Source organism: Kitasatospora sp. NPDC127060, assembly GCF_042724935.1.
In the GTDB taxonomy this organism is placed as follows: Bacteria; Actinomycetota; Actinomycetes; order Streptomycetales; family Streptomycetaceae; genus Kitasatospora.
The window spans coordinates 1-57671 of sequence record NZ_JBHXEG010000034.1 but is presented as its reverse complement, the minus strand read 5'-3'; the positions used below and the strand labels follow the sequence as shown (position 1 = coordinate 57671).

Annotated in this window: 43 protein-coding genes, 1 tRNA gene and 1 pseudogene (1 of these 45 running past the window's edge); 33 read left to right on the top strand and 12 right to left on the bottom strand. The window is 72.8% G+C overall.

Annotated elements, in window-relative coordinates; all coding sequences use genetic code 11:
• Nucleotides 1-597, bottom strand: partial view of an HAD family hydrolase gene (locus ACFWIS_RS20220; protein WP_380451341.1) — the 5' portion only. The gene continues 303 nt to the left of window position 1, outside the view; 597 of the gene's 900 nt are visible here — the first part of the coding sequence; its start codon is at nt 595-597; its stop codon lies off the left edge, out of view.
• A 730-nt stretch (nt 598-1327) separates the two neighbouring features.
• Between ACFWIS_RS20220 and ssd the strand changes: the two genes are divergently transcribed.
• The 8 genes from ssd (at nt 1328) to ACFWIS_RS20180 (ending at nt 7082) form a co-directional block, all read left to right on the top strand.
• Nucleotides 1328-2452: a septum site-determining protein Ssd gene (gene ssd / locus ACFWIS_RS20215; RefSeq protein ID WP_380451343.1), complete on the top strand. Its 1125-nt coding sequence runs from the start codon at nt 1328-1330 to the stop codon at nt 2450-2452.
• On the top strand, nt 2452-3789 hold the full coding sequence (locus ACFWIS_RS20210) for a TadA family conjugal transfer-associated ATPase (RefSeq protein WP_380451345.1): 1338 nt from the start codon (nt 2452-2454) through the stop codon (nt 3787-3789). The genes ssd and ACFWIS_RS20210 overlap by 1 nt, the downstream gene beginning before the upstream one ends.
• Nucleotides 3786-3923, top strand: a complete 138-nt coding sequence (locus tag ACFWIS_RS20205; RefSeq protein WP_380451347.1) for a hypothetical protein — start codon at nt 3786-3788, stop codon at nt 3921-3923. The genes ACFWIS_RS20210 and ACFWIS_RS20205 overlap by 4 nt, the downstream gene beginning before the upstream one ends.
• A gap of 1 nt (nt 3924) precedes the next feature.
• Entirely contained in the window at nt 3925-4941 is a 1017-nt protein-coding gene (locus ACFWIS_RS20200; RefSeq protein ID WP_380451349.1) for a type II secretion system F family protein, read from the top strand.
• Nucleotides 4942-5279: 338 nt separating this feature from the next.
• Entirely contained in the window at nt 5280-5723 is a 444-nt protein-coding gene (locus ACFWIS_RS20195; protein WP_380451351.1) for a type II secretion system F family protein, read from the top strand.
• Between the two features lie 78 nt (nt 5724-5801).
• Complete coding sequence (locus tag ACFWIS_RS20190) at nt 5802-6089, top strand: DUF4244 domain-containing protein (protein WP_380523938.1); 288 nt, start codon at nt 5802-5804, stop codon at nt 6087-6089.
• A gap of 55 nt (nt 6090-6144) precedes the next feature.
• A complete protein-coding gene (locus ACFWIS_RS20185) occupies nt 6145-6564 on the top strand; it encodes a TadE family type IV pilus minor pilin (protein ID WP_380523943.1) in 420 nt (139 codons plus the stop codon).
• A complete protein-coding gene (locus tag ACFWIS_RS20180; RefSeq protein WP_380451355.1) occupies nt 6552-7082 on the top strand; it encodes an Rv3654c family TadE-like protein in 531 nt (176 codons plus the stop codon). Before ACFWIS_RS20185 ends, ACFWIS_RS20180 begins: the two co-directional genes overlap by 13 nt.
• A 53-nt stretch (nt 7083-7135) precedes the next feature.
• Here ACFWIS_RS20180 and ACFWIS_RS20175 read toward each other — a convergent pair whose 3' ends face one another.
• A complete protein-coding gene (locus ACFWIS_RS20175; RefSeq protein WP_380451357.1) occupies nt 7136-9487 on the bottom strand; it encodes a DEAD/DEAH box helicase in 2352 nt (783 codons plus the stop codon).
• 222 nt (nt 9488-9709) lie between these two features.
• Here ACFWIS_RS20175 and bldG point away from each other — a divergent pair, with 222 nt between their 5' ends.
• The 11 genes from bldG (at nt 9710) to ACFWIS_RS20120 (ending at nt 26517) form a co-directional block, all read left to right on the top strand.
• Nucleotides 9710-10051: an anti-sigma factor antagonist BldG gene (bldG, locus tag ACFWIS_RS20170; RefSeq protein ID WP_188305076.1), complete on the top strand. Its 342-nt coding sequence runs from the start codon at nt 9710-9712 to the stop codon at nt 10049-10051.
• A gap of 157 nt (nt 10052-10208) precedes the next feature.
• Nucleotides 10209-10628 (top strand): ATP-binding protein, encoded by a 420-nt coding sequence (locus ACFWIS_RS20165; protein WP_380451359.1) that lies wholly within the window; start codon nt 10209-10211, stop codon nt 10626-10628.
• 263 nt (nt 10629-10891) lie between these two features.
• Nucleotides 10892-11260, top strand: coding sequence for a cyclophilin-like fold protein (locus tag ACFWIS_RS20160; RefSeq protein WP_380451361.1), 369 nt, complete (start codon nt 10892-10894; stop codon nt 11258-11260).
• Nucleotides 11261-11433: 173 nt separating this feature from the next.
• A complete protein-coding gene (locus tag ACFWIS_RS20155) occupies nt 11434-12207 on the top strand; it encodes a hypothetical protein (RefSeq protein WP_380451363.1) in 774 nt (257 codons plus the stop codon).
• Nucleotides 12208-12509: 302 nt separating this feature from the next.
• Complete coding sequence (locus ACFWIS_RS20150; RefSeq protein WP_380451365.1) at nt 12510-14042, top strand: methyltransferase; 1533 nt, start codon at nt 12510-12512, stop codon at nt 14040-14042.
• A 245-nt stretch (nt 14043-14287) separates the two neighbouring features.
• Nucleotides 14288-14746, top strand: coding sequence for a DUF3592 domain-containing protein (locus tag ACFWIS_RS20145; protein ID WP_380451367.1), 459 nt, complete (start codon nt 14288-14290; stop codon nt 14744-14746).
• Between the two features lie 474 nt (nt 14747-15220).
• A complete protein-coding gene (gene topA / locus ACFWIS_RS20140) occupies nt 15221-18085 on the top strand; it encodes a type I DNA topoisomerase (protein WP_380451369.1) in 2865 nt (954 codons plus the stop codon).
• Nucleotides 18086-18257: 172 nt separating this feature from the next.
• A complete protein-coding gene (tmk, locus tag ACFWIS_RS20135) occupies nt 18258-21620 on the top strand; it encodes a dTMP kinase (RefSeq protein ID WP_380451371.1) in 3363 nt (1120 codons plus the stop codon).
• Nucleotides 21621-22011: 391 nt separating this feature from the next.
• On the top strand, nt 22012-23223 hold the full coding sequence (locus tag ACFWIS_RS20130; protein ID WP_380451443.1) for a DNA polymerase III subunit delta': 1212 nt from the start codon (nt 22012-22014) through the stop codon (nt 23221-23223).
• Between the two features lie 306 nt (nt 23224-23529).
• Entirely contained in the window at nt 23530-24741 is a 1212-nt protein-coding gene (locus ACFWIS_RS20125) for a hypothetical protein (RefSeq protein ID WP_380451373.1), read from the top strand.
• 105 nt (nt 24742-24846) lie between these two features.
• A complete protein-coding gene (locus ACFWIS_RS20120; RefSeq protein ID WP_380451375.1) occupies nt 24847-26517 on the top strand; it encodes an alpha/beta hydrolase in 1671 nt (556 codons plus the stop codon).
• 76 nt (nt 26518-26593) lie between these two features.
• Here ACFWIS_RS20120 and leuE read toward each other — a convergent pair whose 3' ends face one another.
• Nucleotides 26594-27250, bottom strand: a complete 657-nt coding sequence (leuE, locus tag ACFWIS_RS20115) for a leucine efflux protein LeuE (RefSeq protein WP_380451377.1) — start codon at nt 27248-27250, stop codon at nt 26594-26596.
• A gap of 183 nt (nt 27251-27433) precedes the next feature.
• Here leuE and ACFWIS_RS20110 point away from each other — a divergent pair.
• Nucleotides 27434-27507 (top strand) — tRNA-Thr (locus tag ACFWIS_RS20110).
• An 18-nt stretch (nt 27508-27525) separates the two neighbouring features.
• On the opposite strand, the gene ACFWIS_RS20105 is transcribed toward ACFWIS_RS20110, so the two are convergent.
• Complete coding sequence (locus ACFWIS_RS20105; protein WP_380451379.1) at nt 27526-27984, bottom strand: tyrosine-type recombinase/integrase; 459 nt, start codon at nt 27982-27984, stop codon at nt 27526-27528.
• Nucleotides 27977-28285, bottom strand: a complete 309-nt coding sequence (locus ACFWIS_RS20100) for a transposase (RefSeq protein WP_380451381.1) — start codon at nt 28283-28285, stop codon at nt 27977-27979. Before ACFWIS_RS20100 ends, ACFWIS_RS20105 begins: the two co-directional genes overlap by 8 nt.
• Before the next feature lie 114 nt (nt 28286-28399).
• Here ACFWIS_RS20100 and ACFWIS_RS20095 point away from each other — a divergent pair.
• Nucleotides 28400-30078: pseudogene (locus tag ACFWIS_RS20095) on the top strand (relaxase/mobilization nuclease domain-containing protein).
• A gap of 69 nt (nt 30079-30147) precedes the next feature.
• Here ACFWIS_RS20095 and ACFWIS_RS20090 read toward each other — a convergent pair.
• From ACFWIS_RS20090 to ACFWIS_RS20080, 3 genes are read right to left on the bottom strand one after another with little or no spacing between them, the layout of a single operon-like run.
• A complete protein-coding gene (locus ACFWIS_RS20090; protein WP_380451383.1) occupies nt 30148-30558 on the bottom strand; it encodes an NUDIX hydrolase in 411 nt (136 codons plus the stop codon).
• 3 nt (nt 30559-30561) lie between these two features.
• Nucleotides 30562-31113 (bottom strand): flavoprotein, encoded by a 552-nt coding sequence (locus ACFWIS_RS20085; protein ID WP_380451384.1) that lies wholly within the window; start codon nt 31111-31113, stop codon nt 30562-30564.
• The gene (locus ACFWIS_RS20080) at nt 31110-32384 is read right to left on the bottom strand and encodes a helix-turn-helix domain-containing protein (RefSeq protein ID WP_380451386.1); all 1275 of its coding nucleotides are present in this window, start codon (nt 32382-32384) and stop codon (nt 31110-31112) included. The genes ACFWIS_RS20085 and ACFWIS_RS20080 overlap by 4 nt, the downstream gene beginning before the upstream one ends.
• Nucleotides 32385-32918: 534 nt before the next feature.
• Between ACFWIS_RS20080 and ACFWIS_RS20075 the strand changes: the two genes are divergently transcribed.
• The 7 genes from ACFWIS_RS20075 to ACFWIS_RS20045 all read left to right on the top strand — a co-directional run bounded on the left by ACFWIS_RS20075 (nt 32919) and on the right by ACFWIS_RS20045 (nt 40090).
• The gene (locus tag ACFWIS_RS20075; RefSeq protein ID WP_380451388.1) at nt 32919-33629 is read left to right on the top strand and encodes an ATP-binding protein; all 711 of its coding nucleotides are present in this window, start codon (nt 32919-32921) and stop codon (nt 33627-33629) included.
• Nucleotides 33626-34528, top strand: coding sequence for a phosphotransferase (locus ACFWIS_RS20070; RefSeq protein WP_380451390.1), 903 nt, complete (start codon nt 33626-33628; stop codon nt 34526-34528). The genes ACFWIS_RS20075 and ACFWIS_RS20070 overlap by 4 nt, the downstream gene beginning before the upstream one ends.
• 34 nt (nt 34529-34562) lie before the next feature.
• On the top strand, nt 34563-35558 hold the full coding sequence (locus ACFWIS_RS20065) for a hypothetical protein (RefSeq protein WP_380451392.1): 996 nt from the start codon (nt 34563-34565) through the stop codon (nt 35556-35558).
• 10 nt (nt 35559-35568) lie between these two features.
• Nucleotides 35569-36243: a histidine phosphatase family protein gene (locus ACFWIS_RS20060; protein ID WP_380451394.1), complete on the top strand. Its 675-nt coding sequence runs from the start codon at nt 35569-35571 to the stop codon at nt 36241-36243.
• Nucleotides 36244-36252: 9 nt separating this feature from the next.
• Nucleotides 36253-37389 carry a hypothetical protein gene (locus ACFWIS_RS20055; RefSeq protein WP_380451396.1) on the top strand — a complete coding sequence of 379 codons (1137 nt, stop codon included), beginning with the start codon at nt 36253-36255 and terminating at the stop codon, nt 37387-37389.
• 241 nt (nt 37390-37630) lie between these two features.
• Nucleotides 37631-39307 carry an Eco57I restriction-modification methylase domain-containing protein gene (locus ACFWIS_RS20050; RefSeq protein WP_380451398.1) on the top strand — a complete coding sequence of 559 codons (1677 nt, stop codon included), beginning with the start codon at nt 37631-37633 and terminating at the stop codon, nt 39305-39307.
• Nucleotides 39308-39319: 12 nt separating this feature from the next.
• Nucleotides 39320-40090: a PaeR7I family type II restriction endonuclease gene (locus tag ACFWIS_RS20045; RefSeq protein ID WP_363604132.1), complete on the top strand. Its 771-nt coding sequence runs from the start codon at nt 39320-39322 to the stop codon at nt 40088-40090.
• Between the two features lie 238 nt (nt 40091-40328).
• On the opposite strand, the gene ACFWIS_RS20040 is transcribed toward ACFWIS_RS20045, so the two are convergent.
• Nucleotides 40329-41774: an amino acid adenylation domain-containing protein gene (locus tag ACFWIS_RS20040; RefSeq protein ID WP_380451400.1), complete on the bottom strand. Its 1446-nt coding sequence runs from the start codon at nt 41772-41774 to the stop codon at nt 40329-40331.
• 111 nt (nt 41775-41885) lie between these two features.
• Nucleotides 41886-42530: a DNA-binding response regulator gene (locus ACFWIS_RS20035; protein ID WP_380451402.1), complete on the bottom strand. Its 645-nt coding sequence runs from the start codon at nt 42528-42530 to the stop codon at nt 41886-41888.
• A gap of 676 nt (nt 42531-43206) precedes the next feature.
• On the opposite strand from ACFWIS_RS20035, the gene ACFWIS_RS20030 reads away from it, so the two are divergent.
• A complete protein-coding gene (locus ACFWIS_RS20030) occupies nt 43207-44364 on the top strand; it encodes an aminotransferase (protein ID WP_380451404.1) in 1158 nt (385 codons plus the stop codon).
• Nucleotides 44365-44384: 20 nt separating this feature from the next.
• On the opposite strand, the gene vioC is transcribed toward ACFWIS_RS20030, so the two are convergent.
• Nucleotides 44385-45413 carry an arginine beta-hydroxylase, Fe(II)/alpha-ketoglutarate-dependent gene (vioC, locus tag ACFWIS_RS20025; RefSeq protein ID WP_380451406.1) on the bottom strand — a complete coding sequence of 343 codons (1029 nt, stop codon included), beginning with the start codon at nt 45411-45413 and terminating at the stop codon, nt 44385-44387.
• A gap of 208 nt (nt 45414-45621) precedes the next feature.
• Here vioC and ACFWIS_RS20020 point away from each other — a divergent pair, with 208 nt between their 5' ends.
• The 4 genes from ACFWIS_RS20020 (at nt 45622) to ACFWIS_RS20005 (ending at nt 56381) form a co-directional block, all read left to right on the top strand.
• Entirely contained in the window at nt 45622-46752 is a 1131-nt protein-coding gene (locus tag ACFWIS_RS20020; protein ID WP_380451408.1) for an aminotransferase class I/II-fold pyridoxal phosphate-dependent enzyme, read from the top strand.
• Between the two features lie 35 nt (nt 46753-46787).
• Nucleotides 46788-47549, top strand: a complete 762-nt coding sequence (locus tag ACFWIS_RS20015; RefSeq protein WP_380451410.1) for a thioesterase II family protein — start codon at nt 46788-46790, stop codon at nt 47547-47549.
• A gap of 127 nt (nt 47550-47676) precedes the next feature.
• Complete coding sequence (locus ACFWIS_RS20010; RefSeq protein ID WP_380451412.1) at nt 47677-52407, top strand: amino acid adenylation domain-containing protein; 4731 nt, start codon at nt 47677-47679, stop codon at nt 52405-52407.
• Nucleotides 52407-56381 carry an amino acid adenylation domain-containing protein gene (locus tag ACFWIS_RS20005; protein ID WP_380451414.1) on the top strand — a complete coding sequence of 1325 codons (3975 nt, stop codon included), beginning with the start codon at nt 52407-52409 and terminating at the stop codon, nt 56379-56381. Before ACFWIS_RS20010 ends, ACFWIS_RS20005 begins: the two co-directional genes overlap by 1 nt.
• Here ACFWIS_RS20005 and ACFWIS_RS20000 read toward each other — a convergent pair.
• Entirely contained in the window at nt 56365-57588 is a 1224-nt protein-coding gene (locus tag ACFWIS_RS20000) for a cytochrome P450 (protein WP_380451416.1), read from the bottom strand. The genes ACFWIS_RS20005 and ACFWIS_RS20000 overlap by 17 nt on opposite strands.
• Nucleotides 57589-57671 lie beyond the last annotated feature (83 nt).

Genomic DNA, 57671 nt, shown 5'->3' with positions numbered 1-57671 from the left:
CAACTCCCGGATGGCCGCCGCCTTGTTCTCGGCGTAGGCGTAGTACTCGATCTCGCCGGTGTAGCAGCCGTCCTCGACCTTGAGCCGGGTGGCGATCACGTGGTCCGCGCCGAGCAGTTCGCCGATCGGCTCGACCACCTCGGAGCCGGAGCTGCTGACGATCACCACGTCCCGGCCGGCCGCGTGGTGCTGCTCGATCAGGGAGGCGGCCTCGTCGTAGATGATCGGATCGATCAGGTTGTGCAGCGTCTCGGCGACGATCTCGCGGACCTGCTGGACGTTCCAGCCCCGGGTGAGCGCGGAGAGGTACTCGCGCATCTTCTCCATCTGGTCGTGGTCCGCACCGCCGACCAGGAAGACGAACTGGGCGTACGCACTGCGAAGCACGGCCCGACGGTTGATCAGACCGCCCTGGTAGAAGGGGCGGCTGAAAGCCAGCGCACTCGACTTGGCGATGATGGTCTTGTCGAGGTCGAAGAAGGCGGCCGTCCGCTGTCCGTTCGGCCGGGGGCGGGCTGGTGCGCTCGGCTCCCCGGGCCCGGTGGGGCCGCCCTGGGACTCGTCGGCGTGGTCGTCGGCGTTCTCGGTGGTGTCCACGGGAACCGAGGATAGAGGGAGCCACAAAACACCCCGCCATTCGGTGTACTCACGGGCGTGCGGGTTTGTGTTTCTGGCCGCTCGGGTACACCATGGAAGTCACGGATCGTTCGCGACCGTGCTAACCCGGTCCGGCTCCTCCCCCCCGAGTCGGGCTGTGGATAGACGACCCCCGCTCTCCCCCCCGGCGGGGGTCGTCGCACGTCCGGGGCCATTTTCAGGCCTTGAAGGCCCTTCGCGGCGGCTCTGCGGGGGCCTCTTCCGAGGGTGTACAGGTGGTGTCGACGGCTCCGTCCGTCCACCACCTTTCGTCACTCTGCGTCGCCGTTTGCTCATGTCATGCACGGGGCGGACGGCTGGTTCCGATCGGCTCCGCGGGGCGGTGCCGGTGACCGGCGGGGATGGCGGTGAAGGGGTGCCGGGAAGGCGGTCGAGCCTGGGTCCAGCGGGCGGCCGGTTCATCTCCGTGATCCCCTTTCGTCAATTCTTCGCCGAATAGCCCCCCGCCCGGGTGAACGTTTTCATCCACAGCCCACGAGTTATCCACAGGCAATCGGAACTCGGATGACGGAATCCTGATCTCCCCCCACCGTGATGGTCGGCGGCGGTCGCCGGGCAGGGCCTCATCCCCCTTCCTCTCCCAGAGGTCTGTCTGGCGGCCGTCCGCCCGAACCGTCCGACGCGCGCCGCAGCCGCCCCTGGTGGCCGGCGGCGCAGAGGGGAGCACACCATGTCGACACCGATCGCCGACCACGTCACCGCTGAGGGCCCTGCGGCCGCCGGGCCGCTCGTCGTCACCGGGGACGAGGCCCTGGCCGAACACCTGCTGCGGGTCTGCGCGGCGGCGGGCACCGAGCCGCGGCTGATCAGGGGCGCGCCGCCGCCGCGCGAGCTGTGGGAGGGCGCCCCGCTGGTCCTGGTCGGGGACGACCAGGCGGAACACTGCGCCGGGCTCGGCAGGCGCGGCGGGGTGCTGCTGCTCGGGCTGGACCTCGATGACCCCGGGGTCTGGGTCAGAGCCGTCCAACTCGGCGCGGAGCACGTGCTGTTCCTGCCCGATGCCGAGGCCTGGCTACTGGACCGGATCGCGGACGCGGCCGAAGGCGTCGGCTCCCCGGCGGTCACCGTGGCCGTGCTCGGCGGCCGGGGCGGGGCCGGAGCCTCGACCCTGGCCTGCGCCCTCGCGGTCACCGCCGCGCGGACGGGGCGGCGGACCATGCTCCTCGACGGTGATCCGCTGGGCGGGGGCTTGGACGTCCTGCTCGGCGGCGAGACGGCCCGCGGGCTGCGCTGGCCCGACCTGGCCACTTCGCGAGGGCGGGTCAGCGGGGCCGAGCTGGTGCGGGCGCTGCCGGCCCTCAAACGGCTGTCCGCGCTGTCCTGCCTGTCCTGGGACCGCGGCGACACCTTGGCGGTGCCGCCGGAGGCCATGCGCAGCGTGCTGGCCGCCTCCCGGCGGCGCGGCGGTCTGGTGGTGGTCGACGTGCCTCGCCACCTGGACGCCGCCGCCGGGCAGGCGCTGGAGCAGTCAGACCTGGCGCTGCTGGTGGTCCCGGCCGAACTGCGCGCGGTTGCGGCAGCCGATCGGGTCGCGTCGGCGGCGCGGATGCGGCTCGGGGACGTCCGGGCCGTGGTGCGGCCGGTGCGTCCCGGCGGGCTCCCGGCGCACCGGATCGCGCGCGGGCTGCGGCTGGAGCTTGCCGGGGAGCTGGAACCGGAACCGGGCCTGGCCGAGGACGTCGAGAAGGGTGTCCCGCCCGGCATGCGGGACGGCGGCCCGCTGGCGCGCTTCTGCGCGACCTTCCTGAACGAAGTACTGCCGCCGGTGCCGGCGGTCGGAGGAGGTGTGTACTGATGGTCCGTCTGCGCAGGACAGGTCTCCGGGGCGGCGGCACGGGCCCCGGAGACGGTGCGCGGGAGCACCGGCTGCTCCGGAGCGTGCCGCCGCCCGGTGGGTCGGCCCAGGCCGAGCACGGGCCCTGCCCGTACGGCCGGACGGCCCGCGAGGAGCGGGCGGCGGAGCTGGTGGACGCGGTGCGGCTGCGGCTGGCCGAGTCCGGGGCCGCCCCGACGGCGGGCTCGGTCGCGGCCGTACTGCGGGCCACCCGGCCGCCGCTCGGCGGGGACGAGGTGTTGGACACCGTGCGCTCGCTGCGCGCCGAACTGGTGGGTGCGGGCCCGCTGGAACGGCTGCTGGCGGCGCCCGATGTCACGGACGTGCTGGTGAACGGGCCGGACGAAGTGTGGGTCGACCGTGGCGGCGGCCTGCACCGAGCCAGCGGAGTCCGGTTCGCCGACGCCGAGGCGGTGCGGAGGCTGGCCCACCGGCTGGCCACCGCGGCCGGGCGGCGCCTGGACGACGCCCGGCCCTGGGTGGACGCCCGGCTGCCGGACGGCACCCGGCTGCACGCGGTGCTGCCGCCGATCGCGGCCGGCTGCACCCACATCTCGCTGCGGGTGTGCCGGCCCCGTCCGTTCACCCTCGACGAGTTGGTGGCGGGCGGCGCGCTGCCTCCGGAGGGCGCCGAGCTGCTGGCCGGCATCGTGCGGGCGCGGCTGTCGCTGCTGGTCTCCGGCGGGACGGGCTCGGGCAAGACGACCCTGCTGGCGGCGTTGCTCGGACTGGTCGGGCCGGACGAACGGATCGTGGTCGCCGAGGACTCCGCCGAGTTGCGCCCCGCCCATCCGCACGTGGTCCGGTTGCAGAGCCGACCGCCGAACCAGGAGGGGCTGGGCGAGTTCACCCTGCGGGACCTCGTCCGGCAGGCGCTGCGGATGCGGCCGGACCGGCTGGTGATCGGCGAAGTCCGCGGGGCCGAGGTCTCGGACCTGTTGGCCGCGCTCAACACCGGGCACGAGGGCGGCTGCGGGACCGTCCACGCCAACACGGCGGCGGATGTGCCGGTCCGCCTGGAGGCCCTGGGCTCGCTCGCCGGGCTCGACCGGCCGGCGCTGCACAGCCAACTGCGGGCCGCGCTGGACGTGGTGGTGCACCTGGTCCGGGATCCGGGCTCGGGGCGACGCCGGGTGGCGGAGATCCACACGCTGGCCGGGGATCGCGACGGGCTGGCCGTGACCACTCCGGCGGTGGAGTTCCCCGCGGCCGGTGGGCTGGTACCCGGGGCGGGCTGGGAGCGGCTGGTCGGGCTGTTGGCTGCGCGCGGGGTGGTGCTCGGGGCGGGGGCGCCATGAGCGGGGTGTCGGTGGTGGCGGCCCAGGCGGCGCGGGAGCTGCGGTTGGTGGAGATCGGGTTCGTGCTGCTGCTGGCCGGATGCGCGACGGCCGCCTTGGTGCTGCTCGGGGTGTGGGGCCGGAAGGAGCGATGAGATGGAGGTGATCGAAGTGATGCGAAGTCAGTTCGCGCTCTGCTGGGTTCTGATGCTCTGCCTGCTGGCTGTTGTCGGGTGGCGGGCCGCTCAGGGGCAGCTGGCGGGTGGGCGCCGCTCCAGGCTGCTGCTGGCGGGTGCCGGGCCTCCGGCGCACGGGCCGGGCCTGGCGGCCGTGCGCTGGGCGCGAGGTCGGCTTCCGCAGCTGCTGGCACCTGAACTGTTGGTGCTGCCAATGGGGTTGGTCGTCGGACAGGCCACCGCCTCACCGGTGCCGGTGCTCGTGGCCGTACCGGCCGTTTTGCCGCTTCGGAGGTGGCGGCTGCGGCGGCGGCTGGCGGTGGAGGCGGGGCAGCGGGCCGCTGCCGTGGTGGAGCTCTGCGCCGCGCTGGCCGGGGAGTTGCGCAGCGGATCGACGCCGGAACAGGCGTTGCACCTGGTCACCGCACGGCTCGCCGCGGATCCGGAGGCGCTGGGCCGGCTCGGTGCAGAGCCGGTGGCCCGGTTGGCGGCGGGCCGCTACGGCGGTGACGTCCCTGCGGCGCTCCGGTTGCTGGCCGAACTGCCGGGCGGGAGCGGGGCGGCAGCGATCGCGGCCTGCTGGCGGGTCGCCTCCGACGGCGGCTCAGGGCTGGCTGCCGCGCTGGACCGGGTCGCGGAGGCGCTGCGCGGTGAGCGGGCGCTGGCGGAGGAGATCACCGGGGAGCTGGCCGGGCCGCGGGCGACGATCGCGGTCCTGGCCGCTCTGCCGGTGGCGGGGTTGCTGCTGGGCAGCGCGCTCGGGGCTCGTCCGCTGGAGGTCCTGCTGCACACATCGGCCGGGCTCGGCTGCCTTGCGATGGGGGCGGCCCTGGAGGGACTGGGGGTGTTCTGGACGGCCCGCATCGTCCGGGTCGCGGGGCGGGGCGGGCTGGAGGCCTCCGGGGGCGCCGAAGGCGCGGATCTGGGCAGGAGCGGGCGTCGCGGGCTCCTGAGGGGGCGGTTGCGGGCGCTCGGTGCCGAAGTGGGGGTGGGGTGATGTGGGGAGTCGGATGGGCTTCGGCCGGGCTTCCGGTGACTGCGGTGGTGGCGGTGACAGTGGCGAGGTCGGTGTGGCACAGGGCTGGGCGGCGGACGTTCGCCTGGGAGCGAGAGCGAGAACGGGAGGAGGGGAGGACTCGAACGGGTCTGGAGGAACGAGCAGTTGGGCCTCGGCGGCGCGTGGCAGTGGCGGTCGGTGCGGGGCTGGCGGTGGCGCTGCTGGTCGGGGGTGGCGTCGGAGCGGTGGCCGGGGTGCTGGCGGTGGTGGGCGTCCATCGGTGGTCGGCCCGGGCTCGGTCGCCGACGGATCGGCGGGCGGCGCTGGAGGATGAGCTGATGCTCAGACAGCTCCCTTTTGGCGCGGAGCTGTTGGCGGCATGTCTCGGCTCGGCGGCGCTGCCCTCGGCGGCGGTGACGGCGGTGGGCCGGAGTGTGGGCGCGCCGCTGGGGCCGAGGCTGGTGGCGATCGGGACCGAACTGGCCCTGGGGGGCCCGCCGGAGCTGTGCTGGACCCGGCTGGGCGAGCAGCACCCCTCGCTGGCTCCGCTGGCGCACTGCCTGGTCCGGACGAGCCTGGGCGGGGCCCCGGTGGCCGGTCCCCTGATCGGGCTGGCCCAGGCGCAGCGGGCGGCTGCTGCCCGCGCGGCCCATGCCCGGGTCCGTCGGGCCGCGGTGTTCGCCACCGCCCCGCTCGGGCTCTGCTTCCTCCCGGCCTTCGTCCTGATCGGGGTGGTGCCGGTGGTGATCGGTCTCACCAGCCGCTTTGCGCAAGCGATGTGAGTGTTCGGCGGACCTGGACTCAGATCTGCCGGAAAGAGCCAGAACAGATTTCAGAAGTGAGCAGAAGAGGAGAGACTCATGACTGCAGTGATCATGATCAGGCCGGTCGCCGGGTGCCCGCTGCGGCACGTGTCGGGGGCGTGGTGGCGAAACAGCCGCGGGGCCGTGCGTCGGGTGCGTCGAGTGCGTCGGATGGTCCGGGCGGTTCAGCGCCGACGGTCGGACGCCGGGATGACCACGGCCGAATACGCCGTCGGGACCTTGGGCGCGTGCGCCCTCGCGGCCGGACTGTACAAGGTGGTGACCAGTGCGGCCATCACCGGGGCGCTGACCGAGATGCTGGAACGGGCGCTCCATGCGACGTAGCGCTGGTCCGCGAAGCCCCGCCACTCGGCGAAGCCGAGGGCGGCCCCGGACGGGGCTGCGGCTGCGGCTGCGGCTGCGTCCGGGGCCGGGGCGGCGTGGCGACGCGGGCTTCGTCACGGCGGAGACGGCGGTGGTGCTGCCCGCGCTCGTCCTGCTCGCGGCGATGCTGATCTGGGGCGTACTCGCGGCGGCCGCGCAGATCACCTGCGTGGACGCGGCTCGGATCGGCGCCAGGGCGGCCGCACGCGGGGAGCCGGACGCCGAGGGGCTCGCCCGCGCGGCGGCCCCGCCGGGTGCGCGGGTACGGGTGGTGGTCGCGGCGGACACGGTGCGGGTCGACGTGGATGCCCCGTCCGCAGCGCCGGGCCGACTCGGCGGGCTGCTCGCGGTCCGGGTCGGGGCGATGGCGGTGGCCGCGCGGGAGGACGTGCTGGGTGGCCCCACGGAGGGAGGTGGCGGTCCGTGGCCCGGCTGACCGGCGCCCGACGGGCAGCGCAGTGGCCGGCGCGGGTCCGCGCCGCTCGGGCGGCCGCGCCCGGCAGGTACGGGTACGCGGCGGACACGGGTTCGGCGACGGTCTGGCTGCTGGCCCTGGCGATGCTGGGTACGGCGGTCTTCGCCGCGACCATCGCGGTCGGTGCGGTGGTCGCCGCCCGGCACCGGGCCGAGTCGGCCGCCGACCTGGCGGCCCTGGCGGCCGCGGACCGGCTGCTGCTGGACCCGGACGGCGGCTGCGGTCGGGCCGTCGGGATCGCCGCGGCGCAGGGCGCCGGACTGGTGTCCTGCGCGGTGGACCGCTCGGCGGATGCCGTCGAGGTGGTGGCCGAGGTCGAGGTCGGCGGGCTCCCGTGGCGACTGCCGTTCGGTCCGGCGCGGGCGAGCGCGCGGGCCGGACCGGTCCGGGCCCCGGCCACCACGGCCGAGGGCGGTCTCGGCGGGGTGCGGGGCGGCGCGGTGGACGCGACGGTCACCGACGGGACGGCGGCCCCATGAAGCGGCCGGCGCTCCACTGTCCGGACCCGCCTCGGAGTCCGTCACGGGGACTGCTACGCGCCTGGTACGGGGTCCGCTACGGGGCCCGCGCCGGGTGCCCCGGCCAGCAGGACGTCCAGCAGCCGGACGGCGGCCGCCTTGTCCAGCGGGTCGTTCCCGTTGCCGCACTTGGGCGACTGGACGCAGGACGGGCAGCCGCGCTCGCACTCGCAGGCGGCGATCGCCGCGCGGGTGGCGGTCAGCCACTGGGCGGCCCGCTGGAAGCCGCGTTCGGCGAAGCCGGCTCCACCCGGGTGGCCGTCGTAGACGAAGACCGTGGGCAGCCCGGTGTCGGGGTGCAGCGGGACGGAGACGCCGCCGATGTCCCACCGGTCGCAGGTGGCGAACAGCGGCAGCAGGCCGATCGAGGCGTGCTCGGCGGCGTGCGCGGCGCCGGGCAACCGGTCGAGCGGGAGGTCCGCGTCGAGCAGCTGGTCCTCGGTGACGGACCACCAGACCGCCCGGGTACGCAGGGTGCGGGGCGGGAGGTCGAGCTTGCTCTCGCCCATGATCTCCCCGGTGGAGATCCGCTTCCGGAGGTAGCCGACCACCTGGTTGACCACCTCCACGGAGCCGAAGCTGAGCCGGCCCTCGCCCCAGTGGACGGTGGTGTCGGTGTCGAGGACGGAGATGGAGGTGATGTCACGGGCGGCCGTGGTGTACGGCGGATCGGCCGGTTCGACCAGGGCGACCGAGTCCTCCAGGTCGAGCTCCCGGACCAGGTAGGTGCGGCCCTGATGGAGGTGGACGGCCCCGGTGTGGACGGTGGTGTGGGCGGCCGCGGCGTCCACCGTGCCGAGCAGCCGGCCGGTGTCCGCCTCCACGATCTGTACCGGGCTGCCGCCGCTGCCCCGCAGGTCGACGGCGTCGGCAGCGCGCTCCCGGCGGGTCCAGTACCAGGAGCCGTCGGTGCGCCGGCGCAGCAGGCCGCGCCGTTCCAGCACCGGCAGCAGGGGTGCGGTGGACGGCCCGAACAGCTCCAGGTCCGCTTCGGTGAGCGGGAGTTCGGCCGCGGCCGCGCACAGGTGCGGGGCGAGTACGTGCGGGTTGTCGGGGTCGAGCACGGTGGCCTCGACGGGCGTCGCGAACAGCGCCTCCGGGTGGTGCACCAGGTAGGTGTCCAGCGGGTCGTCCCGGGCGATCAGGACGGCCAGCGCGCCCTGGGCCTCACGGCCCGCCCGTCCGGCCTGCTGCCACAGCGAGGCCCGGGTGCCCGGATAACCGGCCATCAGGACGGCGTCCAGGCCGGAGATGTCGACGCCGAGTTCGAGAGCGGAGGTGGAGGCGAGTCCGAGCAGGCGGCCGGAGTGCAGATCGCGCTCCAGGGCCCGGCGTTCGTCGGCGAGGTAGCCGCCGCGATAGGCGGCCACCCGGTCGGCGAGCGGTCGGCCCAGCTGGTCCTGGGTCTGCAGGGCGACGAGTTCGGCGGCGCGCCGGGAGCGGACGAACACGACGGTCCGGGTCTGCTGTTCGACCAGGTCGGTCAGCAGGTGCGCGGCCTCGGCGGTGGCGGTGCGGCGCACCGGGGCGCCGTGCTCGCCGACGTTCTCGGTCAGCGGCGGCTCCCAGAGGCCGAAGACCATCGGCCCGCGCGGCGAGCCGTCCTCGGTGACGGCCACCGCCGGCAGGCCGGTCAGCCGCCGGGCGGTGGCGGCCGGGTCGGCCGTGGTGGCGGAGGCGAGCAGGAAGGTGGGTGACGAACCGTAACGGGCGCAGATGCGGCGCAGCCGCCGCAGCACCTGGGCGACGTGCGAACCGAACACGCCCCGGTAGCTGTGGCACTCGTCGACGACCACGTAGCGCAGCACCTTGAGGAAGGAGGACCACCGGGCGTGCGCGGGCAGGATGCCGCGGTGCAGCATGTCCGGGTTGGTGAGCACGTAGGAGGCGTACTGGCGGACCCACTCGCGCTCCTCGGGCGGGGTGTCACCGTCGTACAGGGCGGCCCGGACCCGGGGAGGGGCGAGTTCGGCGGCGCGGCGGCGCTGGTCGGCGGCGAGCGCCTTGGTCGGGGCCAGGTAGAGCGCGGTGGCGCCGCGGCCGTTGCGGGCCTCGGTGCCGTCCAGCAGGTCGCTGAGCACCGGCGCCAGGTAGCCCAGCGACTTGCCCGAGGCGGTGCCTGTGGCGATCACCACAGTCTGGCCGCTTTTGGCCAGGTTCATCGCTTCTGCCTGGTGCGCCCAGGGCTGTTCCACGCCGACGTCCAGGGCCGAGGCGACGATCTCCGGTCGGATCGAGTCGGGCCAGGGCGAATAACGCGCAGGTCGGGCGGGAAGGTGCTCCGTATGGGTGAGCCGGTCGGCCCGCCCCCGACTGGCGGACAGGGTCGTGAGCAGTGCCTCGGGCAGGCTGTGTCGGGGCGGCATGAGGACCCAGTGTGTCACCGGCGTGACGGAGAATCGTCGTAAGCCATCGTGCGGGCATGGTCACAGGTGGTTGAATGTGGCCGTGACGGCCGTATGGCCGTGGGTCGCAGCGCTGAGGCTTGCCACGCGTTGGCTTGGCGCGTCCGGGCTCGCGACCATGCGGTTGCGGCCGTCCGGCCGAGGATCGCACATGACGTAGCAAGGCAAGGTGCTGGAGGTTCCGTGGACCTGTCCCTGTCGACCCGTGCAGTCGGCGATCGTACGGTCGTCGAGGTTGGCGGCGAGATCGATGTGTACACCGCCCCGAAGCTGCGGGAGCAGCTGGTCGAGCTCGTCAACGACGGCAAGTACCACCTCGTCGTCGACATGGAGGGCGTCGACTTCCTCGATTCGACCGGCCTCGGCGTGCTCGTCGGCGGTCTGAAGCGAGTGCGTGCCCACGAGGGCTCGCTGCGCCTGGTGTGCAACCAGGAGCGCATTCTCAAGATCTTCCGGATCACCGGTCTGACCAAGGTCTTCCCGATCCACACCTCGGTGGACGACGCGGTCGCCGCGACCGACTGACGCGTCCGGGCCGGTCCACGTGGCCGGCCCGCCCGTTCCACGCGTCCGGGGTGCAGGGGCCCGCGTGGCCCCGTGCTCCCCGGGCGCCTCAGGGCCGGTCGAACCGGTCCGCGGGGCCGCACTGTCGGCCCCGGTCGGAGCACCCCGAGGGGGAGAGATGGCAACCGTCGAACTTCGATTCAGCGCGCTTCCCGAGCACGTGCGGACGGCCCGGTTGGTCGCCGCGGCCGTCGCCAGACGGGCCGGGGTCGACGAGTCGGTGCTCGACGAGGTACGGCTCGCGGTCGGTGAGGCGTGCTCCCGTGCGGTCGGTCTTCACCAGCGTGGTGGGATCGGCGGCACGGTGCGGGTCGCGTTGACCGACCAGGAGAAGCGTTTCCTCATCGAGGTCGAGGACGAGGCCGGCCCCGCCGTCGCCCCGGCCCCCGACGCCGCCGAGGGCGGCGACCCGGACGAGGACACCCTGGGCCTCGCCGTGATCACCGGTCTGGTCGAGGACCTGGAGGTCACCAATGGCGCCGACGGCGGCGTGATCCGGATGAGCTGGCCCCTCTCGGCCGCCTCCGTCGCGGTCTGACGGCGCCGAACGGCTCACGGCTCACGGCTCACTGTTCCGCGCGGGTCTGGCGTTCCCGCGCGGGCTCATCGTTCCACGCGTGCTCGGCGTTCCCGCGCGGGCTCGGCGGGCCGGTGTGCCTGCGCGGCCGGGGCAGCTGCTGCGCCGTGCCCGGCATTCCGCTCCCTGGGCGCGCGTTGACAAATTGTTGAGCCTGGCGGTTCGCTGCTTCCGGCACGACCGGGTCCGGTCCTCGATCGGACCTGTCGCGGAAGAGGAAGCACATGCGGATACGCATCCTGTGGCCGGCCGGTCAGGCCACCGCCACGCTGGCGGCCACCCCCACCACCGAGGCGCTCTGGGCCGAGCTGCCGATCAGTTCGACGGCCGGCACCTGGGGCGAGGAGGTCTACTTCGGCACGCCCGTCAGCGTGGCGCGGGAGGACGGTGCCCGGCAGGTGGTCGAGCCGGGCACGGTCGCGTTCTGGACGGACGGTGACAGCCTCGCGCTGCCGTACGGCCCCACCCCGATCTCGCATGACGGCGAGTGCCGGCTGGCCAGCCCCTGCAACATCCTCGGTCTGCTGGACGGGGACGCGCGGGTGCTGCGGACCGTTCGGCCGGGCGATCCGATCCGGGTCGAGCGGGCCTGAGCGGCGCCGGGGCGGGGCGGACGGCGGCCCGGGTCGCGGTGCCGGGGGCGGGAGTTCGGGGGCGGGAGTCCGGGGTGGGGCGGACCGGGAGCAGGGCAGCCGGGAACCGGGTGCTCGGTGACGGCCGTGTAGGTTCGACGACCGAAGACGACCGAACCGAAAGGCTTCTCCCGGTGAACAAGCGACTGCTGGCCGTACCCGCTCTCGGCGTGCTGCTCGCGTTCGGCGCCGTCGGCTGTGGCGGCGACGACAACAGCAAGCAGCTGGAGTCCTGGGCGTCGAACGTCTGCGGCGCGGCCAAGGACCCGATCGCCCAGTCGCAGGCCGCGCTCGCCGACACCGCACAGGTGAAGACCGGTGAGTCCCCGGCCGACCTGAAGACCCGGCTCTCGACGGACATCGGGCGACTGGCCAAGACCAACCAGGACATCGCGGCCGCGATCGACGCGGCCGGTGCGCCGAAGGTCGACAACGGCGCGGCCCTGCAGAAGGACACCGTCGACGAGCTGAAGAAGGCCGCCGACGGCTACCAGGACGTCCAGAAGAAGCTGGATGCGCTGCCCACCGACGACCAGGCGAAGTTCGCGGACGCGTTGCACAGCGTCTCCGACAAGCTGCAGCAGATGACCTCGCTGTCCACCCAGGCGCAGAGCAAGCTGCAGCGCGGTGACCTCGGTGCGGCGATGGCCAAGCAGGAAGGCTGCAAGCCCTCCCAGGTCAGCCCGAGTGCCGGGGCGAGCGGCGGCGCCGGTGGCGCTTCGACCGCGCCGAGCGCGGGCGCCACCCCGAGTGCCGGTGCGTCCGCCTCGGCCGGCGCCCCCAGCGGCAGCCCCGCGCCGGGTGCGACGGACAGCGCGAGCCCGGCGGCCACCCCCTCGGCGGGCGGCGCCGGCTCCCCGTCGGCTCCGGCCTCGACCCCGGCCGGCCCGGCCCCGAGCGCGAGCTGATCGAGGGCACCGGGAGGAACCGGGAGGAGCCGGGAGGAGTCGGCAGCCGGAGGCCGGGGGCGTTCGCAGCAGCGTCCCCGGCCTCCGGCGTCGTACCCGTTGCGGTGGCGGGCGCCGCGCCCCGGGCCGATGTCGGGGTTCCGAGCGGCGGGGCGCGTCGGTCTGGGCGGGGGCGTGGGTCGCTGGATCGTGCTCCCGGGCGGGGGTGGTGGAGCCGTGGGGCTCCCGGTCCGAGGGGTGCGGCGGCCCGCCCTGCCTGGCCGGTGGGGCCGGGGCGGGGCGGAGCGGGGGACAATGGCGGGGTGATCAGTAGCCCCGTTCTCGACCCGACCCGTCTGGCCAAGCTGCGCGAGGCGCTGTTGGCCGCCTCGTTCACCGCCGACGGTTGCCTCGACCTGCTGGGGCCCACCGCCTACGCGGCGTTGGCCCGTAGCGAGGCGGTCCCGGCACTGCGCGTGACGCGCGGCGGCAGCCCCCTGGAGACCCTGGTGCGGCTGTTCCTGCTGCAGCAGCCGGTGCCGTACCGGGCGGCGGCGGCCGCGCTGCCGGTGGAGGACTGCCTGGCGGACGGCTGGCTGCGCCCGGACGGCGACCAGGTGCGGGCCACGGTGGACGTCCGACCGTACGCCAACGAGGTTGCCGGGATGCCCAGTTCCGACGCCTGGGTGGTCTCCGACCTGGGGTGCGCGGTCGGTGGCGCGGGCGGGATCGGCTCCGGCGAGACCGCGCACGGGGTGGCCCGCAAGGACCTGGTGCTGGGGGTCGGCGGGGCGTCCACCACGCTGGCCAACATCACCGTGCGGCGGCCCGTCCGGGCGGCCCTGGACCTCGGTTCGGGCTCCGGGGTGCAGGCGCTGCACGCGGCCCGGCACGCCGGGAGCGTCACCGCGACCGACCTCAACCCGCGCGCCCTGCGGTTCACCGAACTGACCCTGGCGCTGTCCGGGTTCGAGAACACCGAGGTGCTGACCGGGAGCCTCTTCGAGCCGGTCGGGGAGCGGAAGTTCGACCTGATCGTCTCCAACCCGCCGTTCGTCATCTCGCCGGCCGGCCGGTTCACCTACCGGGACGGCGGCATGGCCGGGGACGACCTGTGCCGCAGCCTGGTGCGTTCGGCCGCCGAGCACCTGGAGCCGGGCGGCTACTGCCAGTTGCTCGCCAACTGGCAGCACGTCGAGGGCGAGGACTGGCAGGAGCGGCTGGCCGGCTGGGTGGCGGGCACCGGGCTGGACGCCTGGATCGTCCAGCGCGAGGTCCAGGACGTGGCCCAGTACGCCGAGTTGTGGCTGCGCGACGGCGGCGACCACCGGGGCCCGGGCGGCGACTACCAGGCCCGGTACGGCGAGTGGCTGGACGCCTTCGAGGCGGGCCGGATCGAGGGCATCGGGATGGGCTGGATCACCCTGCGGGCGAGCGGCGCCGAGAGCCCGACCGTCCGGGTGGAGGAGTGGCCGCACCCGGTGGAGCAGCCGCTCGGCCCGCACATCGACGAGTGGTTCGACCGGCAGGACTTCCTGCGCTCGCACGACGACGCGGGTCTGCTGGCGGCCCGCTACGTGCTGGCCGACGAGGTGGTCCAGGAGCAGGTCGGGGCGCCGGGGGCGGAGGACCCCGAGCACGTGGTGCTGCGTCACAACCGGGGCATGCGGCGGGCCACCAAGGTGGACACCGTGGGTGCCGGGTTCGTCGGGGTCTGCGACGGGACGCTGTCGGCGGGCGAGATCGTGGACGCCATCGCGCACCTGCTGGGCGAGGACCGGGTGGTGTTGCGGGACCGGGTGCCGGAGTCGCTCCGGCTGCTGACCGAGCAGGGATTCATCGCCCCGGTGCGGTGAGCCCGTGCGGTGAGCCCAGCGTGCTGCGACGCCGTGTGGTGCGACGCAGTGTGGTGCGGTGCCGTGTGCTGCGGTGCCGTGGGGTGCGATGTCGTCTGGTGCGGTGCCGTGCGGGCACCCGCTGGTTCACCCGCCCGTACTCCCTGGTTCGTCCGGCGGTCCCCGTCCGGCCGTCCTCCGTTGGTCGGATGCTGTGAGGCTCTGTCCACAGGCTGTGGACAGAGTCGGGGATCCGGGGGCCAGGGGTGGACACGACGACGGCGACCGTGGGCGGGCTGGTGCTCGTCCTGTTCGGTGGCGCGCTGCTGCTCTGGTGCGCCGCCGAAGTGCGCCTTCGCCACCGGGTGCGCCGACTGGGGGTGCCGGTGGTGGCCACGGTCGTGGCCGAGAACGACGTGCACGGCCAGCTCGACAGTGCGCCGCTGCTCTCCTTCTCGGTGCCGCCGGGCTCCGGTGGGTCCGGCGCCGCCCGGATCGCGGAGCTGGTGCTGACCCGGCCGCGCGGGCACACCCCGCTGCGCCGTCCGGAACGGTTCGCGCCCGGTGCCGCGGTGCGGATCCGTTACGACCCGGACCGGCCCTGCCGGGCGGTGCTGGCGGCGGGGGAGGTCGGCCGGGCGCCGGCCGTGGACCTGCTGTGGAGCGCGCTGGGCGTGGTGTGTCTGGCGGCGGGCGCCGGGCTGCTGGCGGCGGTCGGTCGCTGAGGCGGCGTCGGCCGAGGGGCTGCGGTCGGCCCGTCCGGATTCGGTACCGGGCCTGCCCGCCCTGCCCGCCCGACCCGACTCGGCCCGTACTGTCCGGTCCCGTCCCGTTCTGGCCTGTTCGGTCCGGCTTCCGTCGGCCATGGCGGCGTGATCCGGGGAGCGCGATACCGCAAGCGCGCCGATTTTTCCGTTGACAGATCTTGAAATCCGTCATTCCATCCTCCGGAACCTGCCGAAGCCCCCCTCCGCGGGGCGCGAACCTCCGTCATCGGGTTACCGTTCGAGTGGCGTCGGCGAGTCCGGCAAGCGAAGAAGCGGGATCCGTCCGTTTGACAAGGGTGGCCGGGGTACGGTCACACTCCGCTGGTGGGGTGTCGTCAAGCGGCGACCCCGGGACGGTGGAGGGGCGGGCGGAGTGCAGCCCGTGCTGCCGGCGCCGACCAGCCACATATGGACCGGGAGAGAAGAGCGAAGGTGTCCCCGAGCAGCGAGACCGCGCACGGACAGCGACTCGTCATTGTCGAGTCGCCGGCCAAGGCGAAGACGATCAAGGGCTACCTGGGCCCCGGCTACATCGTCGAGGCGAGCGTCGGGCACATCCGCGACCTGCCCAGCACCGCGGCTGAGGTGCCGGACAAGTACACCGGCGAGGTGCGCCGCCTCGGCGTGGACGTGGACCACGACTTCGCGCCCATCTACGTGGTCAACGCGGACAAGAAGTCCCAGGTCAGCAAGTTGAAGTCGCTGCTCGCGGAGTCCGACGAGCTCTTCCTCGCCACCGATGAGGACCGCGAGGGCGAGGCCATCGCGTGGCACCTCCAGCAGGTGCTCAAGCCCAAGGTGCCGGTGCACCGGATGGTGTTCCACGAGATCACCAAGTCGGCGATCCAGGAGGCGGTGGCCAACCCGCGCGAGCTGAACCAGCGCCTGGTCGACGCCCAGGAGACCCGCCGCATCCTCGACCGCCTCTACGGCTTCGAGGTCTCGCCGGTGCTGTGGAAGAAGGTCATGCCGAAGCTGTCGGCGGGCCGGGTGCAGTCCGTGGCGACCCGTCTGGTGGTCGAGCGGGAGCGCGAGCGGATGGCCTTCCGCACCGCCTCGTACTGGGACCTGGTCGGCACCTTCGGCACCGGCCGCACCCCGGCCGACTCCGCCAACCCGGAGACCTTCGGCGCCCGGCTGGCCGCGGTCGACGGCAAGCGGATCGCCAGCGGCCGCGACTTCGGCCCGGACGGGCAGCTCAAGGCGGGCAGCACCAACACCCTGCACCTGGACGAGCAGGCCGCCCGGCAGCTGGCCGCCGCCCTGGAGCAGACCGCGTTCAGCGTCCGCAGCGTCGAGTCCAAGCCCTACCGCCGCTCGCCGTACGCGCCGTTCCGCACCACCACGCTCCAGCAGGAGGCCAGCCGCAAGCTGGGCTTCGGCGCGAAGCGGACCATGCAGGTGGCCCAGAAGCTGTACGAGAACGGCTTCATCACCTATATGCGCACCGACTCCACCACGCTGTCGGACACCGCGATCTCCGCCGCCCGCGCGCAGGTCACCCAGCTCTACGGCGCCGACTACCTGCCGGACGCGCCGCGCACCTACGCCAGCAAGGTCAAGAACGCCCAGGAGGCGCACGAGGCCGTCCGCCCGTCCGGCGACCGCTTCCGCACCCCCGCCGAGACCGGCCTGAGCGGCGACGACTTCAAGCTGTACGAGCTGATCTGGATGCGCACCGTCGCCTCCCAGATGAAGGACGCGGTCGGCCAGTCGGTCACCGTCCGGGTCGGCGGCGCCTCCGCCGACGGCCGCGACGTCGAGTTCTCCGCCTCCGGCAAGATCATCACCTTCCACGGCTTCCTGAAGGCCTACGTCGAGGGCGCCGACGACCCGAACGCCGAGCTCGACGACCGCGAGCGCCGGCTGCCGCAGGTCACCCAGGGCGACCCGCTGGCCGCCGAGCGGATCACCCCGGAGGGCCACGCCACCAAGCCGCCGGCCCGCTACACCGAGGCCTCGCTGGTCAAGGAGCTGGAGGACCGGGAGATCGGCCGCCCCTCCACCTACGCGTCGATCATCGACACGATCATCCAGCGCCGGTACGTGTTCAAGAAGGGCACGGCGCTCGTCCCGTCCTTCCTCTCCTTCGCCGTGGTCAACCTGCTGGAGAAGCACTTCGGCCGGCTGGTCGACTACGACTTCACCGCGAGGATGGAGGACGACCTCGACCGGATCGCCGCCGGCGAGGCGCAGTCCGTGCCGTGGCTGAAGCGCTTCTACTTCGGCGAGGGTGAGGGCGCGGCCGGAGCCGCCGCCGAGGCCGGCAACGGCGACGGGGACCACCTGGGCGGTCTGAAGGAACTGGTCACCGACCTCGGCGCGATCGACGCCCGGGAGATCAGCTCGTTCCGGATCAGCGACGACCTCACCCTGCGGGTCGGCCGCTACGGCCCGTACGTCGAGCGCGCCTCCGCCGTCGAGGGCGAGCCCGGCCGGCGCGCCGACATCCCGGACGACCTGCCGCCGGACGAGCTGACCGTCGAGCTTGCCGAGGAGCTGCTGGCCAAGCCCAGCGGCGACTTCGAGCTCGGCCCGGACCCGGTCAGCGGCAACATGCTGGTCGCCAAGGACGGCCGCTACGGCCCGTACGTGACCGAGATCCTGCCCGAGGGCACCCCGAAGACCGGCAAGAACGCGGTCAAGCCGCGCACCGCCTCGCTGTTCCAGACGATGTCGCTGGACACCGTCACCCTGGAGGACGCGCTGCGGCTGCTCTCGCTGCCGCGCGTGGTCGGCACCGACGCCGAGGGCGCCGAGATCACCGCGCAGAACGGCCGCTACGGCCCGTACCTCAAGCGCGGCACCGACTCGCGCTCGCTCACCAGCGAGGACCAGCTCTTCACGATCACCCTCGAGGAGGCGCTGGCGATCTACGCCCAGCCCAAGCAGCGCGGCCGGGCCGCCGCCGCCCCGCCGCTCAAGGAGCTGGGCACCGACCCGGTCAGCGAGCGCCCGGTGGTGGTCAAGGACGGCCGCTTCGGCCCGTACGTGACCGACGGTGAGACCAACGCCACGCTGCGCAAGGACGACGAGGTCGAGACCATCACGCCGGAGCGCGGCTACGAGCTGCTCGCCGAGAAGCGGGCCCGCGGGCCGGTCAAGAAGGTGGCGAAGAAGGCCCCGGCGAAGAAGGCCGCGGCCAAGAAGACCACCACCACCAAGACGGCCGCGACCAAGACCGCCGCCAAGAAGGCGGCCGCGAAGAAGACCACCACCACCAAGACGGCGGCGGCGAAGAAGACGGCGGCCAAGAAGACCGCGGCGGCCAAGACCACCGCGACCGACGAGGGCTGATCCGCCGGCCGGACCCCGCCCCCGTACCCGACGGCGGCACCGGGCCCGCGTCCCCCACCCGGGGGCGCGGGCTCTGCGCGTCTGTGCAGGGATCGTCACGGGCCGGTGATGACGGCGAACCGGAACCCCGTTCGTCTCAATCGGGCAAACCCCGGACCGCTACGCTGACCGTATGACGAGCGAGGAGCAGCCCACCCCCAGTGCCGCCCCGGCCGCCAGAGCCACCGGGCCCGAACTGCCCGAGGTCGCGCCCGCCGGAACCCCCTCGGACCGGGCTCGGGCACTGTTGCGGACCAGGTCCTACCGGCGCTTGTGGACCACCCAGCTGATCGGCGGCACCGCCGACCGGCTCGGGCTGCTGGTGCTGCTCGCGCTCACCGTGATCGCCGCCGCCCAGGGCGGGCAGTTCGGCGACCTGCCGCGCAGCCTCGCCTTCGCCACCGCCGCCGTCCTCGCCGTCCGGGTGGCGGCCACCGGGCTGGTCGGCGTGGCGCTGCTGGAGCCGGTGCACCAGCTGGTCGCCGGCAAGCTGGACCGGCGCTGGACGCTGCTCGGCGCCGACGCGCTGAGCGCCCTGCTGATCGGCCTCGCGCCGTGGTGGACGGTCTGGCTGGGCTCCGCCCGCTCCGGGCCCTCCGGCGCGGCCACCTACGTGCTGCTCGCCACCGTGTTCCTCACCGGTGCCGCCGAGCGGGTCCGGGGGATCGCCAGGGCCGTGGCCGTCCCCGGTCTGCTGCCGCCGGCCGACCCCTACGCCCCGGTCGCCGAGCAGCGGCCGGCCGCCGCCAACCTGGACACCGTCCGGAGCATCGACCGGTTCACCGGCTGGGTCACCCTGCCGCTGGGCGCCGTCGGCCTGGTCGCGTTCACCCTGGTCAACAACATCGGCGCGGCGCTCGGCTCGGACTGGCTGCGCGCCCACCAGCTGACCTTCGCGGCGCTCGGCGCGGCCGGCCTGTTCGCCGCCGCGGCCGTCCGCGACCACCTCCAGCAACTGCCCGGCGGCCCGGTGGCCGTCGCCCCGCACTCGCCGCTGACCGGCCTGCGCGCCCCCACCGACGCTTCCCCCGGACCCGCCCTGAGCAAGGGCCGCACCGGCAGCGCCCCGTACTTCACCTTCGCCGTCGCGGCCGGCTACGCCTCGATGGCGGGCGTCGCCGCCCTGGCGCTGCTCACCGCCGCCGAGCACCGGGCCGGCCCGATCGGCTACGGCCTGCTCGTGCTCGCCGCGGCCGGCGCCCCCGCGCTGGGCGCCCGGCTCACCCGGGCCACCCTGCCCTCGCTCTCCCGCCGCCGACTGCTCGCCCTGGCGCTGCTCACCGAGGGCGTCGCGCTGATCCTGGCCGGGCTGGTGCTGGACTTCGTACTGGTCCTGCTGCTCACCGTGCTGGCCGGTCTGGCCGCCGGGGTCGTCGTCTCGGCCGGGCGCGGCCTGCTCGCCCAGGAGGTCGAGGAGGCCCGGCTGACCAAGGTCACCGAGCACCTGTACGCGGTGCTGCGGGCCGTGGTCGCCGCCGCGCTGGTCGTGGTCCCGCTGATCGCCGCCGGCTACGGGGACGTCGAGTACGGCACCGTCGAGCCCGGCTCCTTCACCTTCATCCACGGCGGCGGCGCCCTCGCCGTCGCCACCTCCGGGCTGCTCACCCTGGTGCTCGCCGCCGTCGTCCTGTTGCGCACCGACGACCGGCGCGGCACCGTGCCGTTCGGCCGGGATCTGGTCGACGCGGTGCGCGGCGCCGGCGGACCGGTGCCGCACCGGGGCGCGGGCACCGGCTTCTTCATCGCCCTGGAGGGCGGCGACGGCGCCGGCAAGTCCACCCAGGCCCAGGCGCTCGCCGAGTGGATCCGCGGCAAGGGCCACGAGGTCGTGCTCACCCGCGAGCCCGGCGGCAGCCCGGTCGGGCAGCGGCTGCGCGGCCTCGTCCTGGACGTCGGCAACACCGGCCTGTCGCACCGCGCCGAGGCGCTGATCTACGCCGCCGACCGCGCCGAGCACGTCGAGAACGTCATCCGGCCGGCCCTCGCCCGCGGCGCCGTGGTGATCACCGACCGGTACATGGACTCCTCCATCGCCTACCAGGGGGCCGGTCGCGACCTGGCCGCCACCGAGGTCGCCCGGATCTCCCGCTGGGCGACCGGCGGGCTGCTGCCCGACCTCACCGTGGTGCTGGACGTCGACCCGACCCGGGCCAGGGAGCGCTTCACCGAGGCGCTGGACCGGCTGGAGTCCGAACCCACCGAGTTCCACCAGCGGGTCCGGTCCGGCTTCCTCGCCCTCGCGGCCGCCGACCCGGCGCGCTACCTGGTCGTGGACGGCAGCCAGGCCCCCGGCTTCGTCACCACCGCCATCCGGCACCGGCTCGACCGCGAGCTGCCGCTCTCCGAGCAGGAGAAGGCCGCCCGCGCCGAGCAGGAGCGGCTGGCCAAGGAGGAGGCCGAGCGGCGCGCCGCCGAGGAGGCCCGCAAGAAGGCCGAGGAGGAGGCCGCCGAGCGCAAGCGCCAGGAGGTGCTGGCGCAGCTGCGGGCCGAGCAGGCCGAGCAGGAGCGGCTGGCCAAGGAGGAGGCCGAACGGGTCGCCGCCGAGGCCCGCCGCAAGGCCGAGGAGGAAGCCCGCCTCCGGGCCGAGGAGGCGGCTCGCCGCCGGGCCGAGGAAGAGGCGAAGCGCAGGGCCGAGGAGGAGGCCCGGCTGGCGGCCGAGGCCGCCGAGCGCAAGCGGATCGCCGACGAGGCGGCCGCCCAGGCGGAGCTGCAGCGGCAGCGGGAGCTGGCGCGCGAGGAGCAGCGGCGCCGGGCGGAGGAGGCGCTGCAGCGGGCCGAGGAGGCCCGGCTGGCGCAGGCCGCGGCGCTCGCGGCGGCCGCCGCGGCGGCGGAGACGGCTTCGGACCGGGCCGGGGCTCCGGCGGTCGGGGACGCGGCAGGGGACAGGCCGGGGGTCTCGGAGGGTGGTCTCGGCGACGAGGCGACGCGGGAGCTGACGCTGCGCGACCGGCAGGCGGCGGTCCGGGCGGCGGAGGCCGCCGAGGCGGCGAAGGCTGCCGGGTCCGCGGAGGGTGCCGGGTCCGCGGAGGGTGCCGAGGCGACCGCCCGGCTGCCGCGGGTGCCGGCCGCCGATGAGACGGCGGTGCTGCCGAAGGTGCCGGCGGCGGACGAGACGGCCGTGCTGCCGAGGGTTCCCGCCGCGGACGAGACCGCGGTGCTGCCGCGGGTCGGGCCCGGGCGTCCCGGGGAGCCGGTGGACAGCACCCGGGAGTTGCCGGTGGTGGACGGTCGGCAGGCCGCGCCGCAGCCGGTGGTGCCGCAGACCGGCGAGTCGCAGCCGACCGCCGAGCGGCCCCGGCCGGAGTGGGCGGAGGAGACGCCGATGGACGACCTGCCGAGCCTCACCGACACCCTGCTCGGCTCGCGGGACGAGTGGGCGCGTTGGGGACACGGCGGAAACCAGGACGACTCCGGTCACCCCGGCGGGGACGACCGTCCCGGCGAGGACGGTGGCAAGGGCAAGGGCAAGGGCCGGCGCTGGGGTCGGCGCGGCTGAGTCCGGGGCCGGGACGGCGGGCGTCTGGCGGCTGGCGTTCGGTGGTTGACGGCTGACGGCTGACGACGGGCGACGGGCGACGGGCGACGGGCGACGGGCGATTGACGACTGACGGCTGACGACGGGCGGCTGACGGTCGATGTCCGGCGGTTGGCGTCCGGCGGTTGACGGAAGGGCGGGCGGTGTCGCCCGGGGAGGGTTCCCGGGGCGGCGCCGCCCGTCGTCGTACCAGGGCGCGGGGCTGTCGTCCGGAGGCCCGATGTGTCCGCCGGGCCGTCGTCCGGAGGTCCGGCGTGCCCCGGACGGAGCAGTGGCTGTCGGACCGGAGACGTATGCTCGACGGCGGGGAAACGGCGCCGGGAGCGCTGCCGTACGGAGCATGGGAGCAGCAGTGGCCGTCTGGGACGACCTGGTGGGTCAGGATCGGGTGGTCGAGCAGCTGACCGCCGCGGCCCGGGCGGCCGGGGCGACGGTCGAGGTCGGTCGCGGCGCCGCTCCGGCGCAGGGCGGGAACGCCTCGCTGATGACCCACGCCTGGCTGTTCACAGGCCCGCCCGGTGCCGGTCAGGTCACCGCCGCGCGGGCGTTCGCCGCCGCCCTCCAGTGCACCAGCCCCGACCTCGCGCTCGGCGGCACGCCCGGTTGCGGGTTCTGCGACGGCTGCCACACCGTGCTGGCCGGCAGCCACGCCGACGTCAAGTACGTGCGGACCGACGGACTGTCCATCGGCGTCGGCGACATGCGCGACCTCGTCCTGCGCGCCGCCAGCTACCCGACCGGCGGCCGCTGGTCGGTGATCCTGGTGGACGCCGCGCACCGGCTCACCGAGGCCGCCGCCAACGCGCTGCTCAAGGGCGTGGAGGAGCCCTCCCCGCGCACCGTCTGGCTGCTCTGCGCCCCCTCCGTCCAGGACGTGCTGCCGACCATCCGCTCGCGCTGCCGCCTGCTGGTTCTGCGCACTCCCCCCGCCGAGGCGGTCGCCGACATGCTGGTCCGCCGCGACGGCGTCGACCCGGAGACCGCCCGGCTGGCCGCGCTCGCCGGGCAGGGCGACATCGAGCGCACCCGCCGCCTCGCCGTGGACGAGCAGGCCCGCACCCGCCGGGCCGAGGTGCTGCGGATCCCGCTGGAGGTCGGCGACATCGGCGGCTGCCTGACCGCCGCCCAGCGCCTGGTCGACACCGCCAAGGCCGACGCAGAGGCGCTCGCCGAGACCCAGGACGCCAAGGAGACCGACGACCTGAAGGCCGCCTACGGCGCCGCTGAGGGCAGCAAGGCGCCGCGCGGCATGGCCGGGGCGGTCAAGGAGCTGGAGAAGCGACAGAAGAGCCGTGCCACCCGCACCCGCCGGGAGACCCTCGGGGTCGCGCTGCTCGACCTCCTCGGCTTCTACCGGGACGTGCTGGCGATCCAGCTCGGCTCCACCGGCGCGCTCGCCAACGAGGACCAGCGGCAGGCACTGAACCGGGTCGCCCAGGACGGGACGGCCGAGGGCACGCTGCGCCGGATCGAGGCGGTGCTCGCCTGCCGTGGGGCGGTGGACCGCAACGTGGACCCGCTGCTCGCGGTCGAGGCGATGACGATGGCGCTGCGGGCGGGCTGAGGTCCGGTCCGGCGGCCTGGTCCTCGGGCCGCAAGGGGCGCGCCGCGTGGGGTGGGATCCCGGGGGCCGTACGCCGCCCGGAGTCGCCCGGGGTCGACTCGGCGTCCCACCTTCGAGTGAACGGGCGACACTCGCCGGGCACACCCGCGTGTGACGGCGCACCCGTTGTGCACGCTGGGGGCCGACTGTGCCCGGCCGCACCCCGGGCCCTCCGCTCCGGAGGGCCCGCCGCCGCCGGAGCGGTCGCCTCCCGTACGGCACCGGATCCGGTCCGGCGCCGGCCCTCCTCCCGAGGTGGTGCGTTCCGTGGTCCGTCCACTCCTCGTCATTCCCCTGCTGGCCGCCGCCCTCGGCGGGATCTGGCTGGCGCGCGGTGCGCTCCAGCGCTGGCGCGACCTGCGGGCCGCCGCGACCTACGAACTGACGGGCGACCGGTGGCCGATGCTGCTGCGGGCGGGCGGTGCGATGGTCTGCGGGGTGTGCGTCACCGCGTTGACGGTGCTCACCGCGCTCGGGGCGTTCGGCGGCCTGGGGCACGGCGGGGCGGGCGCGGACCGGGCGGAGCCCGCCGCGGACGCGGCCGCCGCCGGGGCCTGGGCGGGCTCGGCGGCGGGTGTGGCCGGTGGGTCCGGGGGCTCCGGTGGCTCTGGGGGGCCCAGCGGGCCAGGCGGGCCCGGTGCGGCCGTACGGCAGCAGGCGGCACCGCCGGCCGCCACCGATCCGGCGGCCGCCACCCCCGCCACGGCGCCCGTCGTGGCCAGCCACTTCGACAGCGTCGGGCACCCGGGCGGCGGCGAGCTGCTGCAGTCCGCCGTGCTCGGTCCGGACGGGAAGCCGCGCAACGTCCGGGTCTGGCTGCCGGCGCAGTACGCCAAGGAGCCGAACGCGCGCTTCCCCGTCGTCGTGATGCACTCCGCGACCCCGGGCAAGACCGCCGACGCCGAGGTGCCGGACGTCTTCGACGGCGTCGGCGCGGCCCTGCAGACCGGCCGCGCCCGCCCGTTCATCCTGGTCGCCCCCGAGGCGCCGAACGGCACCGCGCACCCCTGCGAGCTGGTCGCCGCGGCCCCGGCCGCCGTCGCCGACGACGCGACCCTGCGCACCACCATCGCGGCCTCCTTCCGTACCCTCCCTCCCGGCCCGGCCTCCTGGGGAACCCTCGGGGTCGAGGGCGGCGCGCCGTGCGCGGCCGCCGCCGGCCTGGCCCGGCCGGACCTCTACGGCGCGGCCGCCGCGGTCTCCGGCCGCTACGACGCCGGCGCGCTCACCCAGACCGGCGCCGAGGCCCCCGCGGGCAGCTCCGCCAAGCTGCTGCTGGCCGCCGCCAAGGGCGACGCCGCCGGTCTGGACGCGGCCCGCAAGCTGCAGGCCGCGCTCAAGGCCGGGCCCGGCCCGGCGGCCAAGGCCGAGGTGCGGATCTCGGACAACGTGCAGGACTACTCGGCGGATCGGGAACGGGCCCGGCTGGTCCGGCAGGCGGCGCAGTTCCTGGCGGAGGCGCTGGCGAAGGCGTCCTGAGCGTCGGCCGAGCCGGCGGTTACGCTGCCCGGTACCCGGGGTGGGTACCGGGCAGCGGCGTTTCTTCGTTCTCGTACTTTTCTCGGAGAGGTGGAGAGGAAGCGGATGAGGGGCTTCGGGCGGGTGCGGGTCGTCGGGCGGGTTCTGGGGCGGGTTCTGGGGCGGGGGCGCGTGCGTGCGGGGTTGCGGGCGGTTGCGGTGGTGCTCGCGGTCGGGCTGCTGGCGGCTTCGGCGGGCGGGTGCAGCCGGCGCTCCGCGGGGCCGACCGGTGGGAGCGGGGCGTCCGGGCAGGCTTCTTCCGACTCGACGGGCGCCGGCTCCGGTGTCACCCCGCTGGAGCCGCTGCCCAGCCCCGTACCGGCCGCGCTCGCTCCGTACTACGGGCAGCGGCCGGCCTGGCAGCCGTGCGACGGCGGTTTCGAGTGCGCCACCTTCCGGGTGCCGATGGACTACGACCGCCCCGGCGACGGCGACCTCACCCTCTCCGCCGCCCGCGCCGCCGCCCTCCCCGGTGACCCCGGCGGCGCGAACCGGTCGGGCTCGCTGCTGCTCAACCCGGGCGGCCCCGGTGGCTCGGCGATCGAGTACCTGGAGGCCGTCGCCGGGACGTACGACCGCACCGTGCGCACCCGCTACGACCTGGTCGGCCTCGACCCGCGCGGGGTGGGCCGCAGCAATCCCGTCAGCTGCCTGAACGGCGAGCGGATGGACGCCTTCACCGCCGCAGACCTGGCCCCCGGCGACCAGCGGGCGATCGACGCGCTCGTCGCCGTCGACCGGGAGTTCGCCGACGGCTGCCGCAGGCAGGCCGGGCCCGCGCTCGGCCACCTCAGCACCGTCGAGGCGGCCCGCGACATGGACGTGCTGCGCGCCCTGCTCGGCGACGAACGGCTGAACTTCGTCGGCAAGTCGTACGGCACCTTCCTCGGCGCCACCTACGCCGGGCTGTTCCCGAGCCGGGTCGGGCGGGTGGTGCTGGACGGCGCGATGGACCCGGCGCTCGACTCGGTCACCGGCAACCGCACCCAGGCCGGCGGCTTCGAGACCGCCTGGGCCGCCTTCGCCGGGGACTGCGCCAAGCGCGAGGACTGCCCGCTCGGCCGCACCGAGCAGCAGGTCGGCGACCGGCTCACCGCCCTGTTCGCGACCGTCCACGCCCAGCCGCTGCCGACCACCGACCACGGGCGCCGGCTCACCGAGGCCCAGGCCACCACCGGCGTCGTCCAGGCCATGTACGCCGAGTTCCTGTGGCCCAAGCTGCGCACCGCGCTCACCGACGCCGAGGCGGGCGACGGCACCGGGCTGCTGAAGCTCTCCGACGCCTACTACGGGCGCGAGGCGGACGGCTCCTACCCCAACCTGATGTTCGCCAACACGGCGGTGAACTGCCTCGACCTGCCCGCCCCGTTCCGCTCGCCGGAGGACGTCCAGCGGGCGGTGCCGGACTTCGAGAAGGCCTCGCCGCACTTCGGGCGCGACATGGCCTGGATGGCGCTGACCTGTGCCTACTGGCCGGTCCGGGCCACCGGCGCGGCCCACACCATCCGGGCCGCCGGCGCCGCCCCGATCGTCGTCGTCGGCACCACCCGCGACCCGGCCACGCCGTACGACTGGGCCCGGTCGCTGGCCGGCCAACTGGAGTCCGGCCGCCTGCTCACCTACGACGGGGACGGCCACACCGCGTACGGGGGGCGCAGCGCCTGTGTGGACGGCGCGGTCAACCGCTTCCTGCTCACCGGGGAGGCCCCGGAGCAGGGCAAGCGCTGCGACCGGTAGCGGGTTCGGGCACCCGTCCCGGGCACCCGTCCTGGGGGTCCGTCCCGGGCACCCGTCCTGGGGGTCCGTCCCGGGGTCAGACCGAGGAGACCGCCAGCTTCGCCGCGAAGCCCGCGAACAGGACGGCGACGCCGCTGGTCAGGGTCGCGGACAGGCGCTTGCGGCGGCGGAAGGCCGAGGCCAGCGTGGTGCCGGCGAATATCAGCAGGGAGAGGTAGAGCAGGCTGAAGGTCTGCAGGATCCCGCCGAGCAGGGCGAAGGACAGCGCGGGCTGCCCGTAGGAAGGGTCGACGAACTGGGTGAAGAAGGACAGCAGGAACAGGATCGCCTTCGGGTTCAGCAGACTGATCACCAGCGCCCGCCGGAACGGCCGCTCGCTCTCCTCCGGCGCCGCCTCCGCGCCGGCCGCCCGGTCGGCCCCGGCCCGGCGCTCGCTCCACAGCTCACGGGCGGCCCGCAGCATCCCGAACCCGATCCACAGCAGGTAGGCGGCGCCGCCGAACTTGACCACCGCGAACACCGCCGGGTTGGCCTTCAGCAGCGAGGCGGCCCCCAGCGAGGTCAGGCTGATCAGCGTGAGGTCGCCGACGAACACGCCCGCCGCCGCCCGGTACCCGGTCCGGACGCCCTTGCGGGCGGCGACCGACAGCACGTACAGCGAGTTGGGGCCGGGCAGCAGGACGATCACGAGGGCGCCGAGGACGTACGTCGCCAGGTCGTTGACACCGAGCACGGTGCGCTCCGGGGGTGGGAAGGGGCGGCAGGGGGGCGATCATCCTAACGTCGCACCGGAGACCGGTTGAAGCAGAAACCATCCGCCCCCGCCCACCCCGGCCCACCACCCGACCGCCCCGGCTACGGATCACCTGCGAACCTGTGTAGACTGGCCCGCGTTGCCACCACACGTGGCAGCGGTGCCGCCTTAGCTCAGTTGGCCAGAGCAACGCACTCGTAATGCGTAGGTCGCGGGTTCGAATCCCGCAGGCGGCTCTGTAGAAGCCCCAGGACTCACTCGCCGTGACCTGGGGCTTTTGCCTTTTCTCGGCCTGCGGGCAGGTGTCGGCGACGCGCTACGAGATCGCTCGCGTGAGCGATGCGTGAGCGCGGGTGTCGATCTTGGTCTAAACCCTTGGCCCTCTTGGCCTTGGACCTCGCTTTCTTTGTGACCTTTCGCTTCGCCTTCTCGGCCTCGGCCGCCGCCTTCGCGGAGGCCTTGGCGTGAGCCACGGCTTCGGTCTGCCGCTGGAGCGGGACGAGCTTCGCGGCAGCCTCGGTCGCGTCCTTGGCGATCTCGGGCAGGACGCTGGTGTAGATGTCCGACGTGATCTTGATGGAGGAGTGGCCGAGCATCTCGGGCACCACCTTCATGTCGACCTCGCCCGCGAGCGCGAGGGTGGCCGCGCCGAGGCGGAGGTCGTGCAGACGGATCGGCGGCAGGCCGGACGAGGTCACGAGCCGCTCAAACATCTCGGTGACCTTGCTGTGTCGGGTCGAGCTCCTGGGCGAAAAAAGCCGAGGTGGCCTTGAGGATCTCGCAGGAGCGCCAGAACTCGGCGTTCTCCTTGCGCAGAGCGGCCAGTTCCTCCTTCTCGATAGTGGTCAGCCGGTCGTCGCGCTCGCCCCGGTCGGCCTCGTCCTGGCGGATCCAGTTCCGCAGGGCCTCGTGGTGCACCCCGAGGTCGCGGGCCATCTGACGGATCACCGGCTTCGGGTCGGCGGCTCGGTATGCGGCGACAGCACGCTGACGCAACTCGGGCGGGTACTTCATCGTGCAGCCACGGCAGAGGCTCCCTTCTCATGGCCCATCAGGCCATCTCCGGTAACCTTCCGCACCTCGGGGGAACCTCGCACCCATCAAGAACCCCGGGTCCACTCCCGCGGCCTGCTCGCTTACCTCTACGGACCCGTCCGCCACGACGAGCACCGCGACCCGCACATCGTCGTCGGCTTCGCCATGCTCGCCATGCCCGACCCTGGCCGCGACGAAAACGCCACCCTCACTCAACTCGCCCGCTCCTCGACGAGCCCGTCCGCCTGCGCAACAGCGAGCCCGGCAAGAAGCTCACCGACCACGTCTGGCACTGCCCCGTACGCGCCGCACCCGAGGACCGTTACCTCTCCGACGCCGGGTCTGAGATCGCCGAGCGCATCGTTCGGGCCGCCGACATCGCTTCCAAGGGCGACGACCTAGCGTGCCGATGGATCGCTGTGTGCCACGCGGACGACCACATCCACATCCTCGCCACCACCGTCCGCGAGGACGGCCGCCGCCCCAAGCTCCACAACAGCGGCCAGCGCGTCGGCGCCGAGTGTCGCGAGATCGAGAAGGACTACGGCCTGCGCCAGTTCGGCACGGGCGATTGGACCGCCGAACGCCGCCCCACTCGGGCCGAGATGCACAAGGCCAAGCGCCTCGGTTGGGAACAGACCAGCCGCGAGTGGTTCCAGGACCGCATCCGCGCCGTCATTCCCCACGCGAGCAACGCGGAGGAACTTTTCGCCCACCTCCAGGCCGATGGCGTCGAGGTCAAGATCCTCCGCTTCCCGTCCGGCGACCTTCGGGGCTACTCCGTCGCCCGCTCTGGCGACCTGAAGGCCAACGGACAGCCGAACTACATCCCCGGCGGGAAGATCGCCCCCGACCTGTCCCTGCCCAAGCTCCAGGCGCTCCTTGAGGCCGGCAAGCCGGAGGAGCACCCCACCGCCCGCCGCAACAAGCCCGCCGCCCCCTGGCAGCACGCCACCAACGCCCTCGACACCTTCACCACGGACCACGGCACCACCGGCGACATCGGTGATGCGCGTGCGCAGGCGCACATCACCGCCCTCGGCGAACTGATCGAGGCCACCGCCCAGACCGCGCCCCAGGACCTGCGCGCCGAACTCCGAGCAGCAGCAAAGACCTTCGCCCGCGCCCAGCGCTCCCAGATCAGCACCGACCACACGGCGGCAGCTGGCCTGCGCCAGGCCGCCCGCGACCTCGTGAACGCCGGCAGCGGCAAGGTCGGCAGCACCCTCTCCGTCCTCGTCGCGGCCCTCGCCTGGGCCGCGATCCTCTCTCAGCGCTGGCACACCGCCAAGGGCCACGCCCAGCAGGCCGAAGCCGCCCGCCGAACTGTCCAGCACCTCCAGACCGCCTACGACCAGGCCGCCGCCGACCAGCTCGCCTTCCTCGTCCAACGCCAGCCCAAGGAACAGACCTGCAACACCCTCGCCAACGACGTCCGCGCCGCCATCCCCAACCACGCGACGCGGATCCTCGCCGACCCCAACTGGCCCGCCCTCGCCACCGTCCTCGCCGACGCCGAAGCCGGTGGCTACACGCCCCACCAGCTCCTCACCGAGGCCGCCGCCCGCCGCGAACTCGGCAGCGCCCGCCTGCCCGCCCAGGTCCTCATCGCTCGTATCCAGCACACCAGCTACAACCCCGCACCCAACCGCACCGTCGAGGCGGCACTTCTGCGCTCGTCCGCCGCCCCGACCGTCCGCCACCCCACGACCAACCCGTCATCCGCCACGACTGCCCTGCAGCGCCCCGTCACCCAATCCCGACACCGCTGACCATCAGCGACCGGAATTCTGCTGCCGCTGTGGGCGGCCACCAGTTGGTGGTCGCCCACAGCTGTTCACTCAGCCCTTGAGCGCGATATCCAGGTATGCCTGAACTGGCTCGAAGATCCCGTACGGGACGTATTCGGGGATCTCTGCAAGCGCCACCCACGCCAGTGCGTCCAGTTCTCGTGGGTCACCGACGGCAGCGGTGCCGCTGACGATCTCGCAGACCGTGTACGACATCCATCGGCCAGTCTCCGGGTGGACGCGCTCGCCGAGGACCTTGATGGCGGCCACGTTCAGCCCCGTCTCCTCCGCAGTCTCGCGGACAGCCGCTTGCTCGGGAGACTCGCCGGGCTCGATCTTGCCCGCCGGGAACTGCCACACGAGCTGGCCCTCGCTGACCCGGCGCCGGACCATCAGCACCCGACCCTCTCGGATCACGATCGCGGCAGCGACACCTGGCGGCCCGTCTGAAGGCGGGAGCATCGGCTAGTCCCTCTCCGCCGCTGAGGCTGCCACGGGGCGGAGCAGGTCGAGGACGTGGGTCCAGTTGTACTTGTCGCGGCCCCCGCCGGCCTTGGGCTTGTGGGGGACGTAGTCACCGATCAGGACGCCCATCGACCGGAGCCGGGCCAGGCTCTCCCCGTACGCGGGGTGGGCAGCCTGGGCGGAGTTGACATAGGGCTGGACGGCGACGGGGATGCCGAGGCCATACGCCTCGCAGAGGATGCCGAGGGCGAGGGTGTCGGAGATGCCGGCGGCCCACTTGTTGATGGTGTTGAAGGTGGCCGGGGCGACGGCGATGGCGTCGGCCGGGGGCAGCGGCTGGGGGATGCTCGGCGTGCGCCAGGCTGAGCGGATCGGGTAGCCGGTCTGGGCTTCGACGGCCTGCTGGTCTATGAATCCGAGCCCGTTCGGGGTCGCGATCACGCCGACTCCCCAGCCCTCGGCATGGGCAGCAGTGATCAGTTCGCCCACGCCGTCGGCGATGCCCGACGCGCAGACGACGACGTAGAGGAACGGCTCGCGGTGCTCGGTCAAACCTGGACTCCCAACTCCTGGCAGAAACGGCGAAGCTCCGGGACGGCGCCGCGCCGGTCGCGAGCGGCCATGTCACCGGCCAGCTCGAGCACGCTGGGCCGCCGGCGGATGTCCTCCGAGGCACAGCTCTCCGCGATCCTGAGCGCTTTGTATCCCTCGGCCAGTCTGCCCTGCTGGCTGTAGGCCCGTGCAGCCTCCACCCACAGTGCCGCCCGGCGTTCGGGGACCGGGATGCGCCTGCGCATCAGCGGCTGGGCGGCTTCCAGCGCCGCTCCGGCGTCGCCCAGGACGACCGAGGCGCTCACCGAGTGGAGCGCGACGTTGGTCGGACTGAAGTTTGCCCAGGCTTCGGGGCTGTCGAGGTCGACGTAGCGCGCGACCTCCTGGGCCTCGGCGAGGAACTCGGCGGTCGTGGCACGGTCGCCGCCGGCGCTTGCGGCCGTCACCCCGCGAAGGAGCATGAGCCCCAGCGCGGCGAGGTACGCGGGTGGGCGCCGGTCGTAGCTGCCGGAGAGCTGGTCGGCGGTGTGCCTGATGAGGGTGACGGCGGGCGCGGTGTGCCGGTCGCGCGCGAGGACGTGCGCCTGGACTCGGACGCTGGAGGCCATCACGACGGGGTCGGCGCTCCGTTCGGCCTCGGCCATGGCACGGCCGACCGCCAGCCAGGCGTTGCCGTGGTCGCCGAGCTTGAGCAGCAGGCTGACCGCGGTCTGGTACGCCGTCGCGAGGAGGCCGGACAGGACCTGATCGCCGCCGCGGGAGGCGTCCTGGGCCTGGCGAAGGTCGGCGATCAGCGAGGGCAGAGCGCCTTCGAGTTCGGCGTACCGGCAGGTGTAGAACAGCCTCCGAGCCTGGGAGAGCCGGGCCGCGAGTGCGGCCCGGGGTTGTGGCGCGTGATCGGCTGGAACAGGTCCAGGCAGCAGTGCCTGGACCAGCTCTATCCCCACGCGGGGACGGGGCGTCGGGGTCGCGAGCGCGGCGACGCTCGCGGCCAGGAAGTTGCGACGGTGCATGTCGTCCGTCCTGCTGTCCGCACTGGTATGGGAGGACAGGCCGAGGCATTCCAGTGGGATGTCGAGCACGGCTGCGACAGCGCGCAGGACGTCGATGTCCTGCGTCCCCTTGCCGCTCTCCAACCGGCTGATCTTCGACTGGTGGTAGCCCAGTTCGGTGGCCACGTCCGCCTGCGACCGGCCGCTCAACACTCGCGCGCGGCGGATCACCTCTCCGATCCCACCCGCAGCGGAGTGTCCTGTGGCCGTCCGCGACATGGCTTCTCCTGCCAATGCTGATCCTGCCCTGGCGAGCCGAGCGTAGCCGCACCAGGACAACCCGTCATGCACGATCTGCATGGATCACGCACGCGGAGCCGTTGCCCTAACCGTGGTGCATCGAGACGGAGTTGTCTGGACGTCAGCAGCTCGACCACCCTCGCAGCTCGCGATTGCCCGCTCCCGCATGACCGAGGCCCATCTGCGGTCTCTCGCATGCGCGGCTCTACCCAGTGGCTAAGGAGAAGCGCCGATGACCCTCCGCTCGGACGCCCAGAGAGGCGCCACCACGCATCAGCGGGACGCGGACACGGTGGCTGTTCCTCTCGCTTCGGAAGAGGGCCGGGCGTTGAACACAACCGCAAGCCCCTCAGATCGCGCCGCTGAGCGTCGCGCGCGCCTCGCCACCGCCAGCACCCACGCCCGAGAGGTCCTCGACCGCCACCAGTTCGAGGACAGCCGGTGTAGCGACGGCTGCGGCCCCTGGCCGTGCAACAGCGTTGTCGACGCAGTCCAAGCCCGCGACGGTGACCAGTGATCGCCTTCACGCACGCCCGACGTATCTCGTTCATCGGCACCAGGCGCGACCACGTCCCGCCGGCCCGGGACGCAGTCGTCCGAGTCGCCCGCTCGTGGGGGATCGACCCGACTTCGTTGGGAGACATCGCGCTGGTCGCCGACGAGCTGCTCGCCAACGCGGTCATCCACGCGCCAGGAAGACTGCTGGCCGGCATCTACCTCTCTCCGGACGGCGACCGGGTGGTGATCGAGGTCTACGACCCGTCGCGCCGGATGCCCACCGGCGCGGCGAACTTCGGCAACGACGAACTGACCACCGGTCGAGGCATGCTGCTGATCGATGGCCTGTCGGAGACCTGGGGCGCGGAACCGACGACCCATGGCAAGAAGGTCTGGGCCGAACTGGCGGTGCCCGCTGTCGCGGTACCCGAGCACCCCCGCTCGGCCCGCCGGGCGGCACTCATCGCGAGCCTCGTCCGCACCGACCGTCCCAGGCCCCGTCCCCACGCGCCCACCTGGCCACGCGCCCACGCGTACAGATGGTTCTCGCAGCACCGCTCGCCGCGCGCCTACCGACTCCGCCCGTGCTGGTCCAGGCGCACCGGCCGGGCGGTGACGGGGGCCGGTCGCTCTTTCCCCCGGGAGCGGCCAGCCCCACCCCGTCCGAATCGCGCGGAGCAGCCGTGCTCCACCCGAACTCTGCTCTACGGAAGGATGGATGGATGAGTGACTGGGAGTTCGTGAAGGACAGAACGGCCACGCAGGGCGCGGTGTGGAGGTCCGCCGACGGCCTGCTCTACAAGCGGACCGGCGGTGAGGATCTGCGGGTTGAGACCGAGTTCCAGCAGCTGGCCGCCGGCCTTGGTTACCCGGTGCCGGAGATCGTCGACAGCGGCTCAGAGAACGAGACCTACTTCGTCGTCGAGCGCGCCATCGGCGACAGCTCGCTGCACGAGGAGGCGCTGGCCGACGCCGGGCGGGACGGTCAGGTCAGCTACCAGGTGATCAGCACGGCGGCTGCCGTCGCGTCGAAGCTCCTGCAGGCCCAGGCGAGGCACCCCCTCCCCGCCACGCCGTGGTTCGAGAAGGCGGCCTTCGCGGCCGAGGTCTTCGAGGAGAATCCGGACTTCGACACCCCGCGCGTCCACGAGGCGGTCAAGCACGCCCTCGACCGGTTGGCTCGGCTTCCGATGGTGCACGGGCACCTGGACTACGGCCTGCCCAACGTCCTTCAGGCCGGCGTCATCGACTGGCAGCACCACGGGCCGATCCCGCTCGGCTACGACGTCTACCCCGCGCTCGACATCGTCGCCTTCAAGGGCGGTGGCAAGGGCTACACGGTCACCCCGGAACAGCGCGCCGCCTACACCGCAGCGCTCGACGAGACCACTGCGTCCCTGATCGGGCAAAGGGTGAGCGAACACCTGGGCGACTTCCTGCTCGTCAAGTGCTTCTTCTTCCTCGCCCTCATGCGGCCCAGCGACCCCACGCGGCACGACAAGCACATCAAGTGGCAGTACCGGCGCACCCTCTTCACGATGGGACTTGATCAGTATGAGTCGTCCAACACGATCGACACCGGCACCTTCCCCACTCTGGAACGGTTCACCGCTGAACACCGGTAGGCCGGTTCCCGCCGTTCGCGACCGCGACTACCTGATGGACCACCACGGCGTCGTCTTCAAGGTCATCGGCGACAGCCACCCCGGCAGCCACTACCTCGGCTACGTCAAGTACCACCCTGACGAGAAGGGCGACCGTCGGCTCTTCGACCGGACCTACCGGCAGAACAGCGTCGTGTCGAAGTCCTTCGGCATCCTCGCCGGCAGGCCGGAGTGCTACGTCTACTCCGACACCCTCGGCTGCGTCATCACCGGCATCCCGCGCGAGGACGTGGCCGTCCACTACTCCTGCCGCCAGGCCCTTGCCGCCATCCACGAGGCCCCCGGCGCGGTCGCCGACAACCCGGCAGGCAAGGACCTCCTGGCGATCACCGAGTGGATCACCGCGAACGACGCCCAGGGCCTGATCGGCGTCACCGGCTCCTTCCTCGTCGGCTGCTTCAACGAGCGCTCCGACATCGACCTCGTCTGCTACGGCCCCGAGGGTTACCAGGCTGCACAGGAGCTCTTCCAGCAGACCGACCTGATCCGGCCGTACGACGGAGGCGACCTCACCCGGCTGTACATCCGCCGGGCCAAGTACATGGAGGGCAGCTCATTCGACGCCCTCATCAAGCAGGAACGCCGCAAGCTCCAAGGACTCACCGCCAACGCCGGCGCGCACATCAACTGCGAACCCATCCGCTCCGACCGCGATAAGACCTTCGCCCGGATCTCCTCCAAGGAGATCGGCGAGATCTCGCTCCTCGCCAAGATCACCGACCACGCCGAGGGCCTCACCACCCCGGCCGTCTACGGGATCAAGGTCAAGACCATCCTCAGCTCGACCATCGACGAGGCCGACTCCTTCTCTCGCCGGATCACCCACATGCGCTCGTACCTCGGCGCCTACACCGGCGCCTTCAGGTCCGGCGACACCGTGCACCTGTCCGGCAAGCTCGTCCACACCCAGGACGGCGAACACAGCGGCTTCGGCATCGAACTCACCCCCTGGACCGTCAGCGGCTCCTACGTCGCCAACCTCGCCGGATAGGAGCCTCGTCTTGCCCCTGCTTGTCATCCGACACGCCGAGTCCGTCGAGAACGCCGACAAGTACAACGGCTTCTACCAGGACCCCCGCCCCTACAGCGGAGCCGCCGCCCATGCCATCTCCCGCACCATCGTCGGCCTGACCCCGCGCGGCTTCCGGCAGGCCCAGTGGCTGGCCGGCGTCCTGCCGGAGCTCGTCGGCCCCGAACTGCACGTCTACACCTCGACCTACCGCAGGGCGATCGACACCGCCGCGATCGCCCTGCCCGACCTCCCTGACGGGTGGCCTCAGCAGACCGCGCTCCTGGACGAGCAGCACTACGGCGACGCCACCTACATGACCAAGCGCGAGCTCTACGACAGCTACCCCGCACTCGCCGAGGACCGCCGCCTGCGCAAGCACATCTGGACCGCACCGGGCGGCGGCGAATCGCTCGCCGAGGGCGTGCTCAAGCGGGCCACCGAGTTCGCCGCCCTCGCCCAGGCCGAACTCCAGGAATCGCCCACCGTTGTCGCCTTCACTCACCAGACCGCTGCGGTGGCCCTTCGATCCCTGCTCGAATCCTGCACCTTGACCGAGATCCTCGCCGAGGAGCGGAAGGGCAAGATGCCCAACGCCGCGATCCTCCACTACGAGCTGCACGACGGCCGGTTCACCCGGACAGGAACCACCACCCCGCCGATCTAGGAGGATCCCGTGCGGCACCTGTTCCTCAACGGGCCCGTCCAGAACGGACCCTTCACCTTCGCCACCCGCTCTGGCAAGGCCGTCGGCATCCGACTCGCCGCCGCCCTCAACGCCATCCTCGGGTTACCGCCCGCACCCCACCTGTGGAACACCGTCACCCTCGCCGGAGACCTCCGCCACCGCCAGGCCGAGGGGCCGACGATCCCCCGCCAGCGGTTCGAGGCCGACCTGATTGCCGCCAAGTACACGTCCGGCCAGTCCCCGGTGGGTGGCATCCTGACCGACACCGACGCGGAGGTCGCCACCCTCGCGCTGGCGATGATCGAGAACAACCTCCGCGCCGGCACCCTCACCATCAGCCGCGAGACCGTCCCCACCTGCCGGGCCTGCGGTCACATGACCGGCACCGGCATCCACCCCTGCAACGCCTGTGGCAGCACCGACACCGAGGACCGCACGGGCCGCCACCTCGTGGCCGAACTCGCGAAGGACCGCCCCGTCCTTGACCGCTCGGACATCCACGCCAGCCGTCGCCAGCAGCCCAAGCACCTCCAGCACAGCGCCGCCAACGTCGCTGAGCGGTTGATCCTCTCCCGAACTCGTGACCACGGCATCGACCTCTCGCCCCTTGGCCTCAACGGCCTAGTCCTCGACCCGCGCGTCGGTATCCACGCCACTGTCATCGCCGCAGCGCGCCGGCACGGAGCGGACACGGCCGTCATGACCATCACCGAGAACGCGGCCAACCACATAGCCGCCCATGGCCAGCACTTCCGCGAACACGGCGGCACTCGGCTTCAGTACGCCCTGCACGGTCACCTGCCCTACGACCACACGGCAAGCCTGCAGCCGCTGCACGAGGCGTACCGCACCACCCAGGTGATCAAGGACGGATTCGAAGAGTGGTTCCTACCGGTCTTCTCCCTGCGGGCCAAGACCGGAACCCGGCCGGACCAGCTGCCCGCGCTCTTCAAGCAGTACATGCGGGCACACCTGGCGAAGCCTGTTGCACTCGACGTGACTGCCTTCGAAGCCGTTCGGCGCTCGGTCTCCGCCGGTGACACGGAATGGATCACGAGCAAGCAGGCACTGGCCAGCGTGATGGCTGCCTGCGAGACCACGCTGGCTGCCGCTGCGGAGATCTGACAAGCAGGTCCGGCCTGCCCGTTACTCTCTGCATGAATGCTCTCCGGGAGTGCCTCTCCCGGACGCCCGACCCAAGAGGGGGACCGTCGCCCTTGGGCAGGCATAGGTACCGCAACGACCCGAAGGAGGCCCCAGCCTGCCCAACTCTCGGATACAGAGAGTGGTACCTCCAGAACACACTGTCAATTGATCGTGGTCAAGCTTGGGGCGGTCGCCGAAGTGCCCGCTGTAGGGTCGAGCCGTGGCAACTCTCGCGCTCTTCGACATCGACAAGCAGGCCCTGCCTGAGGTTCCCGCAGAAGCCGTCGAGCATGGCGAGGTCTTCACCCGCCGTTGGGTCGTCGAGCTCATCCTCGATCTGCTCGGTTACGCGCCGGACAAAGACCTCGCGCAGCTGAAGGTCGTCGAGCCCGCTTGTGGTACGGGAGCGTTCCTCGGCGTGATCGCTTCACGGATCAGTGCCTCGTGTCGAGCCCACGGTCGTCCGATCACCGACGCGGTGGACGCCGTCCAGGCGTTCGACCTGCTCGGGCGCAATGTGGCCGAGAGCCGTGGAGTCGTCGAGCAACGGCTCCACGACGACGGCTGGGACCGGAGTGACGCTCGGAATGTTGCCTCGCACTGGGTGAAGCAGGGCGACTACCTTCTCCAGGCCGACGCCGAGCACCGTGCGGATTTCGTCGTCGGCAATCCCCCCTACATCAGGCTGGAGGACGTCCCCGACGACCGGATGGACGCCTACCGCAGCGTCTGCTCCACGATGGGAGGCCGGGCCGATATCTACATCGGCTTCTACGAGGTGGCACTCCGCAGCCTGCGACCAGGAGGTCGGCTCGGTTTCATCTGCGCAGACCGCTGGATGAGGAACCAGTACGGCCGTAAGCTCCGCCATCTGGTGACCAGGCAGTTCAGCATGGACCTGGCGCTGGCGATGCACGATGTTGACGCCTTCCAGGAGCAGGTCTCGGCGTACCCCGCTATCACGATCATTTCCCGCCAGGCGCAGGGCGGCGCAGTTGCCGCTGACACGACCCGCACGTTCGGGGAGCCAGAGGCCCGCGATTTCCTCGCCTGGTACGAGGCCAAGGATCGGGAGCCGATCGCCACGGCCGCGTTTCAGGCGGCCCCGCTACCGCACTGGTTCCCTGGGGAGGATTCCTGGCCGGCGGCCTCACCTGCCAGGCTCGCCGTGCTCGAAGACCTCAACGACCGGTTTGGGCTGCTGGAGGATATGACCACTGGGACGCGCGTCGGCATCGGTATCGCGACCGGCGCTGACAAGGTCTTCATCACTGATGATCCCGAACTGGTCGAGCCGGACCGGCTCCTGCCCTTGGCCATGGTCCGAGACACGACCAGCGGCCTTATCAATTGGAGCGGCTCCCGCCTGGTCAATCCGTGGAACGCCCAGGGCGAACTCGTCGATCTCGCTGCCTATCCGAAGCTCGCTGCCTACTTCCGCCAACACAGCGGCGCTCTGCGGAAGCGGTATGTGGCCGTCAAGCAGCCCGACCGTTGGTACAAGACCATCGACAAGGTCGACCACAGACTGACGAGTCGGTCGAAGCTCCTCTTCCCGGACATGAAACTGACGATCCATCCGGTGCTCGATGAGGGGAAGTTGTACCCTCACCACAACCTGTACTTCATCGTCTCGGACGTCTGGGACATGCGCGTGCTCGGTGGCCTGCTCCTCTCCAAGGTGGCCGAGGCGTTCGTGGAGGCATACGCGGTCAAGATGCGTGGGGGGACGCTTCGCTTCCAGGCGCAGTACCTCCGCAAGATCCGTGTGCCAGACCCGGCGGCCCTCGCCGAGGAGGACCGTGCTGCCCTGGCAGACGCCTTCGACAAGCGGGACGTGAAGGCGGCCACCGAGGCAGCACTGCGTGTCTACGGGCTCACCGAGCTTCCCGATTAGGAGGAACCGATCTTGACGGTCAGCCGCCAGGACTTCGAGGACGCCGTCGCGGCGTACTGGGGTGTCAAACAGGCCCAGAACGAACAGTCGGCGATCAAGGCCGCGGTCGGCGCCGGCACTGCGGGTTCCGTCAGAGGCGGCAAGCACTTCGATTCCATTGCGGCCCTCCTGGCGAAGTTCTTCCTCGAAGCGGGCTATCCGCCTGAGAGCATCCGGGTCACCAAGTCCCAGCGTCTGGAGCTCCCCGGCTACTACAGGCCCCAGAAGCAGTGGGACGTCGTCGTCGCCTACGAGAACACGCTGGTGGCCGCCTTCGAGATGAAGGCCCTGGGCGGGCCGTCCTTCGGCAACAACTACAACAACCGGGTAGAGGAAGCCCTCGGCAGTGCCGTCGACCTTCGAAGGGCAGCGCTGGCAGACCTCTACCCCGGAGAGAAGCCCTGGCTCGGTTACTTCTTCATCATGCAGGACGAGGACGGGTCGAGGCGGCCCGTGAAGCCGGCTGCGGGGGCTCTACCGGTGGAGGACATCTGGCACGGCAAGTCCTACCAGGAGCGCTTCGGCATCTTCTGCCAGCGGTTGATGGCCGAACAACTCTACGACGCGGTCTGCTATGTCACCTCGTCCGCGACCGACCCGAAGCCGAACGAGCCGGTCGCCAGCTTGGACTGGAGGCACTTCTCTGCTGCCATAAACGCGCGGATCGGCTACCTGCAGGAGCTGGGACTGCCGAAGCCGCATTGGCCCCACAGCCCCCTGTTCGGGGACCTCGGCCAAGGCTGATTTGCGTGAGCGATGCGTGAGCGGACGGGGCAGCACATGCCAGTTCGGATGGGATCGTGGATCACGGTGCAGCGTCCTGACCTGCTGTTTCATCACGAAGTGATCGATGCTGGCACCAGCCATCATGATCACTCTCGGGCTCGTAATGCGTAGGTCGCGGGTTCGAATCCCGCAGGCGGCTCAGTACGGAACCCCAGGTCGGAAACCCGGCCTGGGGTTCTTGTGTTTCCTCGGGAGGTCACTCGCCGCGGTCCGCCTGGTGCGTCAGGGCGGCCCGGTCGGTTTTGCCGGCGGGTGTGCGCGGCAGTACGGGGACGATCGTCACGTGCGTCGGCAGGAGTGCTCGGGGCAGGCGGTCGGCGGCCCAGGCGCGGAGGTCGCGCGGGGTGGCCGCGTGGTGGCGGGCCAGGACGGCGAAGAGGGCGAGTTCGACGGGGCGGCCGGTTGCGTCGTCAGCGGGCAGGACCACGGCCAGCGCCTCGCGTACGGCGGGGTGCGACTCGAAGCCGGCCTCGATGTCGCCGAGTTCGACCCGGTGGCCGCGGATCTTCACCTGCTGGTCGATGCGGCCCAGGAACTCCAGCGTGCCGTCGGGGAGTCGGCGGGCCCGGTCGCCGGTCCGGTAGCAGCGGTGGATGCCGTGGGGGAGCGGGTGGTCGACGAAGCGGGCGGCCGTGAGGTCGGGCCGGTCGAGGTAGCCCTCGGCGAGCCCGTCGCCGTGGAGCAGGATCTCGCCCTCGGTGCTGTCGGGGAAGGGGGCCAGGTGCACGCCGGTTCCGGGCAAGGGGGCGCCGATGCCGATCGGTGCCGACGGGTCGGTGATCCGCTGCGCCGTGGCCCAGATGGTGGCCTCGGTCGGCCCGTACACGTTCCACAGCTCACCGGCGAGCGGGAGCAGCCGGGCGGCCAGTGGCCGGCTCAGGGCCTCGCCGCCGCACCAGAGGCGTCCGTCCGGCAGGCCCTTCCAGCCGGCGGCCGTCACCAGCCGCCAGAAGCTCGGCGTCGCCTGCACGACGTCGGGGGAGTGCAGGTGCAGCAGTTCGGCGAAGAGGTCCGGTTCGGTCCGGGCCCGGGCGGGGGCCGCGATCACGGTGGCGCCCACCTGGAGCGGAAGCAGCAGTTCGGCCAGTGAGATGTCGAAGGAGAGGGCCGTCAGCGCCAGCATCGATTCGCCTGCGGCCAGGCCGGGGGCGGTGGCCAGCCCGGTGAGGCGGTCGGCGAGGGCCCGGTGGGAGACGGCCACGCCCTTGGGGGTCCCGGTCGACCCCGACGTGTACATCACGTAGGCCACCGGGTCGAGGCCGGTGCGGGGGTGCTGCCCCGGGGGCAGTGGTGCCGGTGCGGCCGGTGTCAGGCCGAAGGCCTCGTCCTCCCGCAGGGTCAGTGCCGGACGCGCGTCGCGCAGCACCAGCTCGCGCCGGGGCGGCGGGTAGCCGAGGTCGAGCGGCAGCAGGGCGCGTCCGGAGATCCCCCCGGCGAGCAGGGCGAGGATTCCGGCCGGCGGGCTGGTGGCCTCGACCGCGACGAGTGAGCCGGGCGGGGTCAGCTCGGCGAGCCGCCGGCCCAGCGCGGTCGCCCGGTCGGCCAGTTCGCGGTAGGTCCAGCTCGTGGTCCCGGCGATCACGGCGATCGTGTCCGGGTGCTCGGCGGCGATCCGGAGGAAGGTCGCGGCGACGTCGCTCATCGGGGCCCTCCGGCGCGGGTGGGTGGGGTACGGGGCATGGGGGTTCCTCGGCTGTCGCAGCGGTCGGGTGCGCGGAGGCGGCGACAGCCGCCGGGTGGCGTGCCGCCCGGGTCAGGCGGCCAGCTTCTGCTTCCGCAGGTCCTGCTCCGCGGCCCTGTCCTCGGTCAGCCGGCCCAGCAGCGCGGCGCGCGTGAGTTCCGCCTTGTTGCCGACGCCCAGCTTGGTGCGGATGCGTTTGACGTAGGTGTCGACGGTGTGGGAGCTGATGCCGAGTCGGGTCGCGATCTGTCCGTGCGTCAGGCCCAGGGCGATCTGGCGCAGTACCTGTTGTTCCCGTTCGGAGAGGTCGCAGGAGGAACGCGGTTCGGTCGCCTCGGTGGCGGGCGCGGCGGTTCTGGCCTGCGGGGCCGGATTGCAGGCATTGGCCACCGCGTGCACCGCGTTGACGATCCGTTCGCCGGACTCGTGCTTGTTGACCACTCCCGCCGCGCCGGCGCTGAGGAAGTGGGCGCCGTCGGCCGCCGTCCCGTTGTCCAGCACCAGGACGGCCGTCGACTTGGCCATGTCGGTGATGCGGGCGAGACAGTCCTCCGGGCTCAGCGCGTCGACGTCGATCAGTACCGCGTCGGCGAACCACCATGATTCGTCATCGTGCGACGTCCTCGCAGAAATGACCCGTATTCCGGCGTCATTGAGCGTCTTCACCAGTCCGATCAGGTATATTGGCGACTTGACGAGAATGTCGGCACGAATCATTCTGCCCCCCTAAATGCGCCAACTCTCCGAAATTGGATTCCACTCCCGGAGGTTGGTTTACCTGTCTTGGCTCTTCTGTCGTTCCTGCAATCGCAGTGCCGAGTCGAATTCAGTGGCGGCAGGGTGGCTGCGGGCCCTGGGGGTCTCGGTTCTGCAATGGATGTCGGCCAGGCTAGCAGTCCGCCTGGACATCGAGAGGTCCCGGCTTCAGGGGACTTGGCGGGGGTCCGTGCAGGTCATGGAGGGCCAGGCCGGGCGGTGGTGTCGTGGCGGCCCGGGCCGCCGTGCCGACTCCGGCGCATTTGCATCGTATATAAACGACTACGCATCGCCAGAAGGGCGGGTGGGCGGCGGTGGGTGGCGGAATGGTTTGTCAATAGCCGCCGGATGAATGGGCCGCTGTGGCATCGAATGCCCTGTTTGTCTGGAGTGTTCTACTTCGGGGACACCTTACTGCATGTGGGTGGGAATCCATCGCCGGCGCGATTTCGGTCTCGCCTATTTCTTTGTCAAGGATTTACGGACGTGACGGTGCGGCGCGCCCCCCGCGCCCCGTTTCCCACTCGGCCGCCGCGGCCCCGGCCGATTGCGGTGTCACCCGAAACGGGGACGGCTCAGGAACCCTTCGCGGCTGGGACGCTGAACCCGGCCGATCTCGAGCGAAGGAGAGCCCGTCGTGCGCATCAGGAGCACCACCGTCGACACCGTCGACTCCCCCATCAGTTCCGCCTACGCGTTGCTGGACACGCACAGCTCCGACCGGACGCTGCTGGACCTGGGGCAGGCCGCACCGCAGTACCCGCCGGCGCCGGTGGTGCGCGAGCACCTGGCCGAGGTGGTGCGCAGCGCCCACGGCGGCGACTACACGGACGTGCCCGGGCTGCCGAAGCTGCGTGAGGCGATGGCCGAGGATCTGAGCCTGGCCTACGGCGGCGCGGTCCGGCCCGAGAACGTCGTCGTGACCGCCGGCTGCAACCAGGCGTTCAGCCTGGTCGTCTCGGCCCTGGCCGGGGCCGGTGACGAGGTCGTGGTGCCGCTGCCCTACTACTTCAACCACGACATGTGGCTGCGGTTGAACGGGATCCGGCCGGTGTACCTGGAGCCCGGCGCGGACCTGGTGCCCCGGGCGGCCGCGGCCGAGCCCCTCATCACCCCGCGGACCCGGGCGATCGTCCTGGTCACCCCGGGCAATCCGACCGGGGCGACGGTCGCTCCCGAAGGCATCGCCGAGTTCGCGGCGCTGGCGCGGCGGCACGGCATCGCGCTGATCCTGGACGAGACGTACCGCTCCTTCCGGGACACCGACGAAGCCGCCCACGGGCTCTTCGCCGATCCCGAGTGGGGCCGGACGGTCATCAGCCTGCACTCCTTCTCCAAGGAGTTCGCCATCCCCGGGTACCGGGTGGGCGCGGTGGTCGCCTCAGCGGAGTTCAACCGGGAGGTGTGCAAGCTGCTCGACTGCGTGGCCGTCTGCGCGCCGAGGGTCGGCCAGGAGGCGGCCTGGATCGGGCTGACGCAGGCGCGGGCCTGGCGACGCGAGCGCGCGCAGGACATCGCGCGGCAGCGCGCCTGGCTGCGGACGGCGCTGGCGGACCGGCCCGGCGGCTTCGAGCTGGTGGCCAGCGGGGGCTTCTTCGGCTGGCTCCGGCACCCGTTCGACGGCTGCTCGACCGACGAGGTGGTCCGGCGCCTGGTGGTCGAGCAGGACATGCTCCTCCTGCCCGGCACGGCCTTCCAGCCCGAGGACCGGAACACCCTGCGGATCAGCGTCAGCAACATCGACCGGTCGGCGATCGACGACTTCGCCGGTCGGCTCCGCGCGGTCGGCCGGTGAAGCCGGGGCGGAACGCGTCGTCAGTAGATGACGCGGTTGTCGGCGCTCGGCCGCCAGGCCCGTGAGCCGCGCAGATTGCGGGTGATGTTCAGCCGCTTGAGCCACCGATCGGATCCGTCGTAGCGGGCGCGGAACGACTTGCGCCCGTGTACGGCACGGAAGTTGTCGATGAAGACGATGTCCCCCGGCTGCAGGGCGACGCTCTGCATGCCGGCCTCGATCTGCTCGCACAGCCCCTGGAAGGCCCGGAGCGAGCGCTCCGACCAGCCCTCGGTCTTCATGTGGTACGGATCGAGGGCCATGTACGGGGAGTTCCGGTCGCCGTAGAGCACCGGCGCCTTCACCGGATCCTCGTTCCAGGACTGGATCAGCGCGAAGCTCCGTCGGCGCAGCCGGTCGACGACGGGGTCGCCGGACGACTCCGAGGCGTTCTCGGGCAGGTGGGAGTTGTCCGGCATCTGCGTGAACTCGGCTTCCAGCAGTGCCTCGACGTCCAGTGCGGACCAGTCGAGGTCACCGCCGTCGCACACCACGGTCTCGACCGAGTCCGGATTCTTGAGGCACATCAGTGACACGTAGTCGCCCCGGCAGGGGTGGAACGCGTCCTCGGTGTGCCAGGACAGGTGCTGGAGGCTGTTGGAGCCCAGCTCGTAGTGCTCGTGCCCCTTGATCGGCAGGACGTCGTGCATGATCCGGCCGTCCTGCTGGGTGGCCCAGCCGAAGACGTCGCCGAGCCGGGCCGCGCACAGCAGGAAGAAGATCTCCTGCCGGAAGGCCGGGGAGTTCCACTGGCTCTCGCGCCAGTGCTCGGGGGTGGGCCCCAGTTCCGCCTCGTCCACGTCCAGGCCGGAGACCACGCAGAGCGCCGAGGGCTCACGGAGGCGGTAGTCCTCGAGGAACTCCAGCAGGGGCGTCGGCAGGTCCCGGGCGAGGACCGGTGCCCGGCGGATGAGTTCCGGGTTCTCGATGGTGTCGTAGGACTGGGCGAGCCGGTCGAGGATCGGGGCTATCGCCTGGTTGTCCTGCGACGTCAGTGTCAGCCGCTGCATCGCATGCTCCCTCCTGAAGAGACGTCAGGCCGCGTGGTCTGCTGACCTCCTCGGGAGCATATGGGCCATCCGACGGTCCTCAACTGCCAAGGGTGGTCCCCATTAGAGGGGACAGTCGGACCGGTCCGTGAACGGCGTAGCGTCCTCGGCGATCAGCTTTGCCGGATCCGAATCGATGCCGCCGGTGTGGCGAGAACGGGGTGGACGTATGACCGATGTTGCCAACCTGACCATCATGGAAGTCGACGCGTTGACCGACGTCGACGGCGGGCTCAACCTGACCGACGGGCACGCCCGCCTGAGCCTCTCGGAGGAGCAGAAGGAGATCGTCGCCCGGCTCCCCGAGATGTTCGGGACCGCGGAGAGCCGCCCCTTCCCGAGTATCGAACTGGCCGCGCACACCGCGTTCTTCAAGGCGATCGGGCAGCACAGCGCCCCGGTGGGCACCGGGCGGATCCTGAGCTGCTACTCCTCCACGCTGGCGACCGACATCGTCGCCCGGGCGCTGCCCGCCGGCGCCACGATCGCCCTGCTGCACCCGACCTTCGACAACATCGCGGACCTCTTCGTCACCCGCGGGCTGGAGTTGCAGCCGCTGTCCGAGGAGGACCTGCTGGCGCGGAACTGGCCGGGTGCACCGGTCAGCGCGATCGTCCTGACCCATCCGAACAACCCGACCGGGCTGGTCACGCCGGAGGAGCATCTGCGCTCGCTCGGCGAACACGCCGCCCGGAACGGCCAGTTGGTGATCCTCGACGCCAGCTTCCGGGGCCAGGTCCGGGCAGCCCAGTACGACACCTACGCGGTGCTGGACGCGGCGGGCGCGGACTGGATCACGATCGAGGACACCGGGAAGCTCTGGCCGACCCACGAGCTCAAGATCGGGTTCCTGGCCTACAGCGAGCGCACCACCCTGCCGATCGAGCGGGCGTTCTCGGAGTCCCTGCTCGCGGCTTCCCCCGTGGTGCTGCAGCTGGTCGAGGCGCTGGCCGGCGACTGGATCGAGGGCGGCTACGAGCGCGCCCGCGCCCTGGTCGAGCGCAACCGCGAGGTCCTGCGGGAAACCATCGCGGAGGTCGGGCTGGAGCTCGCCGACCCGACCTCGGAGATCAGTGTGGCGCGGATCGGCCTCCCCGTGGACGGTCCGGACTCCGCCCTGCTCTACAAGGACCTGCTGGTGCGCGGGGTGCACGTGCTGCCCTGCTCGCCGTTCCACTGGGCCGCGCCCGAGGAGGGCCTGCGGTTCATCCGGCTCTCGCTGGCCCGGCCGTTGGAGACCGTGCAGTCGGCGGCTCGCGCGCTGGCGGAGTCCTACCGGGCGCTCTCCGCCGCCGAATGACCGGGGGATCGCAGCCGGGGGAGGCGGGGAGTCGGATGGGCACGGTGACCGCGGCGGCGGAGCGGGAACGCCGGTGGCTGAAGCGCTTCGGCCGGAGCCGGCCGGCCGCCGGGGTCCAACTGCTCTGCTTCCCCCACGCCGGCGGCAACGCGGGGATGTTCCGGCACTGGGCGGCCCGGCTGCCCTGGTACGTGGAGCCGGTCGCGGTGCAGCTGCCGGGGCGGGCGGACCGGTTCCGGGAGACCCCGTACGACCGGATGGAGCCGCTGATCGACGACCTCGTCGACGTGGTCGAGCCGCTGCTGGGACGTCCGTTCGCCTGCTACGGCGCCAGCATGGGCGCGCGAGTGGCGTGGGCCCTCGCGCTGGCCCTGCGCGAGCGCGGGCTGCCGGCCCCCCGGGCGCTGTTCCTGGGTGCCAGCGGCGCACCCGGCGGGGACGACGGCTCCGCCCGCTGGGAGGGGCGCAGCGACGGTCTGGAGGGCTACGTCCGGGAGATGGGCGGGACCCCGGACGCTGTGCTCGCCGAACCGAGCCTGCTCGCCGCCCTGCTGCCCACCCTGCGCGCCGACCTGACCGTGGTCAGCAGTCACCGGTACCGCTCGGCGACGCCGTTGGACACGCCGATCCACGGCTTCGCCGGCGCCGACGACGACGAGGCCTCTCCCGAACGCATGCAGGGGTGGAGCACCGAGACGACCGGGCGCTTCGACCTCGACGTGTACCCGGGCGGGCACTTCTTCGACGCCGACGCCGAGCAGGCGGTGATCGAGGCCATCGGCCGCGACCTGGCCTGAGCGCGTTTCCCCGCCCATGGACGCGGGCCTGTCGCGGCCACCGTCCCCCGACCTCGTGACAGGACGGCAGGCGTCGGCGCACGTTCCGACCGCTGCCGTGTGACAACGCTCGTACAGGAGTGCCGACATGACCGACCTGCAACACCGCATCGCCGCACTGCCGCCGGAGCGGCGCGCGCTGCTGGAAGCCCGACTCGCCGAACTCGTACCGGACGGCGAGTCGGCCGCCTACCAGCGGATCCGGCCGCGGGACCGCTCCCGGCCGACCCCTCTCGGCGTCGCGCAGCAGCGGGAGTGGGCGATCGGGCGCTTCCGGTCGGCCAACAACATCACCGGCGCGCTGCGCCTCGAGGGGGCGCTCGACCTGGACCTGCTGGGCCGGGTGCTCGGTGAGCTCCTGGACCGGCACGAGGTGCTGCGCTCCACCGTGGAGATGGGCGACGGCCGGGCCCCGGTCCAGGTCGTCCATCCGCTCGGTGCCGTTCCGCTCCCGGTGGTGGACCTGAGCGGGCTGTCACCGGAGCAGCAGGACCGGGAAGTGCGCCGGCACCACACGGACGCGGCGCTGCAGCCCTTCGACCCGGCCGACCCGCTGCGGCTGCGGGTCACCGTGCTGCGCCTGGCCGCGGACGTCCACGAGTTGGTGTTCGCGACCGACCACGCCGCCTCGGACGCCTGGTCGTTGACGATCATCGTGCAGGAGTTCGCGACCCTGTACGGACTGCGGCACTCCGGGCGGGGTGACGGCCTCCCCCGGCCGGAGATCCAGTTCGGCGACTTCGCCGAGTGGCAGCGCGAACGGCTCGACGCCGACCGGCTGGCCGCCGAGGTGGGGCACTGGCGGGAGACCCTGGCGGGCATGCCCACCGGCTGGTCGCTGCCGGTCGACCGGCCGTACCCGGCTCGGCCGGCCTACACCGGTGACGTCCACCTGGCCGAGCTCCCGCCGGAACTCGCCGCCCGGGTGCGCCGCTTCTGCGAGCAGGAGCACGCGTCGCTCTTCACGGTCCTGCTGGCCGCCTGCTCCGTGCTGCTCAGCCGCTACCTGGGCCAGGACGACCTGGTGATCGGCTCCCTGGTGTCCGGACGCACCAGGGTGGAGACCGAACGGCTGATCGGCTGCTTCGCCAACCCGCTCCCGCTCCGAATGCGGATGTCGGACGACCAGTCCCTGCGGGAGGTGGTCCGCCGGGCGCGGGAGACCCTGAGCACCGCCCTCGACCACCAGGACCTCCCGTACGACCTGTTGATCGAGGAGCTGGGGATCGGGCGCGAGTCGGCGCAGACCTCGCTCAGCCCGATGTGGATCAACGTGCTCTCGGTGCCCGAGGCCACGATGGAACTGCCCGGCGTGCGCGTCGTGCAGCGGCCGATGGCGCCCGCCCAGACCTCCGTCGACCTCAGCCTCAACGTCCTCCCGGTCGGCGACCGGCTGCTCCTGCAGTGGCACTACATGAACGAGTTGTTCGACGCCTCGACCGTGGCGCTGCTCGCCGAGCAGTTCACCGAGGTGCTGCAGCAGGTCGTGACCGCCCCCGACACCCCGGTGTGGGCGGTGGAGCTGGCGTCCGCGGCCCCGTCCGCCGAGGCGCCGGGTTCCGTGGCGGACGGCTCGGCCGGGCCGGACCGGGCGTCGGCCGGGGCCGTGCAGGCCGGCTTCGTCGAGCTCTTCCAGCGGCGGGCCGCCCTGACTCCGCACGCCCCCGCGGTCGTCTGCGACGGCCTGGCCACCAGCTACGCCGAGCTCAACCGGCAGGCCAACCGGCTGGCTCACCACCTGCGCGGCCTCGGGGTCGGCCGGGACACCCCCGTCGGCGTGCTGGTGGACCGATCGCCGCGGCTGGCCGTGGCGATCCTGGGCGTGCTCAAGGCGGGCGGCTGCTACGTCCCGATGGACCCCGGCTATCCGTCGGAACGACTGGCGCTCATGCTCGAGGACTCCGGTGCGGAGATCGTCGTCACCGAGGAGCGGCCGGCGGGCGCCCTGTCGGGCATCGACTCCGCCGCGTCCCTGCACGCCGTACTGCTGGACGGGCCGGCGCCGTTCGCCGGCGACACCGACCACGACCCGCTCGAACCGCCGGCCCCCGACAGCCTCGCCTACGTCGTCTACACCTCGGGTTCCACCGGCCGCCCCAAGGGCGCCATGATCGAGCACCGCTCGCTGGCGGTCTTCGCCCGTGACATCGTCGACCGCCTCGGGCTGGGGGCGGGGGACCGGTTCCTGCAGTTCGCCTCCCCGAGCTTCGACGTCCTCGTCGAGGAGCTCTTCCCGATCTGGGTCGCCGGCGGGGCGGTGGTGATCCCGACCCGGCACCTGATCAGCGGGGAGGACGACCTCGTCGCGCTGACGGAGCGCGAGCGGGTGACGGTGATGGAGCTGCCCACCGCGTACTGGCACGCCTGGGCCAGGGAGCTGGACCGGCTCGACCAGGAGCTGCCGAGCTGCCTCCGCCTGGTGATCATCGGAGGGGAGCGGGTGCTGCCCGAGCGGATCGCCCTGTGGCGGCGCACCGGCGTCCCGCTGATGCACGTCTACGGCCTGACCGAGACCACGGTCAGCTCGACCTTCTTCCACCTCGACCCGGCGGACCCGGTGCAGGACTGGCCGAACCTCCCGATCGGCACCGCGCTGCCCTCCGCCGACCTGCGGGTGCTCGACCGCCGGCTCCGGCCGGTACCCCGGGGCGGCACCGGCGAGCTCTACATCGGCGGCGTCAGCCTGGCCCGCGGCTACCTGGGCCGGGCGGCCCTCACCGCGGCGCGCTTCATCGCCGACCCGACCCGGTCGGGGGAGCGGCTGTACCGCACCGGTGACCTGGTGCGCCACCGCCCCGACGGGAACCTCGAGTTCATCTCGCGGGTGGACACCCAGATCAAGATCCGCGGATTCCGGGTCGAGCCCACCGAGATCGAGTCCACGCTCACCGGCCACCCGGCCGTCGCCGAAGCCGTCGTGGTCGCCTTCGAGCCGGTGCCCGGCGACCGGCGGCTGGTGGCCTACGTGGTGCCGCGGACCGCCCCCGGTCCGGGCGCGGCCGAACTGCGCGGCTACCTGGAGGGGCTGCTGCCCGCCTATCTGGTGCCGTCCGCGTTCATCGAGCTCGACGCGCTCCCGCTGAACGCCAACGGCAAGATCGACCGGGACCGCCTGCCGCGGCCCGACGGCGAGCCGGCCCATTCGGGCGAGGAGTACGTGGCGCCGCAGTCGGCGACCCAGGAGAAGCTCGCGGAGATCGTGGCGTCCGTGGTGGGCGTCGGCCGGATCGGCATCCAGGACAACTTCTTCGAGGTGGGCGGCGACTCGATCCTGGCCATCCAGGTGGTCGCCCGCGCGCAGGAGTCCGGTCTGCGGCTCACCCCGTACGACCTGTTCGCCCATCCCACCGTCGCCTCGCTGGCGGAGGTCGTGGCCGGCGGGCAGACCGTCGACGCGGAGCAGGGCGAGGTGACCGGCCCGGTCCCGCTGGCGGCGCAGCAGCGCCGCTTCTGCGCCGCCGGCCTCGCCGAGCCGCAGCAGTGGAACACGTCGGTCCTGCTCGCGCTGGGCGCCCCGGCCGATCCGGCGCTGCTGCGCCGGGCGGTCGAGGAGGTGCTCACCCGCAACGACGGCCTCCGGCAGCGGTTCCTGATGAACGCCGACCGGACCCGGGTCCGGATCGCACCGTCCGGTGGGCAGAGCCCCTTCGACGTGCACGACCTGTCCGGGCTCGACCAGGAGGAGCAGGACCGTCGGCTGCCCGAGCTCCTCGCGCAGCTGCAGGCCGGCCTCGACCCGGCGGTGGGACCGCTGCTGCGGGTCGCGCTCGTCCGGCTCGGCGGGCAGCGCCCGGACCGGCTGGCCGTCGTGGCGCACCGCCTGGTGGCCGACGCCCCGTCCCTGCGGATCGTCCTCGCCGACCTGGAGACCGCGATGGTCCAGCTCTCCACCGGCGAGGAGCTCAGGTTCCCGCCCAAGACCACCTCGTGGCAGTCCTGGAACCGCCGGCTCCGGACGTACGCGGGCGGCGAGGAACTGGAGGCCCAGCGCGCGTACTGGGCCGGGCTGGTCGCCGTCGCCGGCGGCCGCCTGCCGCAGGAGCCGGCCGGTGCGCCGGAGCAGGACACCGAGGCGGCCACCCGCACCGTGACGGCCTCGCTCGACCGGGCGGAGACCGACGAACTGCTGCACACCGTGCCGGGAGCACTCGACTGCGGTGTCGAGGAGGTCCTGCTGGCCGCACTCGCCCGGGTGCTGACCGGCTGGAGCGGGGCCGCCCGACACCTCGTGGACCTGGAGCGGCACGACCGGGAGCCGCTCTTCGACGACGTCGACCTGGCGCGGACCGTCGGCTGGTTCAGCCGGACCCATCCGCTGGCGCTGGCCTCCGAGCCGCAGGGCGCACCGGCGACGACGCTGGCCTCGGTCAAGGAGTCGCTGCGCGCCGTGCCCGCCGCGGGCCTCGGCTGGGAGCTGCTGTGCGCCGGACCGGATCCGCTGCCGGACCCGGAGGTGGAGCTCTCCTTCGGCTACCTGGGCCCGGTGACGGCGCCGGTGTCGGGGGCCTTCGGTGTCGAGGCCGAGACGATCGGCGGCGACCGGCACCCGGACAACCGTCGGCCGTACCCGGTGGAGGTGCGCGCCTCGGTCGTCGGGGGAACCCTCGAACTCGGCTGGTCCTACAGCGGACTCCGGCACCAGGACTCGACCATGAGCGGCCTGGTGGCCCGCCACCTCGACGAGGTGCGGGCACTCATCGGCCTCTCCCGGGGCGACGGTGCCGCGGCGCCCGCGCCGTCGGACTTCCCGTTCGCCCGGGTCGACCAGGGCCAGCTGGACGCGCTGTTCAACCGGCTCGGGAACGGGTCGGCGCAGTGATGGAGGATGTCGAGGACGTCTACGAGCTGTCCCCGCTGCAACAGGGCATGCTGCTGCACAGCCTGTACGGCGGTGACGGGGACACCTACGTCGCCCAGCACAGTTTCGTCGTCGACGGCGAGCTGGACGTCGAGGCCCTGCACCAGGCCTGGCGGGACACGGTCGCCGCGCACACCGTGCTGCGCAGCTCGTTCCACTGGGAGGGGCTGGACAAGCCCCTCCAAGTGGTGCACCGGCAGGTGCCGGTGGAGCTCCACGAGCACGACTGGAGCGGTGTCGAGGAGCAGGAGGCGCAGCGGCGGCTGACCGGGCTGCTGGCCCGGGAGCGGACGGACGGGTTCGACCTCGCCCGGGCCCCGCTGCTGCGGCTGCACCTGGTCCGGCACGAGGACCGGCGGCACACCTTCGTGTGGACCCACCACATGCTGCCGACGGACGGCTGGTCGGTGCCGATCGTCATCGGCGAGATCGTGCGCCGCTACCGCAGCCTGACCGCCGGCTACCCGCCGCCGGCCCCGGTCGCGCCGTACCGTGACTACATCGCCTGGCTGCAGCGGCAGGACCTGGCGGCCGCCGAGGACTTCTGGGCCGGCGCGCTGGGCGGCGAGGCGGAGGTCAACCCGCTCGGCCCGCTGCTGCCGGACCGGAGCGGGGGCCGGGGCGCCCGGGTGGAGGAGTGCGTCACCAGCTTCCCGGCCGACCTGCGGACCGCGCTGCGCGGCGTGGCCGCGCGCGGCAAGGTCACCTTCAACACGGTCCTGCAGGCCGCCTGGGCGCTGGTGCTGCAGCGGTTCACCGGCGGGACCGAGGTGCAGTTCGGCTTCGCCAGCTCCGGACGTCCGCCGGAGCTGCCCGGTGTCGACCGGATGGTCGGCTCGTTCGTCAACAGCCTGCCGCTGCGGCTGGCGGTCCCCGCCGACGGTGACCTCGGTGAGTGGCTGCGGGCCGTCCAGGTCCGCCACTCCACCACCCGCCGGTACGAGTACAGCCCGCTCGCGCAGATCAAGTCCTGGGCCGGGGTGCCGGCGACGCAGGAGCTCTTCGACAGCCTGCTGGTGCTGGAGAACTACCGGGTGGAGTTCGAGTCCGGAGAGCTGGCGCAGCGCCTGTCGTTCCGCGGGCTGACGGACTTCGAGAAGACCAGCGAGCCGCTGACCGTCTTCGTCACCGCCGAGCCCCACTCCGTGCTGAAGGTGCTGTACCACCGCGACCGGATCCCGGCCGCGGCCGTCGAGGAGATCCTCGGCGCCCTGCGGGCGACCCTGGTCGCGATGACCGGGCAGGACCGGATCGGTGCGATCGTCGCCGAGGTGGCGGACGCCGGCCCGGACGATCCCAGCAGCCGGGGTGCCGTGGTGGCCTATCCGGACGCCGGTGCGACGCTGCCGGAGCTGATCCTGCGCCAGGCCGCCGCGACACCGGACGCGGTCGCCGTGAGCGCGCCCGAGGGCGCGCTCAGCTACCGGCAGCTGCTCGACCGGGCCCGTGACGTGGCCGCCGCGCTGGCCGCCGCCGGTGCCGGTCCCGGACAGCTGGTCGGGGTCTGCGCCGAGCGTTCGCTGGACCTGGTGGTGAACCTGGTCGGCACGCTGCTCTCGGGCGCGGCGTACCTACCGCTCGATCCGTCCCTGCCCGCGGCGCGCCTCGCGTTCATCCGGGGCGACGCCGGTGCCGACGTGGTGCTGGCCTCGGCGGCCGGCGCGGCGGCGGCCCGGACGGCCGGTGCCCGGCTGGTGCTCACCCCGGACCTGGTCCCGCCGGCGCCCGAGGGGTGGCGTGCGGCGGGGGCGCGTGGGGCCGACGCGGCGTACGTCATCCACACCTCGGGTTCGACCGGCCGGCCCAAGGGCGTGGTGATCACCCACGAGGCCGTCGTCAACCGACTGCTGTGGATGCAGGAGGCCTTCGAACTCACCCCGGCGGACCGGGTGCTGCAGAAGACCCCGTTCGGCTTCGACGTCTCGGTCTGGGAGCTGTTCTGGCCGTTGATCACGGGTGCGACGCTGGTCGTCGCCCGGCCCGGAGGCCACCAGGACGCCGCGTACCTCGCCCGAACCATCGCGGACCAGGGCGTCACCACCGCCCACTTCGTCCCGTCGATGCTGCAACTGTTCCTCGACGAGCCGGACCTGTCCGGCCTGTCCGGGCTGCGCCAGGTCATGTGCAGCGGCGAGGCTCTGCCGCACGCGCTGGCCGGGCGGTTCCACCGCAGCTTGCCGGGGGTGCGGCTGCACAACCTCTACGGACCCACCGAGGCCGCCGTCGACGTGACCTGGTGGGACTGCGGGGCACCGGGCCCCGAGGGGGTCCTGCCGATCGGCGGGCCGATCGCGAACACCCGGGCCCACGTGCTGGACCACCGGCTGCGGGAGGTTCCGCGCATGGTGCCCGGCGAGCTCTACCTCGGCGGGGTGCAGCTGGCGCGCGGCTACCTCGGGCGCCCGGGGCTCACCGCGGCGACCTTCGTCGCGCACCCGCTCGCCGGTCCGGGCGGCCGGCTGTACCGCACCGGCGACAAGGTGCGCCGGCTCCCCGACGGCAGCCTGGAGTTCCTCGGCCGGATCGACCACCAGGTGAAGATCCACGGTTACCGGATCGAGCTCGGTGAGATCGAGCAGGCGCTCGTCGAGCACCCGGCGGTCCGCGAGGCGGTCGTGGTGGTGCGGAGCAGGGGCGAACTCCGACAGCTGGCCGCGTACGTGACGGCGGCCGGAACGGCCGTGCCGGTGCCGGAGGAGCTGCGCGCACACCTGCGGGACCGGCTGCCGGGCTACATGCTGCCGGCCACCGTGACCGTGCTGCCCGCGATGCCGCTGACCCACAACGGGAAGCTGGACCGCGCCGCGCTGCCCGACCCGGGGCGGCCGGCGTCGGCCCGGCGGGAGCGGGTCGCGCTCGCCACGCCGCGCGAGGAGGCGGTGGCCGAGGTCTTCCGGGACGTCCTCGGCGTCCCGGAGGTCGACGCCTCGGCGCACTTCTTCGACCTCGGCGGCACCTCCTTCGACGCGGTGCGCGCCGTCCGCCGGATCGAGGGCGCCACGGTGGCGGACATCACCGCCCATCCGACGATCCGTGCGCTGGCCGCGGCGCTGGACGCCACCGACCGGGAGCCGGGCATGCTGCTGCGGCTCACCGCCCCCCGAGCGGCCGGGCACACCCTGGTGTGCGTCCCGTTCGGCGGCGGCAGTGCCATCGCCTACCGGGCACTGGCCGACGCCCTGTCCCCGGACATCGCGCTGCACGCGGTCGTACTGCCCGGCCACGAGCCGGGCGGCACGACCGAGCTGCGGTCGATCGAAGACACGGCGGGGGAGTGCGCGGAGGCGGTGCTCGCCCTGCCCGCGGGGCCGGTCTCGCTGTACGGCCACTGCGCGGGCGTCGCCGTCGCGGTCGAGGTGGCCCGGCGGTTGGAGGAGGCCGGACGGCCGCTCGAGCGGCTCTTCCTCGGCGCGTCCTACCCCTTCTACGAGGCGGGTCGCTGGGGACGGACGGTGCAGCGCGTGCTGGCCGCACTGGCGCGCCGCGGCCTGCTGAAGGTGTCCGTGCGGACGGTCGGTGCCACCGGTGACGGGCGGGCCCGCTCGGACCTCGCCGAGATGCGCTTCCTGCGCTCGATCGGCGGCTTCGCCAACGACGTCGACGAGGAGACGCTGGCGTTCGTCATGCGGGCGTTCAGGCACGACGTGACGCAGGGCGCCGGGTACTTCACCCGGCGCTGGTCCCGCCGGGCCGCGGTGGAGACGCCGGGACTGTCCACGCCGATCACCTTCGTGGCCGGCTCGGACGATCCGCTGACGCCGCGGCCCGCCGTCGGCGTGCGCGGCTGGGAGCGGTTCAGCGGCCGGGTCGAGCTCGCCACGGTTCCCGGCGGCCGGCACTACTTCCTGCAGGAGCAGCCGGAGGTGCTGGCCGCGGTCGTCGAGGCGGCGCTGGACCGGGGCGGCCCAGCGCCTTCCGTCACCGACGGAACGTGACCTCGCAGGGCAGGGACGCGAAGCCCCGCTGGTGCGGGGTGTGCACCCGTTGCGCGTGGTCGATGTCGATCTCGTAGGAGGACACCAGCGCGCCGATCTCCTCGAGCGCGATCCGCATCTCCAGCCGGGCGAGCGAGGCTCCCAGGCAGTGGTGCGGACCGTGGCCGAAGCTGATCAGCTTGCTGGTGTCCCGGTCGAGGTCGAAGCGGTCGGGATCGGTGAAGACCCGCCGGTCCCGGTTGGCCGAGGCCGGCAGGACGGCGATCCGGGCACCCGCCTTGAGCTCCACGCCGTGCAGGACCGTGTCGGCGGTCAGGTAGCGGGCGACCATCTGGCTCGCCGAGTCGTACCGCAGGGTCTCGGACGCCCAGTCGGCTGCCCGGCCGTTCAGACCGGCCTGCTGGACCTCGGGCTGGCGCCAGCCGTGGAACCAGGCGTTGCCGATCGTCTTCCCGGTGGACTCGTTGCCGGCGCCGACCATGACGAACAGGAAGCCGACGATCTCGGAGTCGGTGAGCTTCGCCCCGTCGAACTGCGCCTTGATCAGCGCGGAGGTGAGGTCGCTGCCCGGGCGGCGGCGCAGGTCGGTGACCAGGTCCACGAAGTACTGGGCCATCCGCAGCGCGGCGGCGACCGAGGTCGGGCCGCGTTCGTCGGACCCGTCCTCCCGGACGTTGAGCGCGTCGGTGTCGGCACGGATCAGGTCCCAGTCGTCCTCGGGAATGCCCAGCATCTCGCAGAGGACGTCGTTCGGCAGCGCCGCCGCGTAGTCCGCGGCGAAGTCGAACCGCGGCTGGTCACGCAGCATGTCGAGCCGGGCGCGGGTGAGTTCGCGGATCCGCGGCTCCATGCCCGCGACCAGCCGGGGGGTGAACGCGCTGGAGATCAGGCTGCGGTGGGCGCCGTGCTCCGGCGGGTCCATGGCGAGGAAGAAGCTGGTCTTCACGGCGTGCGGGCCCCACAGCTCGGGCTCCAGCGAGATGCCGTTCCGGTTGGAGTAGAGCCGCGGGTTGCGCAGCGCCGCGAGGACGTCGGCGTACCGGGAGAGCGCCCAGAAGTCACGCTGCTCGTTGCGGTACAGCGGAGCGTGCTCACGCATCCAGGCGTAGACCGGGTGCGGGTCCTCGTGCAGTCGGAAGTCGAACGGGTCGTAGCCGATGGCGGGCGGCGCCGCCGGGTCTTCGATGGGGTTCGCAACAGTGTCCACCGGCCTGAAACTACGGGTGGGGAAGGAGAGTTGTCGTGTCACCCGAAACGGGGGCGGGGGTGCCGGGGTGCGGGAATCCGCAC

What these genes read in the sequence shown, in the direction of transcription:
- ssd (WP_380451343.1), top strand. Translation starts at nt 1,328, where the DNA reads ATGTCGACACCGATCGCCGACCACGTCACCGCTGAGGGCCCTGCGGCC.
- ACFWIS_RS20210 (WP_380451345.1), top strand. Translation starts at nt 2,452, where the DNA reads ATGGTCCGTCTGCGCAGGACAGGTCTCCGGGGCGGCGGCACGGGCCCC.
- ACFWIS_RS20205 (WP_380451347.1), top strand. Translation starts at nt 3,786, where the DNA reads ATGAGCGGGGTGTCGGTGGTGGCGGCCCAGGCGGCGCGGGAGCTGCGG.
- ACFWIS_RS20200 (WP_380451349.1), top strand. Translation starts at nt 3,925, where the DNA reads ATGGAGGTGATCGAAGTGATGCGAAGTCAGTTCGCGCTCTGCTGGGTT.
- ACFWIS_RS20195 (WP_380451351.1), top strand. Translation starts at nt 5,280, where the DNA reads ATGCTCAGACAGCTCCCTTTTGGCGCGGAGCTGTTGGCGGCATGTCTC.
- ACFWIS_RS20190 (WP_380523938.1), top strand. Translation starts at nt 5,802, where the DNA reads ATGACTGCAGTGATCATGATCAGGCCGGTCGCCGGGTGCCCGCTGCGG.
- ACFWIS_RS20175 (WP_380451357.1), bottom strand. Translation starts at nt 9,487, where the DNA reads ATGCCGCCCCGACACAGCCTGCCCGAGGCACTGCTCACGACCCTGTCC.
- ACFWIS_RS20165 (WP_380451359.1), top strand. Translation starts at nt 10,209, where the DNA reads ATGGCAACCGTCGAACTTCGATTCAGCGCGCTTCCCGAGCACGTGCGG.
- ACFWIS_RS20160 (WP_380451361.1), top strand. Translation starts at nt 10,892, where the DNA reads ATGCGGATACGCATCCTGTGGCCGGCCGGTCAGGCCACCGCCACGCTG.
- tmk (WP_380451371.1), top strand. Translation starts at nt 18,258, where the DNA reads ATGACGAGCGAGGAGCAGCCCACCCCCAGTGCCGCCCCGGCCGCCAGA.
- ACFWIS_RS20120 (WP_380451375.1), top strand. Translation starts at nt 24,847, where the DNA reads ATGAGGGGCTTCGGGCGGGTGCGGGTCGTCGGGCGGGTTCTGGGGCGG.
- ACFWIS_RS20105 (WP_380451379.1), bottom strand. Translation starts at nt 27,984, where the DNA reads ATGTTTGAGCGGCTCGTGACCTCGTCCGGCCTGCCGCCGATCCGTCTG.
- ACFWIS_RS20100 (WP_380451381.1), bottom strand. Translation starts at nt 28,285, where the DNA reads ATGAAGTACCCGCCCGAGTTGCGTCAGCGTGCTGTCGCCGCATACCGA.
- ACFWIS_RS20090 (WP_380451383.1), bottom strand. Translation starts at nt 30,558, where the DNA reads ATGCTCCCGCCTTCAGACGGGCCGCCAGGTGTCGCTGCCGCGATCGTG.
- ACFWIS_RS20080 (WP_380451386.1), bottom strand. Translation starts at nt 32,384, where the DNA reads ATGTCGCGGACGGCCACAGGACACTCCGCTGCGGGTGGGATCGGAGAG.
- ACFWIS_RS20070 (WP_380451390.1), top strand. Translation starts at nt 33,626, where the DNA reads ATGAGTGACTGGGAGTTCGTGAAGGACAGAACGGCCACGCAGGGCGCG.
- ACFWIS_RS20065 (WP_380451392.1), top strand. Translation starts at nt 34,563, where the DNA reads ATGGACCACCACGGCGTCGTCTTCAAGGTCATCGGCGACAGCCACCCC.
- ACFWIS_RS20040 (WP_380451400.1), bottom strand. Translation starts at nt 41,774, where the DNA reads ATGAGCGACGTCGCCGCGACCTTCCTCCGGATCGCCGCCGAGCACCCG.
- ACFWIS_RS20035 (WP_380451402.1), bottom strand. Translation starts at nt 42,530, where the DNA reads ATGATTCGTGCCGACATTCTCGTCAAGTCGCCAATATACCTGATCGGA.
- vioC (WP_380451406.1), bottom strand. Translation starts at nt 45,413, where the DNA reads ATGCAGCGGCTGACACTGACGTCGCAGGACAACCAGGCGATAGCCCCG.
- ACFWIS_RS20020 (WP_380451408.1), top strand. Translation starts at nt 45,622, where the DNA reads ATGACCGATGTTGCCAACCTGACCATCATGGAAGTCGACGCGTTGACC.
- ACFWIS_RS20015 (WP_380451410.1), top strand. Translation starts at nt 46,788, where the DNA reads ATGGGCACGGTGACCGCGGCGGCGGAGCGGGAACGCCGGTGGCTGAAG.
- ACFWIS_RS20010 (WP_380451412.1), top strand. Translation starts at nt 47,677, where the DNA reads ATGACCGACCTGCAACACCGCATCGCCGCACTGCCGCCGGAGCGGCGC.
- ACFWIS_RS20005 (WP_380451414.1), top strand. Translation starts at nt 52,407, where the DNA reads ATGGAGGATGTCGAGGACGTCTACGAGCTGTCCCCGCTGCAACAGGGC.